This window comes from Streptomyces sp. NPDC056628, assembly GCF_042792555.1.
Classification (GTDB): Bacteria; Actinomycetota; Actinomycetes; order Streptomycetales; family Streptomycetaceae; genus Streptomyces.
The window spans coordinates 288,851-344,086 of record NZ_JBHTWG010000002.1 but is presented as its reverse complement, the minus strand read 5'-3'; the positions used below and the strand labels follow the sequence as shown (position 1 = coordinate 344,086).

Here is a 55,236-nt window from a genome sequence, read left to right as displayed (position 1 = left end):
GGTCCTCGGTCCCCAGGGCATGCCGTCGGGGTCGAGGGAGAGCACGAGATCCGCGTCGGGTCGCAGCCGCCGTACGGCGGCCGTCGCCGCCAGCAGACCGATTCCGGAGTCCATCAGCGCGATCTTCACCCGGCCACGATAGACGATGGGCCCTTACGGGCGGCCGTCGTGGGGCAGACTGCGCGCGTGAGCGCCTTCGCGTGGATCGTCGCCGGATCCCTGGCCGCCTGGCTGTGGCTGCTGCTCTGCCAGGGCTTCTTCTGGCGCACGGACGTCAGGCTCCCGCGGCGTACGGACCCCGGTCAGTGGCCGTCCGTCTGTGTCGTCGTGCCCGCGCGTGACGAGGCGGCGGTGCTGCCCTCGAGTCTGCCGTCGCTGCTCACCCAGGACTATCCGGGGCGCGCGGAGGTCTTCCTCGTCGACGACGGGAGCACCGACGGCACCGGCGAGCTGGCCCAGCGGCTCGCCCGCGAGCACGGCGGCCTCCCGCTGACCGTGGACTCCCCCGGCGACCCGCCGGCCGGCTGGACCGGCAAGCTCTGGGCGGTGCGCCACGGCATCGGGCTGGCCCGCGCGCGGGAGCCCGAGTACCTGCTGCTGACGGACGCGGACATCGCGCATGCCCCGGACAGCCTGCGGGAGCTGGTGGCGGCGGCCCGCGCGGGCGGCTTCGACGCCGTCTCGCAGATGGCCCGGCTGCGCGTGGACAGCCTGTGGGAGCGGCTGGTGGTGCCGGCGTTCGTGTACTTCTTCGCCCAGCTGTACCCGTTCCGCCGGGTCGGGTACAAGGGGACACGGACGGCCGCCGCGGCGGGCGGCTGTGTGCTGCTGCGGACCGACACCGCCGTCCGGGCGCGCATCCCGGACGCCATCCGCGGCGCCGTGATCGACGACGTGGCGCTCGCGCGCGCGGTCAAGCGCGGCGGCGGCCGGATCTGGCTGGGCCTGGCGGACCGGGTGGACAGTGTGCGTCCGTATCCCCGGCTGGCCGACCTGTGGCGGATGGTCTCCCGCAGCGCCTACGCGCAGCTGCGGCACCAGCCCCTGCTGCTGCTCGGCACGATCGCCGGGCTCGCGCTGGTCTATCTGGTGCCGCCGGCGGCCCTGGTCCTGGGCGCCGCCGCCGGGGACGGACCGGCGGCGCTCCTGGGCGGCCTGGCCTGGCTGGTGATGACCGGCACGTATCTGCCGATGCTCCGCTACTACCGGCAGCCGCCGTGGCTCGCTCCGCTGCTGCCGGTGACGGCGTTCCTCTATCTGCTGATGACGGCCGACTCCGCCGTCCAGCACTACCGGGGACGCGGTGCGGCCTGGAAGGGCCGCACCTACACGCGTCCCGGAACGGTGCCCGAGGAGAGCTGACGCCCGTGCCGGCTACTTGCGGCCCGGGGTCCAGTTCATGCCCCAGCCGTAGGCGTGGTCGACGGTGCGCTGGGGGCTCACGCCGCGTTCGGGGACGAGGTAGCGGGCCTCGCGCTGGACGACGAGGTCGTCGCCGGTCCGGGTGATCAGGGCGAGGGCGCACACCGTGGAGGGGACGGTGCACTCGTCGAGGGAGAAGTCGACCGGGGCGCCGTGCTGCGGGGTGAGGGTGACCGTGGCGTTGAGGTCGGCGAAGGAGCGCGCGCCCTGGTAGATGGTGACGAAGACCAGGACGCGGCGGAAGGCCCGCTGGTGGTCGAGGTTGATGGTGAGGTTCTCGCCGCTGGCCACGGCGCCGGTGCGGTCGTCGCCGTCGAGGTGGATGTACGGCGGCTGGTGCAGGGCCCCGTAGGCGTTGCCGAGTGCCTGGATGACCCCTTTGCTCCCGTCGGACAGCTCGTACAGGGCGCACAGGTCGAGGTCGAGGTCGTCGTGCATGGCGACCGGGCGGCCCAGTTTGCTCGCCCAGCCGGAGAACTGCTTGCGCACCTGCCAGTTGAGGTTGACGCGCATGGCACCCGAGGTGCCGCCCTGCTTGGTCAGGGAGACGGAGGGGGACGACTTGGTGAGCGTCACCTTGCTCAGGCTGACCGGGGGTGCCTGGGGGGCGGGCGGCGGGACCGGCGGCATGGCGGGCGGGGGCATCGTCACGGGCGGGGCCGGCGGCGGGGGCGGGGTCACGGGGGCCGCCGGCGTGGGTGCCGCCTGCTGGGGTTCGTCGACGGTGATGCCGTAGTCGGTGGCCAGGCCGGCGAGGCCGGTGTCGTAGCCCTGGCCGACGGCGCGGAACTTCCAGGCGCCCTGGCGCCGGTAGAACTCGCCCAGGACGAAGGCCGTTTCCACGGTGGCGCCGGTGCTGTCGAAGCGGGCGACGACGGTGCCCTGCGCGGCGTCCTTGACCTCGATGTAGAGGCCCGGCACCTGGCCGAAGGACCCGCCGTCCGCGGACGCGGCGAGGATGACGGTCTCGATCGCGGGCTCCACGCGCGGGAGGTCGACGACGAGGCGGTCGGCGATCCGGCCGCCGTCGCTCGTCCTGCCCTCGTGCCGGACGGCTCCGGAGGCGTGCGCGGGCTGGTTGTAGAAGACGAAGTCGGCGTCGGAGCGGACCTTTCCGCCGACGAGCAACAGGGCCGAGGCGTCCACGTCGGGGGTGCCCGGCGCGGAGTGCCAGCCCAATTCGACCGTCAAAGCCGTGGCCGGCACCGGAACATTGGACCCTTTCGACATTGTCATGTCCGCCCCCATCACGTGATCTTCGCGCACCGGGGGTGTCCCGGCGGTCCGTCGAGTTCTACAGGGTCAACCTATTCCGCGCATCCAGGAACCCTGGAGAAGGGGAGGAGAAGACCGGAGGTCAACCGCCGGTAACGCCCTCGGAACTCGGCCTTTACCTGATCCGAACGCCGATTGCCGTCCCTTTTTGCCAAGTTCGCTCGCATTGGGGATCCGGCGTCACGGCGGAACCGTAAAACAACCCTCTTATCGGTCTCCCCAACCAGCACATCGTGGGCTTACCTTATGTGCCATGACCTCCCCCCGCTCCACGTATGGCGGCGGCTACTACTCCGCCTCCTTCCCGGACACCCCGATCTACGACTCGCTCGTGGCCGAGCGGGGCACCCCGCAGATCGCCCCGATTCGGGTCCCCGCCGCGTACGACAGCCCGGCCAGTCATCTGCCCGCGCTGCCGTCCGCGCTCCCCGCCCTCCCGGCGGCCCCGTCCCATCCCTCCTACGGTTACCCGCAGGCGCCGCAGCCCGCTCCGCTGCAGCAGGCGCCGGCGGCGTACATCCCGCAGCAGGCCGCCCCGCGGGGCTACCCCGGACCGCAGGCTCCGCAGCAGCCTCGCCCGGTGGCTCCCGGCGGCATGGGCTACGAGGCCATGCGCCCCGCGGCTCCCCGGCCCGCCGCGCCGCAGTACCAGGACCCGTACAACCAGCAGCAGTATCGCGGCTACTGATCCGTCCCCCGGGCCGTCGGCGCCACCTGGCACGATGACCCCATGGGACATCCGCGGCTGCAGTCGATCCACGTCCACCCGGTCAAGGCGTTCCGGAGCGTCGAGCTCCGGGAAGCCGTCGTGGAGCCCTGGGGGCTGGCCGGCGACCGGCGCTGGGCGCTGATCGACGCTGGGGGAAAGGTCGTGACACAGCGCCGGCACCCGCAACTGGCGCGCGCCGCCGCCGAGCCGATGCCCGGCGGCGGCGTCCGCCTGTCCGCGCCCGGCATGGAGCCCCTGACCGTGGCCGTGCCGCGCGCGGCGGGCACGGTGCCGATGGACCTCTTCGGCGACAAGGTGGAGACGGTCCCCGCCGAGGACGACGCCGCGCACAGCTGGTGCGGCACCTTCCTCGGCACCGAGGCGCGCCTCGTACACCTGGACTCCCCCGCGACGCGCCGGCCCGTCGACCCGGACCACGCCCTGCCCGGCGAGACGGTGAGCCTGGCCGACGGATACCCGCTGCTGCTCACCACCACGGCGTCCCTCGACGCCCTCAACTCCCTCGTCGCCCGCGGCGAGCACGCCGCCGAGGGGCCGCTGCCCATGGACCGCTTCCGGCCGAACGTCGTCGTCTCGGGCACCGACGCCTGGGCCGAGGACGACTGGACCCGCGTCGCCATCGGCGAGGTCACCTTCCGGGTCGCCAAGATGTGCGGGCGCTGCGCGGTCACCACCACCGACCAGCGCACCGGCGAGCGCGGCAAGGAGCCCCTGCACACCCTCGGCGTACACCGCCGCAGGGGCGGCAAGCTGGTCTTCGGCCAGAACCTGGTCCCCCTGGGCCCGGGCATGATCCGGGCCGGTGACCCGGTCGGGATCCTCGGCTGAGAAGATCTGTGCGAGTCCGGCGGATCGCGGGAACCGGGGCCGGGGGGCCGCGCGTTGGGCATGCTGTGAGATGTGCGTGAAGGACGCGGGGCGTGACGCCGCCCGCTCCCGGACCGGACCCGCGGGGAAGCGGACCGGCGCGGGGGCGTGACCGTGCCGGAAGGGGGTGACCGACGATGCGGGCGATCACAGGTCTGTGGCGCTGGCGGCACAATCCGCTGCGCCGCCGGACCGACGTGGCCGAGGGCTGGGTGGCCCTGCTGGCGATGCTGCTCATCGTCCTCGCCGCGCCCACGGCCGGCTCCGTGGTCGGCGGCCTCGCCCAGGACTCCCTCCAGGAGTCCGTGCGGCAGCAGCGCGCGTCCCGGCACCAGGTGTGGGCGACCGTGGTCCGCAAACTCGACGGGACCCGGCTCGACGTCGACCCCGAGACCACCACCGGACGCGGTGTGCGGGCCCGCGTCCTGGCCGACTGGACCGCCGCGGACGGCACCGCGCGCCGGGGCCCGGTCACCGTGGACCTGAACAGCCCGGACCCGGGCACCCGCTTCCCGCTGTGGATCGACCGTCAGGGCCGGGTCGTGGCCCCGCCGCTGGAGTCCGCGACGGCGTCGGCGCACGCCGTGATCGCCGGGTTCGGCGCGGCGCTGCTCGCGATCGCCCTGATAGAGGCCGCCAGACGCCTGATCGTCTGGCGCATGGTCTGTGGCAGATACCTGAGTTGGGACCGGGCCTGGGACAGGGTCGGCCCCGACTGGGGCCGGACCGGCACCGGCAGCTGACCGCCTTCCGGCTCTGGTCAACCCACCGTCCGCGCGCACGCTACGGTGGACCGGCCGAAGTCTTCGGCAGACAGACCCGCGTACTACGAGGTGGGGGCACGTCAACACCATGGCACAGGGCACGGTCCAGGTGACGCACACCGGCACTTCGCGGTGGCGGCGCCGCACGGGTGAGTACGCGTCGCTCGCCGCCGCCCTGGAGGCCGCGGCCGACGGTGACGTCCTCACCGTCGCCCCCGGCACCTACCGGGAGAACCTCGTGGTGCAGCGGGCGGTGACCCTGCGCGGCCCCGAGGGCTCCCCCGGCTCGGTGCGCATCGCGCCCCTGGACGGCGTGCCGTTGACGGTGCGGGCCTCGGCGGTGGTGCTGGACCTGCATGTGGAGGGCCAGGACGCGGCGGCGCCCGCGCTGCTGGTCGAGGAGGGCACTCCCGAGCTGTCCGGCCTGCGGATCGTCACGCGCTCCGCGGCCGGCATCGAGGTGCGCGGCGGCGCCCGGCCCACGGTGCGGCGCTGCACCGTGGACAATCCGGCGGGCGTCGGCATCGCCGTGCTCGACGGTGGCGGCGGCGTGTTCGAGGAGTGCGAGGTGGTCGCGGCCGGCCAGGCCGGTATCGCGGTGCGCGGCGGCGGGCATCCCCGCCTGGACCGCTGCCGGGTGCACCACGCCTCGGGCTCGGGTCTGACGGCGACCGGGGACAACTCCGCGCTGGAGGCCGTCGGTTGCGAGATCTACGAGGTGCGGGGCTCCGGGGTGCAGATCACCGGCCGGGCCACCGCCCACCTCACCGACTGCGACGTGCACCGCACCACGTCCGACGGTGTCACCCTCGACACGGACGCCGTGCTGACCCTGGCGGACTGCCGGATCCACGACGCCCCGGAGAACGCGATCGACCTGCGTTCCCGCTCTGTGCTCACCCTGACCCGCACGACGGTGCGTCAGTTCGGGCGCAACGGCCTGTCGGTGTGGGACCCGGGCACCCGGGTGGACGCCAACCAGTGCGAGATCTTCGACAGCACCGGCGACTACCCGGCGGTGTGGGTCAGCGACGGTGCCACCGCGGTGCTCGACTCCTGCCGGGTGCACGACGTGCCCGACGCCCTGTTCGTCCTCGACCGGGGCTCCCGCGCGGACGTCGTGGACAGCGACCTGTCCCAGGTGCGCAACACCGCGGTGTCGGTGAGCGACGGCGCCACCGCTCAGCTCGACGACTGCCGTATCCGGGACGCGGCGACGGGCGCCTGGTTCCGTGACCACGGCAGCGGCGGCACGCTGAACAACTGCACGGTGGACGGCACCCAGACCGGCGTGATCGTCACCAAGGGCGCCGATCCGACGATCGAGCGCTGCACCGTCGACTCCCCGGCGGAGGCCGGCTTCTACGTCTCGGCGGGCGGCCGCGGCACTTTCCTGAACTGCCGGGTCCAGGGCAGCGCCGGCTACGGCTTCCATGTGATCGACGGCTGCCGTACGACGCTGCGCAAGTGCCGTACGGAGCGCTGCGCGCGCGGGGGCTACGAGTTCGCGGAAGGCGGCGCCGACGGGCCGGGGGCGGGACCGGACGTGGAGGACTGCACGAGCGACGAGAGCGCGGGCCTGCGGCAGCAGCCCTCGGGACCGGAGCCCGTGGCGCAGACGGCGCACCAGTCGCCCGGCGGTCTCCTCGGCTCCGTCCCGGTGCCGCGCGGCACCGCGGAGGAGGCGGCGGTCCCGGACCCGCGGCCCGAGCAGTCGTCCCGGACGTCCCAGGACGTCCTCGGTGAACTGGACGCGCTGGTCGGCCTGGAGAGCGTCAAGCGCGAGGTACGGGCGCTGACCGACATGATCGAGGTGGGGCGGCGGCGCCGTGAGGCCGGGCTGAAGGCGGCCTCGGTCAAGCGGCATCTGGTCTTCACCGGCTCCCCCGGCACCGGCAAGACGACGGTCGCCCGTCTCTACGGCGAGATCCTCGCCTCCCTGGGCGTGCTGGAGAAGGGGCACCTGGTGGAGGTGTCCCGGGTCGACCTGGTCGGTGAGCACATCGGTTCCACGGCGATCCGCACCCAGGAGGCGTTCGAGAAGGCGCGCGGCGGTGTCCTGTTCATCGACGAGGCGTACGCGCTGTCCCCGGAGGACTCGGGCCGGGACTTCGGCAAGGAGGCCATCGACACCCTGGTGAAGCTGATGGAGGACCACCGCGACGCGGTCGTCGTGATCGTGGCGGGCTACACCGCGGAGATGGAGCGCTTCCTCCAGGTCAACCCCGGTGTGGCGTCCCGCTTCTCACGGACCATCACCTTCAGCGACTACGGCCCCGAGGAGCTGCTGCGGATCGTGGAGCAGCAGGCCGAGGAGCACGAGTACCGGCTGGGTCCGGAGGTCGCCGAGGCGTTGCAGAAGTACTTCACGGCGCTCCCGAAGGGCCCCGCGTTCGGCAACGGCCGTACGGCCCGGCAGACCTTCGAGGCGATGGTGGAGCGGCACGCGGGCCGGGTCGCCCAGCTCGCGGAGCCCAGCACGGACGATCTGACGCTGCTGTACTCCGAGGACCTGCCCGAGCTGACCTGACCCGGGCGGGGCCCTGGGCGCCGGTCAGCTCTCGGGGCGCTGCCCCGGCACCTCCGGGTACAACCGGCCGAGCAGCCGCTCCCGTTCCTCCGCGAAGGCGGGGTCGGCCTGGTAGTCGCTGTGGCCGTGGATGGGCGCGGGGAGCGGGTGTTCGGCGGTGCGCCCGTAGGCGAGCGGGTCCCTGAGGGCCTCGCGGTCCACCGCGGGGCCGGCGTCGCCGGGCAGCCGGACCGGCCCGCCGATGGGGTCGGTGCGCCGGTACAGGTTGCGCCAGCAGTCCACCTCGGCGTGCAGCGAGGCGAGCGCGTCGGGGCCGAAGTGGGCGGGGAACCAGCGGCCGTAGAGGCGTTCCAGCGGGGAGCCGTAGGTGAGCAGCGCGACCCGTTTCCGGTCGGCCGGCGTCAGCTGCCAGGCAGCGGCCGCCGCGAGGACGCTGCCCTGCGAGTGCCCGGAGAGGACGAGACGGCGGCCCTCCTCGGCGCGGGTCCAGGTGGCGATCCGCCAGGTCAGGTCGGGCACCGCGCGTTCGGCGTAGCAGGGCGGCGCGAAGGGGTGGGCGGCGCGCGGCCAGAAGGTGCCGACGTCCCAGAGGATGCCGATGGTGCGGCGGGCGGAGGCGTCCTTGTAGGCGCGGCGGCCCCAGGTGACGAACAGTATGAAGCCGAAGCCGATGAGCCAGGAGCCGAGGGCCTGCGCGGTCTGGGCGGCGCCGTGGACGACGGCGTACGTGCCCGCCGCGGTCTCGCTCGGGGTGTCCCCGGTGGTCAGCGCCCCGGCGAGGGCTCCGGCACCGAGCAGCAGGGTCGCGGCGGCGGTGACGGCGACGACGAGGGGCGCGCGGTCGGTGAGGGTGGCCATCGCGCGGGTGCTCGCGATGCGGCGGGTGCGCACGAGGTCGTGCGGCTCGTCGGCGTAGTCGGCCTCGACGGCGACGAGTTCGGCGCGGCGCAGCAGCCAGGCGCGCCGCGCCAGCAGGCCGAGGAGCAGCAGGAGGAGGACCAGCAGCGGGGGGATGACGGACGCCTGCCACGTCAGCAGGACGGGCGGGCCGGGGATGGACGCGCCGGTCCCGTCCAGCCAGTCCGCGACGCGCTGGGAGACACCGCCGGACATCACGCCGCCGAGGGCGCAGGCCAGCATCACGACGGCGGGTCCGCCGAGGCCGCGCATCGCGGCGCGCGGGTCTGGTGCGGTGCGGTGCAGGAGGTGCGCGACGACGGCGAGGGTGACGGCGGTCAGGCCCTGGAGGAGGGCGATGGCTCCGAAGGTGGCGTCGCCCGGGAGGCGGCCCGCCGACTGCCAGCCGGGCCGCTCCCAGCCGGCGTAGACGAGGGTGAGCACGAGCAGGGCGAGGGCGGCGAGCGGCAGGCGGCGCACCAGATGGGTGTCGAGCTGGTGGTCGAGGCGGTTCTCGGTGCGGCCCCGGCGGCACACCACCCACACCACCGCGGCCGCGCCGGTGGCGAGGGCCGCGTCGAGGGCCCAGCCGAGCACGTCGAGGAGCGGGGGGCCGCCCGGGCGGCGGTCGAAGCGTGCCGCCGCCGAGCCGGCCGCGGCGGCCACCGTCAGCAGTCCGGCGGCGGTGTGCGCGGCGCGCAGCCGGGCGACCAGGCGGCGGCCGTACCAGAAGCCGGGACGGCCCAGGGCGGTGCCGTCGGCCGCCTCGTCGGGCTCGGGCCGCCGGGACATGGGCTGCTGGGACTCGTACGCGCTCCAGGTGCGCCGGGAGAGGTACCAGAGCAGTCCGGTGAGGGCCGTGGGCACCACGGCGGCGAGGGCGAGTCTGCGGCCGGGTCCGCTCCACCAGCCGCCGTCCGAAAGGAAGCCCAGCCAGCTGTGCCGGCCGGCGCAGCCGTCGGTGCCGGCGCACTGCCACGCCGTGAGGTCCAGGGCGACCTCGCAGGCGGCGGCGACGAGCAGCACGGTCAGGCTGAGCCCCGCGAGCCGGACGAGCAGGCCGTACAGGCGGACCGTGCGGGCGCGGTCACGGGCGGCGGGGCGCATCCAGTGGGCGAGGTTGACCACCATGAACGGCAGGAGGAGGAGCCATAACGCGCGTGCGCTGTTGCCGGAGGTGAGGTTGCACCAGACGTACGCCTCGGGAACCGGCCGGCCCCGGAGGTCGCCGGGGCGGCTCTCGGCGTCGACGTCGTCGGCGCGGCGGAAGACGGCGGCGGTGTCGTCGCCGGTGATCCGCTCGGTCCGCGGGTCGTCGAGCATCTGCTGCGGTGTGGTGCCGCCGACGCCGTGGACCAGGAGTTCCAGGGCGATCCTGGCCTCCCCGGCGTCGGGACCGCAGGTGTCCGGCGGCCTCGGTGCCGTGTCCTCGCTGTTCGTCGAGGCGTGTCGCCGTGCACGTCCCATCTCCGGCACCTCCCCCGTTTCGAGCCCTCGCGCGTGTCCGTGCGGGCACAGGATCTCCACTCCCGGGCCGTCGTACACCTCCCGTTACGCAATCTCCGCGGAGCGTGTGCGGGCCGGGTGGGACGGCCGGCCCGAGAACTGGCATGCACGCGTCGGAGCGACCGGTGACACGGGTGGGGGCGGCCCGTGCGAGGATGGGTCGTCCCGCGCCCGGGCAGGGGCGAGAATGGCCTTGTCGGACAGGGTGGCGGGGCAGGTCGGACGGCAGCGGCGAGAGGACCGGAGCGTACGTGAGCGAGAATCAGAACCTCCTCGCGGAGCAGCGACGCGCCCTGATCCTGGACGAGGTACGGCGCCGAGGCGGGGTGCGTGTCAACGAGCTCACCCGCAAGCTGGGCGTGTCGGACATGACGGTGCGCCGGGACCTCGACGCGCTCGCCCGGCAGGGCGTGCTGGAGAAGGTGCACGGCGGTGCCGTCCCGGTGGTCGAGGCGAGCACGCACGAGCCGGGGTTCGAGGCCAAGTCGGGGCTGGAGCTGACGGCGAAGGAGGACATCGCGCGGGCGGCGTCCGAGTTGGTCGTGCCGGGCAGCGCGATCGCCCTGTCGGGCGGCACGACGACGTACGCGCTGGCGCATCGGCTGGTGGACGTCCCCGATCTGACGGTGGTCACCAACTCGGTGCGGGTGGCCGACGTCTTCCACGCCGCGCAGCGCACGACCGGCCCCCGGCAGGGCGCGGCCACCGTGGTGCTCACCGGCGGGGTGCGCACCCCGTCCGACTCGCTGGTGGGTCCGGTCGCCGACCAGGCGATCGCGGCGCTCCACTTCGACATGCTGTTCCTCGGTGTGCACGGGATATCGGCCGAGGCGGGCCTGTCCACGCCGAATCTGGCGGAGGCCGAGACCAACCGGCGTCTGGTGCAGTCGGCGCGGCGTGTCGTGGTGATCGCCGACCACACCAAGTGGGGTGTGGTGGGGCTGAGTTCGTTCGCGGCGCTGGAGCAGGTCGACACCCTGGTCACGGACTCCGGGCTGGACGTGGGCGCCCGCGCGGAGATCGCTGAGCATCTGCGCCTGGTGGTGGCGGGCGAGCCCGATGAGGGTGCAGACATCTGACGAGGCGCCAGCTAGGGTGACGCTGCCCGGTGCAGCGTCACCCACAGAGGGGTTGTCGTCCATGGCACATCTGCTGCGTGAAGTGGGGCTCGACTTCGTCGGGGCCGCTCCCGTACGGCACGTCTTCGCGCGGGAGACGGCCGCGCCTCCCGAGGCGGTGTACACGGCGCTCGCCGAGGACGTGGCCGGGTGGACCCAGTGGTTCTCGGCGGTGACCCTGGCCCGGCCGCTGGACGGCGGGGCGCGGCGGGAGATCCGGCTCAAGGGCGGCGCCCGCTTCGAGGAGACGGTGCTCGCGGCCGAGCGCCCCGAGGTGTACGCCTATCGCGTCGATCTGACGAACACGCCGGGGGCGCGGGCGATGGTCGAGGAGTGGCGGCTGACCCCGTCCGGTGCGGGCACCCGCGTCCAGTGGACCGTCGCGGTGGACGGCACGGCCCCCTTCCGGACCTCGGTGCGGCTGGCGCGCGCCGGTCTCGCCCAGGCGTTCCGGGGTGCGGTGACCTCCCTGGACCGGCGGCTGGCCGCCTCGGCGTCCTGAGCCGGCGCCCCGCGCGGGCTCACTCGGGCCAGACGCCCGTGGCGAGCATCTGATCGAGGGCCGCCGTGTACGGCGTGATGTCGAGGCCCTGCTCGGCGAGCCAGGCGTCCGAGTAGTACTTGTCGAGGTACCGGTCCCCCGGGTCGCACAGCAGTGTCACGACGCTGCCCCGCCGTCCCTCGGCCGCCATCTCGGCGACGATCTTCAGCGCGCTCCACAGGCCGGTGCCGGTGGAGCCGCCCGCCCTGCGGCCGATGGTCCGCTCCAGGGCGCGCACGGCGGCGACGCTGGCGGCGTCGGGCACCTTCATCATGCGGTCGACGGCGCCGGGCACGAAGCTCGGCTCCATCCGGGGCCGGCCGATGCCCTCGATCCGGGAGCCGCAGTCGCACGTCACCTGGGCGTCACCGGTCGTCCAGCCCTCGAAGAAGCACGAGTTCTCCGGGTCGGCGACACAGACAAGGGTGTCGTGCTGCATGTAGTGGACGTAGCGGGCGAGGGTCGCTGAGGTGCCGCCGGTGCCGGCCGTGGCGACGATCCAGGAGGGCTCCGGGAACCGCTCGAGACGCAGCTGGCGGAAGATGGACTCGGCGATGTTGTTGTTGCCGCGCCAGTCCGTGGCCCGTTCCGCGTAGGTGAACTGGTCCATGTAGTGCCCGCCGGTCTCCACCGCGAGGCGGGCCGACTCCTCGTACATCCGGCGGGAGTCGTCCACGAAGTGGCACCGGCCGCCGTGGAATTCGATGAGACGGCACTTCTCGGCGCTCGTCGTGCGCGGCATGACCGCGATGAAGGGCACGCCGATCAGCTTGGCGAAGTACGCCTCGGAGACGGCCGTCGAGCCGCTGGACGCCTCGATCACCGGGCGGTCCGGCCGGATCCAGCCATTGCAGAGGCCGTAGAGGAACAGCGAGCGGGCCAGCCGGTGCTTGAGGCTGCCGGTGGGGTGCGTGGACTCGTCCTTGAGGTACAGGTCGATGCCCCACCGCTCGGGCAGCGGGAAGCGCAGCAGGTGGGTGTCGGCCGAACGGTTCGCGTCCGCCTGCACCTTGCGCACGGCGTCTTTCAGCCAGGCGCGATAGGCGGGGTCGCTGCGGTCGACGTCGAGGGTCACACCGGACGGGGTCTGCTGGACGGTGCTCACGGCGCGGCTCCTCGGGCTCTCGGCAGCGGCGACTCGCGCTGCCGTTCCTTCGAGCATAAACATCTTCCGTACGCTTCTCACCTGCATAAACACACCTTTGAGAGCCTCAAAGGCACCCCTTTGTGGGCGCTCGCGGCGCACCCGGCGGGGGCGCGTCCGCGCGCGTGCTCCGAGCGCCCCCTGCGAGGGCACGCGCGCACTGGTGCGCGACGCGGGACGGGGGCAGACTGCACCCGACGGGGTGCACACTGGATCACGACCGGGACCCGGGCCGGTGCCCGCGCGCGAGCGGGCCGGCCACCGAGACGCACGAGGGGGCGGGGCATGGCGGAGGCGGAGTTCACGGCCAAGGGCGTGCGGATCGGGAAGCGGCTGCGCTCCCTGACCCGGGCCGGACAGGTGCGGATAAGCGAGGGCCGGCTGCAACTGCTCACCAGTTACGGCAGTGAGATCGACAGCGCGCCGGTGCAGGCGGTCCGCGCGTCCCGGCCCTGGTTCGCGCCGGACGACCGGGCCCTCGCCGACCTCAACGGCAAGCGCTACTCACTGACGTTGGGGGACCACGACCCCGCCCCGGGCGAGCCCGGACCGCCCGCCGCACGCCGGTTCATCGAGGCCGTCCGCAGGGCTGCGGGGCGTAACGGCTGAGTCACCGCGAGTTGCGTTCCCACGCCTCCTGCGCCACGCTGGTCTCACGTCACTCTGGGTTTACCGGCGATAACGCTGCGAACCAGCCCGCCGGCCACGACAGCAGGCGGCCGTTTCCTTCAAGCACCCTGCTGGATCCGTACTCCGTGTTCTTCCGGACCTCTTCAGTCGGGGAGTCGCAGCCGTGATCAGTTACCCAAGCAGGCACTGCGCGGTGGAGCTCCAAGCCCTGCCGTCGCGGATCGGCCAGGTCCGCAGAATCGTATCGGCGCAGTTGCGCTACTGGCATCTGGACCCGTTGATAGACCGCGCCGCGCTCGGCGTGACCGAGCTGTTGACCAACGTCCATCAGCACGCACGGCCGGACAAGACGTGCACCGTGGAGATCGAGCTGCTGCTCGACCGCCTGACGGTGTCCGTCCACGACCACGACCCCCGGTTCCCGGTCGCCGCCGACCCCGGAGACACCGAGGCGCTCGCCACCTGCGGGCGCGGGCTCGCGATGGTCGCGGCCCTCAGCGAGAGCTGGGGCGTGCGGCCGGAGGGCGAGTCCGGCAAGGTCGTGTGGTTCTCCCTGCCGACGCCCGGTGCGGCGCCGTCCGCGACCGCGCGGCCGCCGCGCCGCGTCACCGTGGAGCAGCCCCTGCGCCGTCTCGCGGCGGTCGGTCCGCCGGTCGACCTGCGTCGACCGGAACGCGCTCCCGCCCGGTCGGCCGTTGCCGGCTGACCGGGCGGTGAGGGGGACCTGAGGGCTGCCGCGCCGTCGGCCCTCGGGTCTCACACGGGGCCGGCCCTGCCCGTGCGGCCGAACTCCTCGTTGAGGACGGACAGCCGGCGCCAGTACTCGTCCTCGTCGATCTCGCCGGAGGCGAACCGGTGGCCGAGGACGGTGATCGGCGAGCTGTCGTCGGGGCGGGCCGGGCGTGGGCCACGGCGGCCGCGCCATCCCGTGCGGCGCACCAGCGTGATGCCGCCGAACACGACGGCCGCCCAGAACAGCGGGAACAGGAGGATCCACGGGCCGGGCCCGCCGTCGGCGAAGTGGGCGAGGGTCTGCATCTCGAGTCATCTCCCGGGTCGGTCCGGACGTTCTGAGGTGATGACTCGAGCGTCACCCCGCGAGGCGGTCCGCGTCGTCGTACGGCCGGCGGCACCGCGCGTACCCCCCGGGAAGTACGCCGTCAGGTCCCGTCGGGCCGCTCGAGGTGCTCCACGTTCTCCCGGTCCTCGGCGTCGGTGCCGGCCTCGGTGGTGAACCAGGCGTCGAGGATCTCCCTGAGCAGCGGCTCCGAGGTCAGGCGCAGGCTCAGGGCGAGCACATTGGCGTCGTTCCAGCGGCGGGCACCCTGCGCGGTGTACGCGTCGGTGCACAGGGCCGCGCGGACGCCCGGCACCTTGTTCGCGGCGATGGACGCGCCGGTACCGGTCCAGCAGCACACCACCGCCCGGTCCGCCGAGCCGGCCGCGACCTCACGGGCCGCCGCCTGGGAGCAGACGGCCCAGCGCGCGTCGTCGCCGGGGCTGAGGGCGCCGTGCGCCAGCACCTCGTGGCCCCGGTCGCGCAGCTCGGCGACGAGGAGCCGGGCGACGGGTTCGTCCATGTCCGAGGAGACGGCGATCCGCATGTCACGAAGCCTACGGCGCCAGCGCGGCGAGCGGGTCGTCGAGCACCGGCTGCCACGCCAACTCGGCGGCGCCGACGAGGCTGTTGTGGTCGAGGCTGCAGGCGAGGATCGGGACGCCGCCGCTCTGGCCCCACAGGCTGCGGTCCGCGACGACCGCGCGCAGCCGTCCGGGGTCGGCGTCGAAGAGGGTGCGGTGCAGGCCGCCGAGGATGATGCGGTCGGGGTTGAGGATGTTGACCAGGCCCGCGAGGCCGAGGCCGAGCCGGTCGATGAGGGCCTCGGTGGCGGTGCGGACCGTCGGGTCGTCGTAGTGGCCGCGGATCAGGTCGTTGGCCTGCTGGAGCAGTGACACCACGGGGCCGGGCTCGCGGCCGGCCGCCGTGAGGAACGCCAGCGGATCGGCCTCGACGTCCAGGCAGCCGCGGCTGCCGCAGTGGCAGGGCCGGCCCTCGGGGTTGACGGTGAGGTGGCCGACCTCCAGGGCCAGGCCCGAACTGCCGGTGTGCAGACGGCCGTCGAGGACGAGCGCGCCGCCGACGCCCCGGTGCCCGGTGGCCACGCACAGCAGGTCGCGGGCGCCCCGCCCGGCGCCGTGCCGGTGCTCGGCGAGCGCCGCGAGGTTGACGTCGTTGCCGGCGAACGCCGGTCCGGTGATCCCGGCCGCGCGCACGCACTCGGTGAAGATACGGCGGACGGGGGCGCCCGCCGGCCACGCCAGGTGCAGCGGGTTGAGGGCGAGGCCGTCCGGTTCGGCGACGGCGGACGGGACGGCGAGCCCGGCTCCGACACAGCGCCGGCCGGTCTCGCTCAGCAGGTCCGCGCCGGCCTCGACGACGGAGCCGAGCACCTTGGCCGGGTCGGCGTCCACGGCCTCGCAGCCCGGAGCGGTGGCGACGATACGGCCGCCGAGGCCGACCAGCGCCGCCCGGAACCCGTCGGCGTGCACCTGGGCGGCGAGGACGACCGGCCCGTCCTCGGCGACGGACAGCCGGTGCGAGGGCCGGCCCTGGGAGCCGGCCGCCGCGCCCGGCCGGGCGTCGACCCTGATCAGCCCGAGCGCCTCCAGCTCGGCGGCGACGACCCCGGCCGTCGCGCGGGTGACACCGAGTTCGGCGGTGAGGACGGCGCGCGTGGGTGCGCGTCCGGTGTGCACGAGCTCCAACGCGGGTCCGAGCGCACCGCGCCCCCGCTCCAGCCGCGTTCTCGGGGTGGTGGTCCCTTCCCCCGCCGGCCGGGGGTCCGCCTTGCCGCTCATGAGGGCGAGTCTCCCATGATCCCGCAGCGCGGTGACCTAGGGCCTTTCGTTTGGATCATCCCGGCGTCGCGGGGCCTGGCACGCGCATCTGCGGCGTTGTCGTCACTCGCCGACGCTCCGCGTCGACTCCCTCCTCCGCCTTGCAACTGCACGCACCAGACCCCGCTCGGGCACGTCACCATGTCCCGTCGGCCACAGCCGGGCTGATCCAAACGAAAGGCCCTACAGCCCGCTCACTCTCAGCGTGACGTTCAGCCGCCCCGTGAGCCCCAGGTCCGGGGGCGCCGTGCCCGGGTACACCTTGGGCACCCCGTGGTAGGCGAGCCGCGAGGGTCCGCCGAACACGAACAGGTCGCCGCTGCGCAGTTCGACGTCCGTGTACGGCCGGGTCCGGGTCTCGCTGTTGCCGAAGCGGAAGACGCAGGTGTCGCCGAGGCTCAGGGACACCACGGGTGCCGTGGACCGCTCGTCGGCGTCGCGGTGCATGCCCATGCGGGCGTCGGCGTCGTAGAAGTTGATCAGCGCGAGGTCGTACGGCCCGGCCTCCTCGCCGAGGGCGTCGCGCACCGCGCGCCGGGCCAGGGCGCCGAGCCGCTGGGGGAACGGCTTGACCGGGGCGCCGTCGCCGTCGACGACGGTGCGGGCGTAGGCGTACGGGTACCAGTGCCAGCCGAGGCACACCTGCCGGGCCGTCATGGTGCCGCCGCCGGGCGTGCGGACGGTGCGCAGTCCGGCCGGGGGGCGGGCCCATACGCGGCAGGCGTCCAGCAGCTCGCGCTGGGCCGCGGCGTCCAGCCAGTCCGGCACGTGCACCGCGCCCGGCGCGACGACGGCGCGCTCCCGCGGGAACAGCTCGGCCTCCATGTACCCCATCCTCCCACCGTCCGCGGCCGCGGCTCGGGTGCGGGCGGGCGGCCGTGGTCGCTTAGCCTTGACGCACGATGAACGACCGGATGACGACGCCCTGGGGCGATCTCGCGCTGACCCGCTTCCCCGTGGACCCCCGCGACCGGCTGCGCGCCTGGGACGCGTCCGACGAGTACCTCCTCGCGCACCTCGCCGAGCAGGACGTCCCGCTGTCCGGCACGGTCGTGGTCGTCGGCGACCGCTGGGGCGCCCTGGTCACGGCGCTGGCGGCGCACCGGACCACCCAGATCACGGACTCCTGGCTGGCCCAGGAGGCCACCCGGGTCAACCTCGCCCGGCACGGCGTCGAGCCCGGCGCGGTCCGGTTGCTCACCACGCAGGACCCGCCGCCGGACCGGGTCGACGTGCTCCTGGTGCGGGTGCCGAAGAGCCTGGCGCTGCTGGAGGACCAGCTGCTGCGGCTGGCGCCCGCCGTGCACGGGGGCACGGTCGTCGTGGGCACGGGCATGGTGCGGGAGATCCACACGTCCACGCTGGAGCTGTTCGAGCGGATCCTCGGGCCGACGCGGACCTCGCCTGCGAAGCGGAAGGCCCGGCTGATCTTCTGCACTCCCGAGCCGTCGCGGCAGCGGCCCGCGAACCCGTGGCCGTACACCTACACGCTGCCCGGCGGGGTCGGGGCGGCCTCCGGGAGCACGGTCGTGAATCACGCGGGGGTGTTCTGCGCCGACCGGCTCGACATCGGCACCCGGTTCTTCCTGGCCCATCTGCCGGGCGGGCGGGGCCCGCGGCGGGTGGTGGACCTCGGGTGCGGCAACGGCGTCGTGGGGACGGCGGCGGCGCTGGCGAACCCTGAGGCCGAGGTGCTGTTCGTCGACGAGTCCTTCCAGGCGGTGGCGTCGGCGGAGGGGACGTTCAAGGCGAACGGGGTGCCCGGGCACGCCGAGTTCCGGGTGGGCGACGGGATGGCGGGTGTGCCGGACGGCAGCGTCGACCTGGTGCTGAACAATCCGCCGTTCCACTCCCACCAGGCCACCACCGACGCGACGGCCTGGCGGATGTTCACGGGAGCGCGGCGGGCGCTGCGGCCGGGCGGGGAGCTGTGGGTGATCGGCAACCGGCACCTCGGCTACCACGTGAAGCTGCGGCGGCTGTTCGGCAACAGCGAGGTGGTCGCCTCCGATCCGAAGTTCGTGGTGCTGCGGGCGGTCCGCCGGTAGGTGGCGTCAGGGGGCGTCGCCGCGCGCGCCCGCCAGCACCGTGATGATCCCGGCGACCGTGCGCACCATCGCCTCGCGCCCCACGCTGAGGTAGGTGCGCGAGTCGACGGCGTCCGGGTGGGCCGCGAGGAAGTCGCGGATCGCGGTGGTCATCGCGATGTTGAGGGCGGTGCCGACGTTCACCTTGGCGATGCCGCCGACGACCGCCTCGGTCAGTTCGCCGTCGGGGACGCCGGAGGAGCCGTGCAGGACGAGGGGGACGTCCACGGCGGCGGACAGGCGCTTGAGCAGAGCGTGGTCGAGGGCGGCGGTGCGGGTCGTCATGGCGTGCGAGCTGCCGATGGCGACGGCGAGGGCGTCCACGCCGGAGTCGGCGACGAACGCGCTCGCCTCGGCCGGGTCGGTACGGGCGCCGGGGGCGTGCGCGTCGAGCGGCGGCGCGCCGTTCTTGCCTCCGACGCGCCCCAGTTCGGCCTCGATCCACAGGCCCTGGGCGTGCGCCCAGGCCGCGGCGGCCTTGGTCGCGGCGAGGTTGTCGAGGTAGGGCAGCCGGGCCGCGTCGTACATCACGGAGCTGAATCCGACGGCGGGGGCCTGGCGCAGCAGGTCGTCGCTCTGGACGTGGTCCAGGTGCAGGGCGACGGGGACTCCGGCGCGTTCGGCGGCGGCGACGGCCGCGCTGGCGAGCGGCATGAGCCGTCCGTAGCGGAACTTGACGGCGTTCTCGCTGACCTGGAGGACGACGGGGGAACCGGCGCTCTCCGCGCCGGCGACGACCGCCTCCACGTGTTCCAGGGTGATGACGTTGAACGCGGCGACGGCGGAACGGTCGGCGGCGGCGCGGGTGACGAGTTCGCCGGTGGTGACGAGGGGCACGGCCTGTCCTTTCTGGGCGGGCGGCGGACGCCGGCCGGGTGCGGGCGCGTCAGGGGGCGAGGATCACCGAGCGGGTGAGGTGGCGCGGCCGGTCGGGGTCGAAGCCGCGGGCGGCGGCGACCGCGACCGCGAGCCGCTGGGCGCGGACCAGTTCGGCGAGCGGATCGAGCCGTCCCTCGATCCACCGGGCGCCGGTGGCGCCGACCTGGGCGGCCAGTCCCTCGGGGGCCTCGCCGAACATCCAGGTCGCGGTGGTGGTGGTGGTGACGCTGATGGGGCCGTGCCGGTACTCCATCGCCGGGTACGCCTCGGTCCAGGACAGGGACGCCTCGCGCATCTTCAGGGCGGCCTCGTGGGCGAGGCCGACGGTCCAGCCGCGGCCCAGGAAGGTGAACTGCGTGCGTTCGACGAGATCGTCCGGGAGGGTGTCGGTGAGCGCGGTGCGGGCGTCGGGGACGGCCTCCTCCGGGTGGAGGCCGAGGTGGGCGCGGAGCAGGGTGAGCGCGGTGGTGGCGAAGCGGGTCTGCACGACGGAGCGTTCGTCCGCGTAGTCGAGGACCACGAGGTCGTCGGCGGCCGTCGTCACGGGGGTGTCCGGGTCGGCGGTGATCGCCGTGGTGCGGGTCCGCCCCTTCGCCCGCTCCAGCAGGTCCAGGACCTCGGTGGTGGTACCGGAGCGGGTGAGGGCGAGGATCCGGTCGTAGGCGCGCCGGGACGGGAACTCCGAGGCGGGGAAGGCGTCCGTCTCCCCCTGGCCGGCCCCTTCGCGCAGAGCGGCGTACGCCTGCGCCATGTAGTACGAGGTGCCGCAGCCGACGACCGCGACCCGCTCCCCGGCCTGCGGCAGCCTCCCGCCGGCGGCGGGGGCGTCCGCCGCGGCACGCGTCCAGCACTCCGGCTGGCTGTTGAGCTCGTCCTCGACATGCGTCATGCCGTCACCCTCCCGGCCATGCGACCTGAATGATTGTTCCTGCAAGATAGAGCGAGCTTTCGAGCAGAATCAAGCAAAACGGCGGAGCAAGCGTGCGTTAAGGTCACCGGAGATCGAGGGAAGGGAGGGCGGATGTCGCGCGACGCCCGCTGGAAGGCGCTGCTGCACCTGCTCGTGGAGCGGGGCCGGCTGGACGTCGACGAGGCGGCCGCCGAGCTGGAGGTCTCCGCTGCCACGATCCGTCGCGACTTCGACCAGCTCGCCGCGCAGCAGATGCTGGTCCGCACCCGTGGCGGCGCGGTCGTGCACGGGGTGTCGTACGAGCTGCCGCTGCGCTACAAGACCGCTCGCAACGCCTCGGAGAAGCAGCGCATCGCCGGCGCGGTGGCCGGTCTCCTCGCGCCGGGCGAGGCGGTCGGGCTGACCGGCGGCACGACGACGACCGAGGTGGCCCGCGCCCTCGCCGTACGCGGCGACCTCGCCTCGGGCACCCCCGCGCTCACCGTGGTCACCAACGCGCTCAACATCGCCAACGAGCTCGCCGTGCGGCCCCAGTTCAAGATCGTGCTGACCGGCGGGGTCGCGCGTCCGCAGTCGTACGAGCTGGTCGGGCCGCTCGCGGACGGCGTGCTGTCCCAGATCACCCTCGACGCGGCGGTGCTCGGCGTGGTGGCCCTCGACGTCGCGCACGGGGCCGCCGCACACGACGAGGCGGAGGCGGCGATCAACCGGCTGCTGTGCGAGCGCGCCGAACGCGTGATCGTGGCGGCGGACTCCAGCAAGCTCGGCCGGCGGGCCTTCGCCCGCATCTGCGCGGTGGACACCGTGGACACCCTGGTCACCGACACGTCGGCCGACCCGGACCTGGTGCGCGGCTTCGAGGAGGCAGGCCTGCGGGTCGTCACCGTCTGAGCGCCGACGCCTCCGGTCGTCCGGCGAGGCCCGTCCGCCCGATTCCCTCTACTCTGGGAGCGAGCGGGCCTAGGAGGCTGCGATGAGCACGACTCCCGCCGAGGCGCACGCACCCGGGGCGAAGGGGTATGTGCCGATCGCCGACCACGGGCTGATCGGCGATCTGCGCAGTGTGGCCCTGGTGGGCACGGACGGCACGGTCGACTGGTACTGCTGCGGGGCCTTCGACGCCCCGAGCGTCTTCGCCTCCGTCCTGGACACCGAGCGCGGCGGGTGCTTCGAGCTGGCGGCGGCGGTCCCCGCGCGGACCAAGCAGTTCTACTTCCCCGACACCAATGTGCTGATCACCCGGTTCTTCACCGAGGACGGCGTCGGGGAGATCCAGGACTTCATGCCGGTCGGGGTCAAGCCGGCCGAGGCCGACCGGCACCGGCTGATCCGGCGTGTGGTGTGCGTCCGCGGGTCGCTCCCGTTCCGCACCCGTATCGCGCCGCGCTTCGGCTACGGCGCCGACCCGCACACCGTGCGCATGATCGACGGGGTGGTGGTCTTCGAGTCCGCCAAGCTGTCGCTCGGGCTGACCTCGACCGTGCCGCTGGAGATCGACGGACCCGACGTGTACGCCGAGTTCAAGATCGCCGAGGGTGAGGGGGCGGTGTTCGCACTGGACCAGGTCGGCGGCGAGGTGACCCCGCGGCGCTGCGCGTGGGCCGAGGCGGAGGAGGATCTGCGCGGCACGGTGGAATACTGGCGGCGCTGGCTGGCCTCCTCCCGCTACCGGGGCCGCTGGCGGGAGATGGTGCACCGCTCGGCCCTCACCCTGAAGCTGCTCACCTACGCCCCGACCGGCGCCATCGTGGCCGCGCCGACCACGAGCCTGCCCGAACAGGTGGGCGGCGAGCGCAATTGGGACTACCGGTACACCTGGGTGCGCGACGCCGCCTTCGCCGTGTACGCGATGCTGCGGCTGGGGTTCACCGACGAGGCCGCGGCGTTCATGCGGTTCCTGAGCCGGCACATCACCCCGGGCGACGGCCGGAGCTCGGGGCCGTTGCAGATCATGTACGGCATCGACGGCCGCGCTGATCTGCCCGAGCGGGAACTCGGGCATCTGGAAGGGCACTTGGGGTCGTCGCCGGTCCGGGTCGGCAACGCCGCCGTCGACCAGCTCCAGCTCGACATCTACGGCGCGCTGATCGACTCGGTCTATCTGTACGACAAGTGGGCGCAGCCGATCTCCAGCGACCAGTGGGACGACGTGTGCGCACTGGTCGACTGGGTGTGCGCGCACTGGGACCAGCCCGACGAGGGGATCTGGGAGACGCGCGGCGGGCGCAGGAAGTTCCTGTACTCCCGGCTGATGTGCTGGGTGGCGATCGAGCGGGCCATCCGGATGGCGAACCGGCGCGGTCTGCCCGCCGACCTGGCCCGCTGGCAGGGGAGCCGGGACGCCATCTACCGGCGGATCATGAGCCGCGGCTGGTCCCCGTCCCGTCAGGCCTTCGTCCAGCACGAGGGCGCCGACGTCCTGGACGCGGCCGTCCTGATGATGCCGCTGACGAAGTTCATCGCGCCGACCGACCCCAAGTGGCTGTCCACGCTCGACGCCCTCACCGACGAACTGGTGTCCGACTCGCTGGTCTACCGGTACGACCCGCGGATCAGCCCGGACGGCCTGCACGGCGTCGAGGGCACCTTCTCCATCTGCTCCTTCTGGTACGTGGAGGCGCTGGTACACGCGGGCCGGCTGGACGAGGCCCGGCTGGCCTTCGAGAAGATGCTGACGTACGCCAACCATCTGGGCCTGTACGCCGAGGAGATCAGCCACACCGGCGAGCAGCAGGGCAACTTCCCGCAGGCGTTCACGCATCTGGCGCTGATCAGCGCCGCCTTCAACCTGGACCGGGCGCTGGGCTGAGCGTCAGTGCCCGTGCCCGGACTCGTCGCCGTGCGGTGCGGACGGCTCCTGGCCGGTTGCCGTGGCGCCGGCACGGACCGTGAAGGCCGCCGTGTGGACCCTGCCCGCGTGCTTGAAGTCCAGGAACAGCCGGTAGGTGCCGCCGCTCGGTGCCGTGGCCGTGAAGGAGACGTCCGGGCCGGGCTTCGTGGTGCCGTCGCCGGGTTCGCCGTTGGGGTGGACGTGCAGGTAGGCGAGGTCGCCGGAGCGCAGGGCGACCAGGTGGCCGTAGGCGCCGAGGTAGGGCTGGAGGTCGGTCACCGGGCGGCCGTCGCGGGAGACCGTCAGCTTCAGCTCGCCCGCCGCGCCCGGCCGCAGGGCGCCGTCGAGCCGGACCTCGTAGCCGTGGACCGTCGCGGTGCTCCGCGGCTCGGGCAGCCGCTGCGGCTCGTACGGGCCGGAGACCGCCAGGTCCGCGCCCAGGGTGAGGTTCCCGGCGCCCTTCTTCGCCGGGGTGAAGTCGGCGAAGACCCGGTAGCCGCCGGCGCGGGGCAGGTCCACCGGGATGCTCCAGGTGCCGTCGGCGGCGCGGGTGGGGTGCAGATGACGGTAGGTCCCCAGGTCGCGTGAGGCCACGATGAGGTGCAGCTCCTTGTCGTGCTCCCGCTGGTAGGCGGTCACGGCGCGGCCCGCGCTGTCGCGGATGACGAAGCTCAGCTCGGAGCGCTTTCCGGCGGCGACCCGCGCGGTGGCGAGGTCGAGGGTGTAGCCGCCCGCGGAGATCTGCAGTCCCCCGGCGGGCTCGGCCTCGTGCCCGCCGTGGCCGCCGCCCTCGTCCTCCGGCTCCGACGAAGCCTGCGGGTGGGTGTCGTGGCGGGCGGGCGCGGGGTTCTCGACGACGGGGCCGAATGCCTCGCCCAGGCCGTAGGCGGTGCCGAAAGTCGCGGCCAGCGCGGCGGCGAACGCGGTGATCCTCAGTCCGGCATGCATGGCGGTCTCCTGCGGGTCAGGTACGGCGTCGTGGTCGTTCGATGCACTTCAACATACCCCTGGGGGGTATCCAGTCAAGTCGTGTAGAGACTTGCCGCAGCTACCCCCCAGGGGTATACATGGACTCCTGCAAGGGTACCCCCGCCCCGTATCGGGGGCGACCCGAGGTCCCGATCCCCGAGCACAGGAGGAACCGCATGTCCACCACCACGTACGCCGTCTCCGGGATGAGCTGCGCCCACTGCCGGGCCGCGCTGACCGAGGCCATCGGCGCACTGGACGGCGTCACCGGCGTCGACGTCGATCTCGCCACGGGCCACATCACCGTCACCAGCGTTGCCGAGCCGGACGACGCCCGCATCGCCGCGGCCGTGGACGACGCCGGCTATGAACTCACCGGCCGCGCCGCCTGACCCGCCCCTCCCCCGGGGCCCTGCCGCGCCGGGCTCCACCCGTATCCCGCACCAGGAGCAGCGATGACCACCACCGCGACCGGCCGGACGAGCGACGTGGAGCTCGTCATCGGCGGCATGACGTGCGCATCGTGCGCGGCGCGCGTCGAGAAGAAGCTGAACCGCATGGAGGGCGTGAGCGCCACCGTCAACTACGCGACCGAGAAGGCCAGGGTCAGCTTCGCCGCCGGGGTCACCGTCCCGGATCTGGTCGCCACCGTGGAGGCCACCGGGTACACCGCCCGCCGGCCCGCGCCGCCCGCCCCCGAGGAGCCGGCGGACCAGGACCGGACCGAGGACGACGGACTGCGGCCGCTCAGGCAGCGGCTGGTGTCCGCCGTGGTCCTGGCGGTGCCCGTGGTCGCGATGGCGATGGTCCCGGCGCTCCAGTTCGAGTACTGGCAGTGGTTGTCGCTCACTCTGGCGGCGCCCGTCGTGACCTACGCCGCCTGGCCCTTCCACCGTGCCGCGTTCACCAATCTGCGGCACGGCGCCGCCACCATGGACACCCTGATCTCGGTCGGTACGTCGGCCGCGTTCCTGTGGTCGCTGTGGGCTCTGTTCCTCGGCACGGCCGGCGAGCCGGGTATGACGCACCCCTTCGAGCTGACGATCGCCCGCGGCGACGGCTCGGGGAACATCTATCTGGAGGCGGCCGCCGGTGTCACCGCCTTCCTCCTGGCCGGGCGATACTTCGAGGCCCGCTCCCGGCGCAAGGCGGGCGCGGCCCTGAAGGCCCTGCTGGAGCTGGGCGCCAAGGACGTCACCGTGCTGGACCCGGACGGCACCGAGACCACCCGCCCCATCGTGGAGCTGGCCGTGGGCGACCGTTTCCTGGTCCGTCCCGGGGAGAAGATCGCCACCGACGGCATGGTGGTCGAGGGGTCGTCCGCGGTGGACGCCTCGATGCTGACCGGCGAGTCCGTGCCGGTGGAGGTGACCGCGGGCGACCCGGTCACGGGTGCGACGCTGAACGCGGGCGGGCGGCTCGTCGTCGAGGCGACGCGGGTCGGGGCGGACACCCAGCTCGCCCGGATGGCCCGGCTGGTCGAGGACGCGCAGAACGGCAAAGCCGCCGCCCAGCGGCTGGCGGACCGGATCTCCGCCGTGTTCGTGCCCGTCGTCATCGCCCTCGCGCTGGGCACCCTCGGCTTCTGGCTGGGCAACGGCGCCGGGCCCGCGGCCGCCTTCACCGCCGCCGTGGCCGTGCTCATCATCGCCTGCCCCTGCGCCCTGGGGCTGGCCACGCCGACCGCGCTCCTGGTGGGCACCGGGCGCGGTGCCCAGCTCGGCATCCTGATCAAGGGGCCCGAGGTGCTGGAGTCCACGCGCCGGGTCGACACCGTGGTCCTGGACAAGACGGGCACCGTCACGACCGGCAGGATGACGCTGCTCGCCGTTCACACCGCCGCCGGCACCGCGGAGGAGGACGTCCTGCGGCTGGCGGGGGCGCTGGAGCACTCCTCCGAGCACCCGGTCGCCCGCGCGGTGGCCGAGGGGGCCCGGGCGCGGCTCGGATCGCTTCCCGCGCCCGAGGACTTCGCGAACGTGCCGGGGCTCGGCGTGCGGGGCGTGGTCGAGGGACACACGGTGCTCGTGGGCCGCGAAAGCCTCCTGGCGGAGCAGGAGTCGGAGCTGCCGGAGGAGCTGCGGCAGGCCCGGGAGGGCGCCGAGGCGGCCGGCCGTACCGCGATCGTGGTGGCCTGGGACGGGGCGGCACGGGCGGTGCTGGAGGTCGCCGACGCGGTGAAGGAGACCAGCCGGGAGGCCGTCGCGCGGCTGCGGGCCCTCGGTCTGACGCCGATGCTGCTGACCGGCGACAACCGCCGCGTCGCCCAGGCGGTCGCCCGTGAGGTCGGTGTCGCGGCCGAGGACGTGATCGCCGAGGTGCTGCCGCAGGACAAGGCCGACATCGTCAAGCGTCTCCAGGGCGAGGGGCGTTCGGTCGCCATGGTGGGCGACGGCGTCAACGACGCGGCCGCGCTGGCCCAGGCCGACCTGGGGCTCGCGATGGGCACCGGCACGGACGCGGCCATCGAGGCGGGGGACCTCACCCTGGCGCGCGGCGACCTGCGCGCCGCCGCCGACGCCATCCGGCTCGCCCGCCGTACGCTCGGCACGATCCGGTCCAACCTGTTCTGGGCGTTCGCCTACAACGTCGCCGCGCTGCCGCTGGCCGCGGCCGGTCTGCTGAACCCGATGATCGCGGGGGCGGCGATGGCCTTCTCCTCGGTCTTCGTGGTCGGCAACTCCCTGCGGCTGCGGTCCTTCCGGGCCGCGGACTGAGCGGGCCGGGAGCGAACGGAGGGGCGCCGCGTGTGCGGCGCCCCTCCGCCGTGTGCCGGTGGCTCAGCCGAAGGCTTTCACGGCCTGGTAGTAGGTCCACGCCGTGCTGTCGCAGGCGCTCTTGGAAGCGCCGCTGTAGCCGGCGCACACGCGCTTGAGGTCTTCGTAGAAGGCGCTGTCCAGACGGGACTTGTTCGCGTTGAACGTGCCCATGGCCTTGTAGTTGCGGTAGCCGAAGTCATGCCGGGCACAGGGCGTGGAGAACGGGAAGCCGAAGGGGTTGTCCGGGGACGTGGAGCAGTAGTCGGTGGACCAGTCGAAGCCGTAGGCGGCCCAGGCCGACTGGTTGGAGCGGGCGGCGACCCAGGTGTTGTAGCTGGACGCGGACGTCTGCGTCCAGCTGGACAGTACCTGGGGCTTGTCCGCGGGAGCGGCCTGGGCGGCCGGTGCGAGGACGACGAGAGTCGCGACGGACACGGCCGAGGCGGCGAGAGCGGTGGTGAGTGGGCGGCGCATTTCCACACCTCCATGAGGCTGCGGCCCGCCCGTCGGACCGCAGGTTCATGACAACATGATTGACACCTGAACGGTCGTTTACTCCGTGAGCGCTCGACAACCCGTCAACTCGCGGTCTTGACAGAGACGTTGGGACCCGGGGTCACCATGGGAGGCGCGCGGGGTAGGGGGGCACCCGCGCATGGTCCCAGGCCCCGTCGGCGACTCCCAGCCGGTACCGATGGACGCGAAGGACGCGCCGGGTGCCAGGGTGAACTCCTCGTGGAACACCCGGGACGCGGCGACCGCCGGGACCGGCTCGGAGCGCACGAACCGGTGCGAGGCGTGCATCGCGTGCCGACCCGAACACCAGTGGCGCGTCGTGGACGTTGGCCAGGCGAAGGACCGGTCGAGCGCCGCCCGCCCGCGCCCCCGTCGACCGTGTGCGGACGAGGGCCTTCCTGGGGCCGAGCGCGGGACGGCGGTCAGCCGCCGGACCCCGGCCGGGGGCGTGCCCGCAGTTCCTCCAAGCCGCCATCGTGGCGGTGGAGAAGTGCTCGACGGGCCCGCCGCCCGGCGGCCCGGCCGTCACTGGCCCAGTGGGGCGGGCGGTGTGGCCGCGGCGTCCGGCTCGCCCGTGCGGGGCGTGAGGGGCGGGTGCGCGGGCGTGACCCGCTCCTTGGTCAGGGAGGCGGCGATCCCGCGGGCCAGGAGGGGGTCGGCCGGCAGGACGTGCCCGGCGAACCAGCGGGCCGCCGAGGGGTCCGGGGACGGTTCCACGAACTCGGCGCCCGCGTAGTCGTCGAGCGGCGGATCGTAGATGTACCCGGTCACCACACCGCGGTCGACGAGGCGGTCCACCAGCGCGTCGCGGTCGTGGACCAGCAGCGGGACCCGGAAGAGGGCGGGCGGGCCGTCGTGCGCGGTCCGCTCACGCAGCGCCGGGCTGGCCCAAGTGGTGCCCGCGAGCCGGGAGACGCCGTCCCTGCGGCGGGCGAGATCGCCGTCGAGCAGGGCCATGCGCAGCTCCAACTGCCCGCGCACCAGCGCGCCGTGCCGGGCGCGGAAGCCGTGCAGGTCGACCCGGACCCACGGCTCGTACGCGGTGAGGCTAGGGGCGCGGGGGGCACTGGCGGTGAGGCGGGGGGCGTGCAGGGCCATCCGGAAGTCGTCGCGCTCCAGCAGCCCGAGCCGCTGCATGGTGCGCCACACGGGCCGCACCAGATGCAGGGAGCGGACCGCGGACCGGGCCAGGGGGCGCAGGGTGACGGTCAGGTCGGCCCGCAGCCTGCGCGGGGTGAGCAGGTCGTCGCGCAGCCGTTCCAGTTCGCGCCGGGCGCCCGCGTCCTCGACGGCGAGGAAGCCGCCGGCCGTCGCCGCGACGTGCTTGGAGAGGCTGAACGCGGCGGCCGTGCCGAAGGTCCCGATGGGCTGTCCGTCGACGTGGGTGCCGATGGCGTGCGCGGCGTCCTCGATCAGCGGGATGCCGAGCGCCTCGCAGCGGCGCCGCAGCTCGACGACGCGGTCGGGCAGGCCGTACAGGTTGGTGGTCAGGACGGCGTCGATCTCGCGCCAGGTCGACTCCGGCACGGCGTCCGGGTCGATGTTGCCGTCCCAGCGGGAGACGGGCGCCTGCACGGGGCGCAGTCCGGCGGCGAGGACGACGAAGAGGATCACGTCGTCGTTCACCGGGGACATCAGGACGCGTCCACCCGGCCGGCACCAGCGCCGCAGCGCGAGGTAGAGGGCGAGTCGGGCCGAGGGCGTGTAGACGCATTCGCGTCCGATGCGCCGCGTCATCATCGCGGCGAGCCGCGATCCGTACGGCATGGTCACCTCTTCCGTGAGAGCTTCGGCGAAGACCCGTCCCGGGGTGGCCGGTGCGGGCTGTCGGATGTCGTGCGCGACCGTCTCGCGGGGGCGGTCCAGGGCGTGCCCGGCCAGGCCCCTGACCCCGGCGGGGTGCGGACGACGGCGGTGGGGCGGGGAGGGGGCGGTGCTCAGCGGGTGCGGGCGCCGGTCCCGCGTGCGCGGGACGTGACGGAGGTGCGCAGGCCGCCGGCGGTCTTCAGCAGCCGGTCGGCGGGGCCGCGCAGGGCGGGGTGGGCGAGGACGGTGTTGCGCAGGCCGCGCACGGGTCTGCGCCACATCCGCTGGGCCGCCGCGACCGGGTGGGGGCGCGTCGCGAACCCTTCGGCCACCCGCAGCTCACGGGTCTTGAGCCAGTCCTTGTACTCCTTCTCGCCGCGCCCCATGTCCATGAGGGTGACGCCGTCCCGGCCCGCGGCGTACGCCATCCGCAGATGCATCATCAGGCCGGGCGAGTAGTACGCGAACTCGGGGTCGTACGCGGTGAACCAGGCGGCGAGCACCGTGCGCGAACGGGGCCCGAAGTGCGCGGCGACGGGCCGGTCCCCGGCGTACACCACGGACAGGATGCCGGTGAAGTGGTCCTCGCGGACGTGGAAGAGATGGTCGACCAGACCGACGATCCACGGTCGGGAGAACCGGTCCATCCGCCCCGTCCTGCGGTACTGGGCCGACTTCCAGCGCATGAGGGTGCGCAGTACGCGCGGGTCGCGTTCGTCGTACACGAAACGGACCTCGCCCGCGTCCCGGCCGAGCCGGCGCTCCTTCTTCAGCGTCGTCCTGGCCTGCCCCGGATAGGCGGCCCGCAGCCAGGCCGGATAGTCGCCCTCGGCGGGCTTCAGGTCCAGCACGGGCGAGGCGAAGGTGCCGGTGACGTACGGCGCGAACGGCCGCTGCTCCTCGACGAGGTGGTCGAACTCGAAGACGGACAGGCCGCACGCCCGCAGCAGTTCACGGATGTCCCAGGTGACGCCGGGCCGGTGCACCAGCGCCTGGCAGTCGGACAGCCCGAGGCCGATGGCCCGGCCCACGCCCAGGGCGTTGCGTTCGTACGGGAGGAAGCCGACGGCCTCCCCCCGCCGGTGCAGGACGGCCACCCGCGCACCCGCGCGGTACCGGCCCACACCGAGCGCGAACTCCGGTGACAGGAAAGGGTTGGCGTACTCCGGCGACTCGTCCATGGCCCGGTGCCACGCCTCGCGCAGCGGGCCGCTCAGGTCCTCGGGTCTGTGAATGGTGATGGCGTTCGTGGATCGCATGGCGACCGCTCCCCCCAGATGTCCCCCCGGCCGCGCTTGGCGGCGCGTCGCCACCGTCTCCCCCGATGTCGAACTTCGTGGCGAGGATCAAACGTGGCGAAGCAGTACGCACACTGTCAAGGTAGGTGAAGAATCCTTTAGCAGCGCTTGGGGTCGGCCGCCGCCGGGCGGTACGCCCCGGCGGTGGCGTTCAGCCGTCCTGACCGGCGATGTTCACCATCCAGGTGGTGCCGAACCGGTCCGTGCACATGCCGAAGACGTCGCCCCACATCTGTTTCTCCAGCGGCACGCTCACCGTGGCGCCGTCGGACAGCTTCTCCCAGTAGCCGCGCAGCTCCGCCTCGTCGTCGCCGCTCAGGCTGACCGCGATGTTGTTGCCGGGGCGGTGGTCGTCCGTGGGGTTGTCGGCGCCCATGAGGGTGAAGCCGCTCGGGGTCTCCAGCATGCCGTGCATGATCTTGTCCGCCAGCGGGGAGTCCTTCTGGCCGAACGCCGCGTAGGTGTTGACGTCGAGGGTGCCGCCGAAGACCTGCTGGTAGAACTCCAGCGCCTGGCGGGCGTCGCCCGCGAACATGATGTACGGGTTGAGTCGCGAGGCCATGATTCCTCCTGGAGTGAGGGAGCCGACTCCGAGGAACGTAGCGCGGGCCACTGACAGCGGCCCGCGCTCACGGCCATACGGGGCACGCGACCGGCTACAGGGTGCGCTCCATGCGCTCCGCGACCAGCTTCACGAACCGCGCGGGGTCCTTGGCCTGGCCGCCCTCGGCGAGCACCGCCAAGGTGTGCAGGAGTTCGGCGGACTCGGCGAGGCGCGTACGGTCGTCGTCGTTCTTGAACGCCTGGTTCATGCCCTTGACCAGCGGGTGGTCGGCGTTGAGCTCCAGGATGCGCTTGGTGCGCGGCACCTCCTGGCCCATGGCGCGGTACATCTGCTCCAGGGCCGGGGTCAGGTCCTTCGCGTCCGACACGACGCAGGCGGGCGAGACCGTCAACCGGGTCGACAGCCGGACCTCCTTGATGTCCTCCTCCAGGCGCTCCCGCATCCAGCCGAGCAGTCCGGCGTAGTCCTCGGCCTGCTTCTCCCGCTCCTCGTCGGCCTTCTCGTCGCCCTTGGCGTCCAGGTCGATCTCGCCCTTGGTGACGGACCGCAGCTTCTTGCCCTGGTACTCGCCGACGGCGTCGACCCACACCTCGTCGACGGGGTCGGTGAGCAGCAGCACCTCGATGCCCTTGTCCCGGAACGCCTCCATGTGCGGGGAGTTCTCGATGCTCTGCCGGGACTCGCCGGTGATGTAGTAGATGTCCTTCTGGTCGTCGCCCATCCGTTCGACGTACTGCGCCAGCGTGGTCGGCTCGTCCTCGGAGCGGGTGGTGGCGAACGAGGCCACGGCGAGGATGGCCTCGCCGTTCTCGGAGTCGGTGACCAGGCCCTCCTTGAGGACGGTGCCGAACTCCCGCCAGAACGTGGCGTAGCGCTCGCTGTCCTTGGTCATCATCTCCTTGACCGTGGAGAGCACCTTCTTGGTGAGCCGGCGCTGCATCATCCGGATGTGCCGGTCCTGCTGGAGGATCTCACGGGAGACGTTCAGGGAGAGGTCGGCCGCGTCCACGACGCCCTTGACGAAGCGCAGGTACGGCGGGAGCAGCGCCTCGCAGTCGTCCATGATGAACACGCGCTTCACGTACAGCTGGACGCCGCGCTTGTAGTCGCGGGTGAACAGGTCGTACGGGGCGTGCGAGGGCAGGAACAGCAGGGACTGGTACTCGAAGGTGCCCTCGGCCTGGAGGCGGATGGTCTCCAGCGGTTCGCGCCAGTCGTGGCTGATGTGCTTGTACAGCTCGTGGTACTCGTCGTCGGTGACCTGGTCGCGCGAGCGGGCCCACAGGGCCTTCATCGAGTTCAGCGTCTGCGGCTCGGGCGTGCCGTCGCCGTCGGCGGTCTCCGGGGCCATGCGGATCGGCCAGGTGATGAAGTCCGAGTACCGCTTGACGATCTCCCGGATCTTCCACGGCGAGGTGTAGTCGTGGAGCTGGTTCTCGGGGTCGGCGGGCTTCAGGTGCAGCGTGACGGAGGTGCCCTGGGGGGCGTCCTCGACCCTCTCCAGCGTGTACGTGGCCTCGCCCCGCGACGACCAGCGGGTGCCGTGGGCCTCGCCGGCCCGCCGGGTCACCAGGGTCATCTCGTCGGCCACCATGAAGCCGGAGTAGAAGCCGATGCCGAACTGGCCGATCAGTCCCTCGGCGCCCTTCTCGTCCTCGGCCTCCCGCAGCTCCTTGAGGAAGGTGGCGGTGCCGGAGTTGGCGATGGTGCCGATGAGCCGTCCGACCTCGTCGTACGACATCCCGACGCCGTTGTCCCGCACGGTGAGGGTGCGGGCCTCCTTGTCGACGTCGAGCGCGATGTGCAGGTCGGACACATCGGCGTCGAGCGTGTCGTCCCGCAGCTTGTCCAGGCGCAGCTTGTCGAGCGCGTCGGAGGCGTTGGAGACGAGTTCGCGGAGGAAGACATCCTTGTTCGAGTAGACCGAGTGGATCATCAGCTGGAGCAGCTGACGGGCCTCTACCTGGAACTCAAACGTCTCGGTCGGCATGGTTCGCGACTACCTCACAGGTTCGTTCACCGGAACTGGTAGCAGTCACTGTAGGACACGGAGTCGGCGCGGAGAGCAGGCCCGGGGGACGTCCCCGGGCCGCTCAGACGAGGTGGGCGAAGACGACGAGGTTGGCGGTGTAGTCCCTGACCTGGCGGTCGTAGTTGCCCGCGCAGGTGATGAGCCGGACCTGGGCGCCGGGGGTGTCCTCGTACACGCGCTCGCTCGGGAAGCTGTCCTTGTCGTAGGTCTCCGTCTCGTCGACCTCGAAGACGGCCTTGCGTCCGTCGGCGCGCCGCACCTCGAAGCGGTCCCCCTTCGCCAGCTGGTACAGGTTGGCGAAGACGGCGGCGGACGTGGCCGTGTCGACGTGTCCGGCGATGATCGACGTCCCCGTCTCGCCGGGCGCTGCCCCCTTCGCGTACCAGCCGACGAGGTTGGTGTCGTGGGCGGGCGGCGGTTCGAGGCGTCCGCCGGCGCCGATGGCGAGGTCGGTGAAGGGGGCGTCGACCGAGATCTTCGGGATGCGCAGGCGCACCGGCCGGGACCTGGGCAGGTGCTTGCCCCCGGGGCGCGCGTCGGGTCCGGCGGGCTCGGTCGTCGCGGGCGCGGAGGAGGAGGCGGGCGGGGCGTGGGGAGCGCCGACGCTCCCGCTCCCCTCGGTCCGGCCGCCGGAGAACATCGTGACGAGGACGGTGGCGGCGATGGCGGTCCAGAACACCACGGCCACACGTCGCGTCCGCCGCGAGTGCGCGGACAGGGCGTCGGGACCGGCCGGGTCGGGCTGGGGGACGGAGGGACGGCCGGCGTCCATCGGGGAACCACCTCACTGGGACGGGCAGCGGACTGGCTGGGGGGCGGGCGGGGCCGCCGCGACGCGCAGGGCACGTGCGGCGGCCTCGACGGGCCGGGTCGGGTCGGGTGCGGCTCAGGCCACGGACCCGGCGACCTTCTTGCGACGCATCGTGTACATGCCGGCGCCCGCGACCCCGAGGACGGCCAGGCCGGCGGTGGTCACACCGGGCGTGGCGAGGCCGCCGCCGCCGGTGTGCATCCCGCCGCGCGGCTTGCCGTGGTCACCGCCGCCGCCCCACGACTCCTCCTCGTGGTCGCCGCCCCAGGAGTCCTCGCCGTGGTCACCGCCGCCCCACGAGTCGCCCTTCTCCTCGGACTTCCAGTCCTTGCCGTGGTCTTCCTTGTTCCGGTAGCTGTCCGGGTCGTGCTTGGGGTTGTCGCCGCCCCAGTCGTCGCCGTTCATGACGGAGGCGAGCGCTCCGCCACCCGTGTGGACCCCGCCGCGCGGGCCGTCGTGCTTGCCCTCCTTGTCGTGCTCCTTGCCGTGAGACTGGTCGTGCTCCTCGGACTTCCCGTGCTCCTCGGACTTCCCGTGCTCCTCGGACTTGCCGTGCTCCTCGGACTTGCCGTGCTCCTCGGACTTGCCGTGCTCCTCGGACTTGTGCTCCTTGCTGTGGGTCGTGCCGTCGTTGTTGTCCCAGTCACCGGTGGTGACGGCGTGAGCGGCGGGTGCGATCGCCAGCGCGGCCGTGGCCGTCGCGGTGGCGAGCAGCATGCGAACAGGGCGCATAAGTGAGTCCTCCCGTCACGGCCTGGGCGGCTGACGCTTCATCACCACTGGAGCCAGGCCTTGACGTGATCCACCGTCAGCCATGTCCGGCGGCGGCACCATTCGAAGCGATCACATGGGTTACCCGCGCACCCTGACGGCCGAATGAGCGGGCGCCCGCACCCCTGTGACCAGGGGCATCCCACCGTGCGTGTTTGGATCACCCGGAAGTGGTGAGACGCGGGGGATGCCGACGTCCAGCGTCCGTACCGTCCTGCCTCCGAGAGCCGGCGGCTCCCGGTCGGGGCCCGCGCGCGCCGCCCGGGGGGCGGCGTGGTGAGCCAGGCGACCGAGGCCGCTCCAGAGCGCTCCGCACCGCCCCGACCTGCGGTTTCCCGACAGCGTGACGCCTTCTTCGACAACGCCAAGTATGCGGCGATCGTGCTGGTGGCGGTGGGGCACGCCTGGGAGCCGCTGCGGGACGGCAGCCGGACCGTCAGCGCGCTGTACCTGCTCGTGTACGCCTTTCACATGCCGGCCTTCATCATCATCTCGGGCTACTTCTCGCGGACCTTTGAAGCCCGTCCGGAGCAGCTGAGACGGCTGGTCACGGGTCTGCTCGTGCCGTACGTGGTCTTCGAGACGGCCTACACGCTCTTCACCCGGTGGACGGACGGGGAGCCCGGTCGGCCGTTCAGCCTGCTGGAACCCCTGTATCTGACGTGGTTCCTGGGGGCGCTGTTCGTGTGGCGGCTCACGGCGCCGCTGTGGCGACGGCTTCGGTACGCCGTTCCGGTGGCGCTCGTCGTGGCGATGCTGGCCACGCTGTCGCCGTCCATCGGCGACGATCTGGATCTGCAGCGCGTCCTGCAGTTCCTGCCGTACTTCGTGGTGGGGCTGCTGCTGCGGCCGGAGCACTTCCGGTGGGTGCGGCGCCGTGCGGTGCGGATCGCCGCGGTGCCCGTGTTCGCCGGCGCGCTGGCGGTGTCGTACTGGGCGCAGCCGCGGATGACCGGCGGCTGGTTCTACCACCGCGACAGCGCGGAGGAGCTGGGCGCGCCGCCGTGGGCCGGGCTGGTGATGACGCCGGTGCTGTTCGTCTGCTCGCTGGTGCTGGTGGCCGCGTTCCTGGCCTGGGTGCCGGGGCGGCGGATGTGGTGCACGGTGCTGGGCACGGGCACCCTGTTCGGCTATCTGCTGCACGGCTTCGTCGCCCAGACGGCCGGGCACTTCGGCTGGTACGACCCGGCGTGGGTCCACGGGCCGCTCGGGGCGCTGGTCGTGACCGCCGTGGCGGCGGCCGTGGTGACGCTGCTGTGCACCCCGCCCGTGCGGCGTGCCCTGCGCCCGCTGGTCGAGCCGCGGATGGCGTGGCTGTTCCGGCGGAACGCGGCGGAGCGGGGCGGGGACCGGGGCGCGCCCGCACGTGGCTGAGCCGTGCGGGGGTCAGGGCTCGCGCACCAGTGACGCGACGTGGGCGGTGACCGTGTCGAGGATTCCGGTCCAGGCGGCGTCGTCGCCGAGCACCAGGTAGTTGAGGGTCAGTCCGTCGGTCATGGCCGCCAGATAGCGGGCGAGGACCGGGACGGGCACCCGCAGGCGCAGGCCCATCGTGTCGTGCAGCTGGTCGATCAGCTCGGTGTAGGTGGCGGCGTACAGCTCGTACTGGTGCCGGGCCAGGCGCTCGAAGCCGGGCCGGCGCAGGGCGTACTGGGTGAGCTCGTAGGTGAGCATGTGCTCGTCCGGGTGTGCGCGGACGTGGTCCCAGTACGCCTGGAAGCCCGCGCGGACGGTGTCCTCGAGGGTCGCGCGGGGGCGCAGGGCCTCCTTCACCAGCCGTACGTAGTGGCCGGTGATGGCGGTGATGACGGACTCGATCAGCTCCTGCTTGGAGTCGAAGCAGTAGTGGAACACGCTCAGCGAGACACCCGCCTCGGCGGCGATGGACCGGGTCGTCGTCCGGGGGACGCCGTCCCGGGCCATCGCTCTGATCGCCGCCTCGGTGAGCTGTCGCCGCCGCTCCGCGGACGGCAGTCGTGCCATGGAGACCCTCTCGTGGGTGTCAGCCGCTGTGGACGCCCACCTCGTAGAGGGAGTAGCCCCAGTCGGTGCCCCGGTCCAGGCCCTGTACGCGGACGTACCGGGCCGGTGTCCCGGCGAATCTCGCGGTGTCGAGGCCGCCGTCGCCTGACGTCGTGGACCAGGCGGTGCGCCAGGTGGAGCCGTCGGTGGACAGGTCGACGCGGTACGCCTTGCCGTACGCCCGCTCCCAGTCGAGGGTGACCCGTCCGACCAGCTGGGTGGAGCCGAGGTCGACCGTGAGCCACTGGTCGTCGCTCCAGTCGCTGGCCCAGCGGGTGCTCCCGTCGCCGTCGACGGCCCGGCCGGGCTGGTAGCTGGTGAACAGGCTCCACTCCGAGGAGCTGGCCGTCGTCGTCGCTCCGCGCGCGAGGTTCGTCCCGGACGCGTGCCGCTCGGAGGCGGCCCAGGTGCCGAGGTAGGACTCGGCGCCGCGGAACAGGTCGTCCACGGTGTCCTGGCCGCCGACGCGGCGGATGTCCTCGATCCAGTCCGGGACGAGGCCGTAGTGGGAGGCCCCGTCGGTGTTGATGTCCCAGGTGCGCTCGCCGGTGGTCTGACGGTCGATGACGGAGCCGCCGTCGGCGCTGCGGAAGGGGTAGGTCACCTTGTTGGGCGCGTCCGCGCCGCGCGGGGCCGGCCAGCCGCCGACGCCGTTCATGTCGGTGCCGTAGCCGTAGCCGACGCCGTACTTGTCGCGCAGCGCCTCGGTGCGCCTCGCCTCCGCGACGAACTGCTCGGAACCGTTCATGTACTGGGCGGCGAAGCCGCCGAGACCGTAGACGCGTTCGGTCCACTCCCGGTCCATCCAGCTGTGCGAGGACAGGATGCCGGGGTAGGAGGCGGACTCGAAGATGTCGAGGACGCGGCCGGCGGACTTGACGCTCATGTGGTCGACCTCGAGCATCATCTTGCGTTTCATCATGCCCCGGACGGCGTATTCGCCGAGGGCGGTGAGCCCGCGGACGTTGCACTGGGCGTCGGCGCTGTACGAGGGGACGTCGGTGCCGGCGGGGAGCTGCTTCTCGGCCTCGGCCGCCGTCGCGTTGCCGATCGGGTTGTCGTGCTGCGGGCCGGCGCACTTCTCGGTCTTCCAGAAGGTGCCGGTGGACAGGAACTGGCCGACGTTGATGGCGGTGCCGAGCGTGCCCGAGTCGAAGCGGACCCCGCAGAGCGCGTTGTCGAACTTGTGGCACAGGAACATGCTGCGCACGCCCAGTGCGTGGAGTTCGTCCAGGCCCTTGTCGATGTCCTCCTGGTCGCACTGCGCGATGTCGAGGATCTGTTTGCAGCCGAACGGCTCGGACGTCTCGACGCCGAGGACGACCGCGAGCTTGCCCTGCTGGATGACCTGGCGGGCCTGTCCGCTGTCGGTGACGATCCGGAACCAGCCCTTTCCGGGGCCGCCGTACATCCGGTCGATGTACGCCTGGAGGTCGTACGTCAGCTTGGCCTGGAGCCGGATGGACGTCATCTCGTCGCAGGAGCGGTCCTTGAAGAAGTACACGGAGCAGATCACGCCGTTGGTGACGAGGTCGTTGACGAGGACGCGCTGGCCGCCCCGCCAGGCCCGTTCGATCCAGGCGTAGTAGTTCTGCTGGTGGGTCAGCGAGTCGTGGGCCGGCCAGTCCTTGAAGGTGGGCCAGCCGACGGGGTCGTGCCGTCCGTCGCCGCCCTTGGTGATGAAGTCGAAGACGGCGAGCGAGCCGTCGGGGTAGTGCTCGGGGCAGTCCTTGAGGGCGTCCGCCACGCCCTTGTCGGAGAAGGGCTTGCCGCAGATCAGGCGCCCGCCGAATGCCTCGTTGGCGAAGATGTGGTCGTGGGCGTCGACGAAGCCGCGCACATCGCCGCGGGCGTCGGTGCCGGTGAAGGGCTCGCCGGTCACCCCGATGCCGGAGTCCGGCGCGGGCCGGGCCGTGGGGTTCCACCAGTCGGTGCCGGCCGCGGCGCTCGGGGTGGGACCGAGCGCGAGGGACAGCACGAGCAGGAGGAGCGACACCACGGTGACGTTCTTGCGTCTGCGGTACGGGCGTCCGGCACTGGTCACGGCCCACGTCCCTCGGTCGGCGATGGCGCGAGGCCGCGTTGTCATGACCTCGCTCAATGTGCGACGAGGATCGCGAGTACCGCCGAACGAGTCAAGAGTCCGGGACGGATGACCTACTGACGTCGCCGACGGGGCATCGGCGCTTCACCCCGAGTGGCTCACGCGGATCTTGGACCGCCCGTGCGGGAGCCGCTCCCGGTTCGCGCTGCCGACGGCCGCGTCCGGGTCGGCACGGGTGTCGGAGCACATCACGGCCCGGTAGCAGGAGACGTGGTCCCTGTGGCGGCGCCGCAGCCACCGGCCGCGGGCCGAGCGGACCAGATGGCGGGGCATGCGTTCGGGGTGGTGCAGGGCGTGGCGGAGGCGATGGCCGAGGGCGGCGCGGTTGGCGGTGAGGTTCCTGGCCGGCATGGGGTTCGTGCCTCCCTGGGGTTCGCGTCACCACCGAGGACGCGCGCTGAGGCGGCCGTGCGCCACAGGGGCGACCCCTGGCACGGGCGGCCCACGCGCGACGAGAGTCCGTCGGCGGCTCGAACGCCCCTGTGCCGTACGGCTGCTCCTGCACTACCGTGACTCCGTCGCGGATATGACACAGCCATGTCAAGAAGGCGAGGGTGGCCGTGCGCGGTTCCTTGGTGAGGGCGGCGTTCGCCGCGGTGATCCTCGTGGCTCCGGTCACGGTCGTGCCCGAGGCCCGGGCCGCGGTGGAGCCCGCCGTCGAGGCGTCCGTCTCCCCGGCGCCCGTGGCGGAGGACTGGACGCCGCCGCTGAGCACCCGGGGCCGCTGGATCGTCGACGCGGACGGCGACCGGTTCAGGCTGCGGTCCGGCAACTGGCACGGCGCGAGCGGCACGTGGAACGGCTCGGGCGACGTGGAGGACGACGCGAACCACCACGCCGGCGAGAACTCCGGCCGGATCCCCCTCGGTCTCGACCGCGCGCCGATGGCCGAGATCATCGCGGGTTTCCAGGAGATCGGCATCAACAGCGTGCGGTTGCCCTTCTCCAACGAGATGGTCCACGACACCCGTCCCGTGACGGACGACGCCGTCGCCGCCAACCCCGGCCTGCGCGGGAAGACCCCGCTCCAGGTGTACGACGCGGTGGTGCGCGCGCTCACCGACGCCCGGCTCGCGGTGATCCTGAACAACCACACCAACACCACCCGGTGGTGCTGCGGGGTCGACGGCAACGAACGCTGGAACGCGAGCCGTTCGACCGCCGACTGGGAGGAGGACTGGCTGTTCATGGCCCGCCGGTACCGGGACAACCCCCGGGTGGTCGGCGCCGACCTGTACAACGAGGTGCGCCGCTCGGTATGGGACGACCCCAACTGGGGTCTCGGCGACGACCACGACTGGTTCGCCGCCTCCCAGCGCGTCGGCGACCGCATCCTCCTGGAGGCGAACCCGGACCTGCTCATCGTGGTCGAGGGCATCAACTGGACCGGCGTCCCCGTCGACGGCCTGCCGCACGAGCGCCCCACCCTGGAACCCGCCCGGCAGCTGTCGCACACGCTCGTCGACTCCGGCAAGCTCGTCTACTCGGCCCACTTCTACGACTACACGGGCCCCCGGCACAGCGGCGCCACCGGCATCGGCGAGACCAGCGACCCCCGCTACCGCGACCTGAGCCCCGACGACCTCGTCGCCGTGCTGAACCGCCAGGCCTTCTTCGTCTCCGCCGAGCAGGACCAGCACTTCACCGCTCCCCTGTGGATCAGCGAGTTCGGGGTCGGGGGCCGGGCGGAGACGGCCGCGAAACCGCGCGCCTGGTTCGAGAACTTCGTGGACCAGCTCATCCGCGCCGACGCCGACTTCGCGTTCTGGCCGCTCGTCGGCTGGCACGAGAACCGCGGCGGCAACGGCTGGGCCCTGCTGCACTGGGACGCCGCGGGGCACCGGATGGGGGTGTACGACGGCGACGACTGGCGCGCCCCGGCGTGGCGGCGGCTCGTCGAGGCCCGCGGGCGTACCGGACCGGTGGCCAGGACCGCCGAGTGGTCCCAGCTCAGCCCCGACCACGGCGACTTCGTCCAGTCCCGGCGGATGCGCGCGCTGCCCGACGTAGACCCGGGTGCCCGCAAGGCCGTCTGCCCCGACGGGCAGCGGCTGCTCGGCCTCGCCCACACCGGGAACCGCGGACTGTGCTCGGACGTGACCACGGGCGCCCTGGGCGGTCCGGCCCTCGGGCACGAGGTGGTGCGCGACGAACGGCACGTCCGGCCCGGCGGCGACTGGGCGTCCGGGTACACCAAACTCCAGTGCGCCGAGGGGCAGTTCCTCGCCGGGTACAGCGTGCGCGGGGCGGCGGTCTCGGCCGCCCTGTGCGTGACCGCCCCCGCCGGCACGCTCGGCACCGGCGGCCGTACGGTCTGGTTCGACCGGGGGGACGCGCGCGGGACGGCGCCCAAGGGGGGCGACTTCGCGTACGGCCGCTACAAGGGGCAGTGCGCCGACGGCGAGTACGCGGCCGGGATCGCGTACACCGGCCGGATCGGCTCGGCCCGGACCCCGGACGCGCTGTACTGCCGTCCGCTGGCTAGAGGTTGATCATGTGCCCGGACAGGCCGTGCACCGCTTCCTGCAGGGCCTCGCCGAGGGTCGGGTGGGCGTGGACGTTGCGGGCGACCTCGTGGACGGTGAGGTCCCACTGCTGGGCCAGGGTCAGTTCGGGCAGCAGCTCGGTGACGTCCGGGCCGATGAGGTGCCCGCCGAGGAGTTCGCCGTACTTCGCGTCGCTGATCAGCTTGACGAAGCCGGAGGCGTCGCCGAGGCCGTGCGCCTTGGCGTTCGCCGTGAAGGGGAACTTCGCCACCTTCACGTCGAAGCCCTGCTCGCGGGCCTGTGCCTCGGTCCAGCCGAAGCTGGCGATCTGCGGCCGGCAGTAGGTGGCGCGCGGGATCATCGTGTAGTCGAGCTCCATCGTCTCGACGTCCGCGATGGTCTCGGCGGCGACGACACCCATCGCCTCGGCGGCGTGCGCGAGCATCAGCTTCGCCGTCACGTCCCCGATGGCGAAGATGTGCGGGACGGACGTACGGCAGCGGCCGTCGATGTCGATGGCGCCGCGCTCCGTGACCCGCACACCGGTGTTCTCCAGGCCGTAGCCGGAGACGTTGGGGGCGAAGCCGATCGCCTGGAGCACCTTGTCGGTCTCCAGCACCTGCTGCGCGCCGTCCTTACCGGTGACGGTCACACGCACCTGCTCACCGGACTCGTCGACGGCGTCGACCCGGGTGGAGGTGAGCACGTCGACGCCGAGCCGGCGGTACTGCTTGGCGAGCTCGGCGGAGACCTCGGCGTCCTCCAGCGGAGCCATCCGGTCCAGGAACTCGACGATGGTGACCTTCACGCCGTAGTTGTGCAGCACGTAGGCGAACTCGACGCCGATCGCTCCGGCGCCGGCGATGACGATCGACCGGGGCAGCTCGTCGGTGAGGATCTGCTCCTCGTAGGTCACCACGCGGTCGCTGATCCGGGTGCCCGGCAGCAGCTTGGTCGTGGCGCCGGTGGCGATGACGCAGTGATCGAAGCCGATGGTGCGGGTGGAGCCGTCGGGGCCGGCCACCTGGAGGGTGTGCGGGTCGAGGAACGTGCCGCGGCCGTCGAGCTCCGTGATCTTGTTCTTCTTCATCAGGTAGTGGACGCCCTTGACCCGGCCGTCGGCCACCTTGCGGCTGCGCCGGAACGCCTCGCCGTAGTCGAAGCTGATCTCCCCGTCGCTCCTGATGCCGAAGGTCTTCGCCTCGCGGGTGACGATGTGCGCCAGTTCGGCGTTGCGCAGCAGCGCCTTGGTGGGGATGCAGCCCACGTTGAGGCAGACGCCTCCCCAGTACTTCTCCTCCACGACCGCGACCCGCTTGCCCAGCTGCGCGGCACGGACCGCGGCGACGTAGCCGCCGGGTCCGGCGCCGAGGACCACGATGTCGAAGCGATCGTCCTGCTCGACCATGGGGAGTTCCCTCCTGAGTGCCACCAACTGCTCCTGCCGGTGCCGGGCGCGCCGGGACGGCGGCCGGCTCCTACCAGCATGACCTCAGGCGCGCGGTTTCGCGGCGTCACCGTCACGTGACGGTGATCTCAGGCGGGGTCCGGGGGTCAGCCGACGCAGAGCAGATTGAGCACGCAGAGCTGTGCGGGCGAGGTGTCCTGCGGTGCCTGAGGGGCGTTCGGCGCCGGGGTGGCACCGGTGCCGGTGTCGTCCGTGGGGGCGGGGTCCGGCGTCTGCTGCTGCCCGCCGGACGGGTTGCCGCCCCCGGTGCCGGGTGCAGTGGTGGCGGGCGGGGAGGACGGCTGTGTGCCGGGCGCCTCGGGGGTGGCCGGACGCGGGGCGGAGGCGGCGTCCGGGCGGGTGATGCGGCGGGTGGTGTGCGAGGAGGACAGGGGTTCCCGCGCCACGTCGGTGGCCGACGGCCGTGCGGCCGGGGTGCTGCCGCGCGGGGCCTCGGAGGCATCGGAGGGGGCGGTCGTCGCCTGGCCCTCGGGCTCGGTGTGCGGCTGCCCGGACAGACCGATGTGCGGCTGTTCGGGTGCGGTGGCCGCCTGGGCCCGGTCGCCGGACTGGCGGTCCAGGGAGGTGAGGGTGAGTCCGCCGCCGACCAGGGCCACGGCGGTGGCGACCACGGCCCGGCGCTGGTTCTTCTTCCAGCGGGCCCGCTGGCGCCGCCGGGCCGCCCGGCCCTGGGGCGCGGCGGTCACGGCCTCGGCGCTCTCGACGCCCTCGAGCAGGTCCGGGCCGTCCTCGGCCGGGTCCCCCGCACGCGCGGTGCCGTCGTGGAAGGAGGCGTCGTGGAAGGAGGCGTCGAACCAGGGCCCGGTGTCCACCGGCCCGCCGGACGCCTGCCCGCCGGACGCGGCCGGGCCCGGCGTGGCCGGCCGGGCGGGACCCGCCGCGGAGGGAGCGATGTCCGGGGCGTAGGCGCCGCACCCGGGGCACACGAGAGCCCCATTGAGGTGCCGGCGGCACGAGGAGCAGTAGTCCATCGGTGGTCTTCCTGGGTTGCCTGCGCCATCGGGTTCAGCCGCGGCCTGGTCGTGTTCGCGCCGGGGGCCGAACTGCCTGAACGCTAACGAGGCCATGGACAGGCTGTGTGCAGCCCGAGTGATACTCCTGGGCAGATCCGGCGGGAAGTGTGCGGGCACCGGTGTCCGCGGCGGTGCCGGTCAGTCCACCGGCCAGGTGTGGGCGGCCGCGTTGAGATGCATGTAGTCCATGTACGACCTGGTCATCCGGCGCAGCGCCTCCCGTCGGTCGGAGGACGATCCCTTCTCCAACTGGTGCACGGTCTCGGCCTGCCAGAGGGCGCCGTTGCGCCCGGTGACGCAGCGCTGCTCGATGATGCCCAGCAGTGGCTCGCGCCACCCGGTGTCCATCCCGGCCAGCTCCAGGCCCCGGTGGGCCAGCGGCAGCAGCCGCCGCAACACCAGTTCCGCGACGGGCACTTCGCCCATGCCGGGCCAGTACAGACGGGCGTCGATGCCGTCACGGGCGGCGGTGTGCAGATTCTCCTCGGCCGCCGCGAACGACATCCGCGACCAGACGGGCCGGTCCTCGTCGACCAGGGCGCGCGTGAGTCCGTAGTAGAAGGCGCCGTTGGCGATGGTGTCGGAGACGGTGGGGCCGGCGGGCAGGACGCGGTTCTCGATCCGCAGGTGCGGTCCGCTGTCGGTGACGGCGTAGACGGGCCGGTTCCAGCGGTAGATGGTGCCGTTGTGCAGGGTGAGCTCGCTCAGTTCGGGGGTCTTGCCCTGCTTGTGCAGCGCGCGCGGGTCCTCGCCGTCGCACAGCGGCAGCAGGGCCGGGAAGTAGCGCACGTTCTCCTCGAACAGGTCGAAGACGCTGGTGATCCACCGCTCGCCGAACCACACCCGAGGCCGGACGCCCTGGGCCTTGATCTCCACCGGGCGGGTGTCCGTGGCCTGCTCGAACAGCGGGATCCGGGTCTCGCGCCACAGTTCGCGGCCGAAGAGGTACGGGGAGTTCGCGGCCAGGGCGATCTGCACGCCGGCGATGGCCTGGGCGGCGTTCCAGTAGGCCGCGAAATCCTTCGGCGCGACCTGGAGGTGGAACTGGGTGCTCGTGCACGCGGCCTCGGGGGTGATTGTGTCCGCGTACGTGGACAGGCGCTCCTCGCCGTCCACGGCGATGCACAGGTCCTCGCCGCGAGCCGCGAAGATCTGCTCGTTGAGCAGCCGGTAGCGCGGGTCGCCGGACAGCGCGGCCTCGCTGACGTCGTCCTCGCCGAGGGTCGGCAGGATGCCGATCATGATCAGGTGGGCGCCGACCGCCGAGGCGCGGTCCTCGGCGTGGTTGAGGGCGTCACGGATCGCCTGCTCCCAGTCGCCCGGGCCGCCGGTCGTCAGCTCCCGGGGCGGGATGTTGATCTCCAGGTTGAAGCGGCCCAGCTCGCTGGCCCAGGCGGGGTCGGCGATGGCCCCGAGCACCTCGGTGTTCCGCATCGCCGGCAGCCCGTCGTCGTCGACGAGGTTCAGTTCGATCTCGAGCCCGACCCGCGGGCGCTCGCTCTCGAACGTCGACTCGCGCAGCATCTGCGCCAGCACGTCGAGGCAGGTGTGCATCTTCTCCCGGTAGAGGCGGCGGTCCTCCCGCGTGAACACCAGGGCCGGCACATCGCGTCCCATGGGGCCCTCCCGAGTTCCCTCGGCGGTCACTTGTCGTGTCCCAGAGTCCCACCTCGGACGCCCCTCGGACAGCCGACGGCGTGAGAGCCGCCCGGCACAGGCCCGGGGCAGGTTTTATGTCATGTGGGAACAAATGAGACGGGGTCCTGGGGTACGCGCGAGGGACCGGGGCCGCAGATCGGTCCAGTGGCTGTCGACGCGGTCCGGGCACGCCTGCCGGGAGCCCTCCCCGAAGACGACCGTCCACCCGCCGGGCACCTCGGCGAAGGACGCGCCGCGAACGGCCCGCGACCGAGTGCTTCACCTCGATGGGCGGCTACCCTCACCGCCGACCCCTGAGGGTAAAAGGACAGGCCGGCGGGGATTGCCCCGTGCGAGGTACCCGCCTAGCCTGCATTTGTGCCGCAAATAAACAAATCACGGTCGCACAGCGTCGTGCGCCGCCCCCTCAGCCCGCTCAGCCGTCTTCGCGTCGTCATCACCGTCTTCTTCGCCCTCGACGGCTTCCTCTTCGCCGGCTGGGTGGTCCGTATCCCCGCCATCAAGCAGCAGACCGGCGCCTCGGCCAGCGCGCTCGGCCTGGCCCTCCTCGGCGTCTCGGCCGGGGCCGTGGTCACGATGGTGTTCACCGGGCGCCTGTGCCGCCGCTACGGCAGCCACCGGGTCACCGTCGTCTGCGCCGTCCTGCTCAGCCTCAGTGTCGCCCTGCCCCCGCTGACCCACTCGGCGCTCGCCCTCGGCGTCGTGCTCGTGCTGTTCGGCGCCGCCTACGGCAGCATCAACGTCGCCTTCAACAGCGCCGCCGTCGACCTGGTGACCGCGCTGCGCCGGCCGGTCATGCCCAGCTTCCACGCGGCGTTCAGCCTCGGCGGGATGGCCGGCGCCCTGCTCGGCGGGCTGGTCGCCGGGGCCCTCTCCCCCACGTGGCACCTGGCGGGCCTCACCGTCGTGGGGCTGGTGGTCACCGCCGTGGCGGGCCGCACCCTGCTGCGGTACGGCCCGCCGGCCACCGCGGCACCGGACCGGCCGAGCGCGGCGCCCGGCCGCCGGGACCCCCGCACCCGCCGGCTGGTGATCGTCTTCGGGCTGATCGCCGGATGCACGGCCTACGGAGAGGGGGCCATGGCCGACTGGGGCGCGCTGCACCTGGAGGAGGACCTGGGGGCCGCGCCCGGTGCCGCCGCCCTCGGCTACTCCTGTTTCGCGCTGTCCATGACGGTGGGCCGGCTCACGGGCACGACTCTGCTCGAACGGCTCGGCCACGGCCGGACCGTCGTCGCGGGCGGTGCGACCGCGGCGGCCGGGATGCTGCTCGGCTCCCTCGCCCCGTCCCTGTGGGCGGCCCTCCTGGGCTTCGCGGTCACCGGGCTCGGGCTGGCCAACCTCTTCCCGGTGGCCGTCGAACGCGCCGGCACGGTCGCCGGGCCGAGCGGAGTGGCCCTGGCCTCCACGTTCGGCTACAGCGGCATGCTCCTGGGACCCCCGGCCATCGGTTTCATGGCGGACTGGTTCTCCCTGCCCGTCGCGCTCACCAGCGTCGCCCTGCTGGCGGCGGTCGCCACGCTCATCGGGGCCGGGACGCGGAGCGCGGCACCGGACCGGCCGGGTACAGCCTGAGCCTTCGGCCCGCTTGTTCCGGCTCGCGTCCGGTGCGAGACTCGCGCCATGGGCGACCACGGGGGACGGCGCGGGCAGGCCGAGCGGGACGCGATCACCGTCGAGATCGGCTACGCGCTGTGCAGCGCGGCGTTCGCCGCGGCCGTGGTGTCCGGCGCCGTCGTGGGACCGGTGTTCGTCTTCGACGTGCCGCCCGGTGTGCGCCGCGCGCTCCTCGCCGTGGGCGCCACCGTCGCCGTAGTGCTGTTCGTCGCCCGGGTCGTGAGCGTGCTGACGCGGTTCCGGCCGGGCGCTCAGCCCAGCCAGCCCGGCCGGACCAGACCGGACTCGTAGGCCAGCACCACCAGTTGGGCCCGGTCACGGGCGCCCAGCTTCACCATCGTGCGGCTGACGTGGGTCTTCGCGGTGAGCGGGCTGACCACCAGGCGGCGGGCGATCTCCTCGTTGGACAGGCCGATGCCGACCAGCGCCATCACCTCGCGTTCCCGTTCGGTCAGACGGGCCAGGGCGCCGGCGGCCGCGGGCTCCTTGGAACGGGCGGCGAACTCGGCGATCAGGCGCCGGGTCACGCCCGGCGAGAGCAGCGCGCCCCCGTCGACCACCGCCCGGACCGCGCGCAGGAGTTCGTCCGGCTCGGTGTCCTTCACCAGGAACCCCGAAGCGCCCGAGCGGATCGCCTCGAAGACGTATTCGTCCAGCTCGAAGGTGGTGAGCATGACCACCTTCACGTCCTCCAGCGCGCTGTCCCCGGTGATCCCGCGCGTCGCCGCGAGCCCGTCGAGCACGGGCATCCGGATGTCCATGAGCACCACGTCCGGCCGCAGTTCGCGCACCGAGCGCACCGCCTCCTCGCCGTCCGCGGCCTCCCCGGCCACCTCGATGTCCGGCTGCGCGTCGAGCAGGGCCCGGAACCCGGCCCGCACGAGTGACTGGTCGTCGGCGAGCAGTACGCGGATCACCGGTCCTCCTCCTGGGGGGTCACGTTCTTCGCGCGCTTCGACGTCGTGAGCGGCAGGACGGCCAGGACCCGGAAACCGCCGTCGCCGCGCGGGCCCGCCTCGATCGTGCCACCGAGCGCGGCGGCACGCTCCCGCATCCCGGCCAGGCCGTTGCCGCTGCCGCCCGCGTCGGCGCCGGTCGCCGGGCCGTCGTCGTCGACGCGCAGCCGGAGCGTCGCCCCGTCCGCCTGCTCGAACCGTACGCGCGCGTGCCGCGATCCCGAGTGGCGTACGACGTTGGTGAGGGCCTCCTGGACGATCCGGAAGGCCGCGAGGTCCGTGCCCGGCGGAAGCCCTGGCGGCTCGCCCTCGACCTCGACGGTGAGCCCGGCGCCGGCCGCCTGGGCCACGAGTTCGGGCAGCCGGGCGAGGCCGGGGGCGGGGGCGCGCGGGGCGGCGCCGGGCGCGCGGAGGGTGTCGAGGACCTGGCGGACCTCGCCGAGCGCCTCCTTGCTCTGGGCCTTGATGGTGGTGAGCGCGGTGCGCGCCTGCTCGGGGTCGGTGTCCAGGAGGGCGAGGCCGGCACCCGCCTGGACGTTGATCACCGAGATGCTGTGGGCGAGGACGTCGTGCAGTTCGCGGGCGATCCGCAACCGCTCCTCGTCGGCGCGCCGCCGCGCCGCCTGGGCCCGTTCGGCCCGCTCCCTCGCCCACTGTTCACGGCGGGCCCGCGCCAGCTCCGACACCGCCACGACGGCGACGACCCAGGCGGTGACGACCGCCTCCTGCCCCCACGGGGCGGCCCCGTCCCCGGCGGGCGGCAGCCGGCGGTACAGCCAGTGGCCGACGAGGACGTGCCCGGCCCACAGTGTTCCGACGGCCATCCAGGCGGCCCACCGGTGTCCGGTGACGACGGCGTTGAAGCAGGCCACGGCGACGGTCAGGAAGACCGGGCCGTAGGGGTAGCCGGCGGCCAGGTAGACCAGGGCGGCCGCCGAGGTGCCGAGGGCGACCGGCACGGGGTACCGCCCGCGCCAGAGCAGCAGGGCCGACGCCACGAACAGCAGGGCCCGGGCGAACAGGTCGAGGTCCTGACGCCCGTCCTGCTGCCCGCGGGCCGCGAACGAGGAGCCGACCAGCACGACGAAGGTGACCAGCGCGGTGGAGCGCCAGGGCCACCGGGGAGCGCCCTCCCCGGCGTCGTCTTGGCGGTTCCACCACGGCGGCCCGTGCCGCCACCACGCCGGTGGACCGCCGGGCCGGTGTGCCTGCTGCTCGTCCATGGTGGCCACGCTAGACGCGCCGGCCGGGGGGCGGCGTCACCCGCGCGTGGTGATCACGCGTACTCCCCGTGAAGTACGCCCCGGCTCGCCGCTCAGCGCAGGCCGGCCCCGTGGGCGATCCGGACGGCCGCGTGCCGGAAGAACGGCGGCCGGTCCTCCACGACCCGGTTGAACTGGCCAAAGATCTCGAAGCCGACCAGCCCGAACAGCTCGGCCCAGGCGGCGACGAGGGCCACGACCGTCGCCGGGGGCAGGTCGGGGGCGAGGTCGGCGGCCATGCGCCGGGCCTCGGCGACCAGGTCGTCCGGCAGTTCCCGCGCCTCGGCGAGGACGCCCTCGTGGTGGGCGTCGCGGACGATGCCGATGAACAGCAGCCCCACCCGTGAGGCGGCCGGGACCGTGGTGACGGGAGCGGTGTAGCCGGGCACCGGCGACCCGTAGATCAGCGCGTACTCGTGCGGGTGCTCCAGTGCCCAGGCGCGGACGGCCTCCGCCACCGCCGTCCAGCGTTCCAGGGGCGCGCCGTCCACGACCCGTTCGTTCGCCGCCTCGGCGGATGCGCCGAGGGAGTCGTAGGCGTCGATGATGAGAGCGGTCAGCAGGTCGTCGCGGCTCGGGAAGTAGCGGTAGAGCGCGGAGGAGACCATGCCGAGGGAACGGGCGACGGCGCGCAGCGAGAGCCGGGCCGCGCCCTCCTGCGCGAGCTGTCTGCGCGCCTCCTCCTTGATGGCGGCGGTGACTTCCATCCTGGCGCGGGCCCGTGCGCCCTGTGCGGTGCTGCTCATACCGCGCAGTCTCCCACGCATTTCAGAGCGGTGCACACATTCGAGAGCAGTGCTCTTGCTTTGGATCGACGCTGTCGTGCAGACTGCCCTCAAGCGAGAGCAGTGCTCTCGAATTCCGGTCTCCCGACCGTCCGAAGGGGTCACCATGTCGTCGCCGTACTACCTCGAGGGCAGCCCGCTCAACGTCCGCTTCAACAACGTCGTGGGCTGGCTCGCCCGGCACGGCCTGAGCGTCGCCGGCACGGCGGAGCTGTCCGTGCGGGGCCGCAAGAGCGGAAAGACGCAGCGCGTCCCGGTCAACCCGCACGTCCACGACGGCGTGCAGTACCTCGTCTCGGCCCGCGGGCACTCCCAGTGGGTGCGCAACATGCGCGTCGCCGGCGGCGGTGAACTGCGGGTCGGGCGCAAGGTGCGCGCGTTCACCGCGGTGGAGCTGCCCGACGAGGAGAAGCTCCCGATCCTGCGCACCTACCTGGAGAAGTGGGGCTGGGAGGTCAACCAGTACTTCCAGGGGGTGACCGCGAAGTCCACCGACGAGGAGATCGTCGCCTGCGCCCCGGACCACCCCGTCTTCCGGTTCACGGTCGACGAGTGAGGTCCCTTGGGCGCGATCGCCGTCAGGAGGCCGGCTGCTCGCCCGCGGACACCTGGCGGCGGTCCAGCGCGCTCAGGGCGCGGTGGGCCATCGGGTGGGTGCGGACGATCTCGGCCAGCGTCGTCGAGCCGCGGGTGATGTCCGTGAACGCCTTCCAGGCCGGCCGGAACCCGGTCAGCACCGCGTGGAAGAGGCCGGGCCGGCGCTCGAACACCGTCAGCAGCCGCTTCCCGACGCTCATCTCCACGCCGAGGCCCGCCTTGACGGCGAACGCGTAGTTCAGCGCCTGGCGCCGGGTGTCCACGGCGTCGTGCGCCTCGGCGATGCGCACCGCCCACTCCCCCGCGAGCCTGCCCGACCGCAGCGCGAAGGAGATGCCCTCGCGGGTCCACGGCTCCAGCAGGCCCGCCGCGTCACCGCACACCAGCACCCGCCCGCGCGAGAGCGGCGAGTCCTCCGCGCGGCAGCGCGTCAGATGGCCGGAGGAGATGCTCGGTTCGAACCCGGCGAGGCCGAGCCGCCCGATGAACTCCTCCAAGTACCGCTTGGTCGCGGCGCCTTCGCCGCGGGCCGAGATGACGCCGACCGTGAGGGTGTCGCCCTTGGGGAAGACCCAGCCGTAACTGCCGGGCATCGGACCCCAGTCGATGAGCACCCGGCCCTTCCAGTCCTCGGCGACCGTCTCCGGCACCGGGATCTCCGCCTCCAGGCCGAGGTCGACCTGGCCGACCTTCACCCCGACGTGCGCCCCTATCCGGCTGGCGCTGCCGTCCGCGCCCACCACGGCCCGGGCGAGGACGGTCTCCCCGCCCTGCAGGACGAGGGCGACGCTGCGCCGGTCCGGCACGGCCGAGCCGTGCTGCTCGACGCGCTGCACGGTGACGCCCGTGCGCAGCTCGGCGCCGGCCTTCTGCGCGTGCTCGACGAGCTGCTGGTCGAACTCGGGGCGGTTGATGAGCCCGAACAACGTATGGCGGGAGCGGCGGGTGCGCGCGAAGCGGCCGTTGTGGGAGAAGGTCACCGCGTGCACCCGGTCCCGCAGCGGGAGGTCGAAGCCGGGCGGGAGGGAGTCGCGCGAGGGGCCGATGATCCCGCCGCCGCACGTCTTGTACCGGGGCAGCTCCGCCTTCTCCAGCAGCAGCACGCGTCTCCCGGCGACCGCCGCCGCGTAGGCGGCCGAGGCACCGGCCGGACCCGCACCCACCACGACGACGTCCCAGACCTGCCGCACGTCGTCCGCCGAAGACTTCTCGCTGCTCACGATGGCCTACTGCTCCCGCTCTGTTCGCCGCCCGATGCTGTCCCCCGCATCCTACGGCGGACGTCGTCGCAGGCCACTGTGGGAGGATCACAGCACCCACACGTACAACGTCGCACCCACAAGGAGCGTGCCCATGTCGTCGATTCCGGTCGCCGAGACCGTCGCCTCGCTGATGCCGCGGGCGAAGGCGGAGCTCACCGAACTGGTGGCCTTCAAGTCGGTGGCGGACTTCGACCAGTTCCCGAGGAGCGAGAGCGAGGGGGCGGCCCGCTGGGTCGCCGACGCGCTGCGCGCGGAGGGCTTCGAGGACGTCGCGCTGCTGGACACCCCCGACGGCACCCAATCCGTGTACGGCTTCCTGCCGGGCCCCGAGGGCGCGAAGACCGTGCTGCTGTACGCCCACTACGACGTGCAGCCCCCGCTGGACGAAGCAGGGTGGAGCACCCCGCCCTTCGAGCTGACCGAGCGCGACGGCCGGTGGTACGGGCGCGGGGCGGCCGACTGCAAGGGCGGCGTGATCATGCACCTGCTGGCGCTGCGCGCGCTCAAGGCGAACGGCGGCGTCCCGGTGCACGTGAAGGTGATCGCCGAGGGCTCCGAGGAGATGGGCACCGGTGGCCTCGAACGGTACGCCGAGGCGCACCCGGAGCTCCTGAAGGCCGACACCATCGTGATCGGCGACGCGGGCAACTTCCGGGTCGGCCTGCCGACGGTCACCACGACGCTGCGCGGCATGACCATGGTCCGCGTGCAGGTCGACACGCTGGCCGGGAACCTGCACTCCGGCCAGTTCGGCGGGGCCGCGCCCGACGCGCTCGGCGCGCTGATCCGCGTGCTGGACTCGCTGCGCGCCGAGGACGGCTCGACGACCGTCGACGGGCTGGCCGGCGAGTCGTCCTGGGAGGGACTGCAGTACGACGAGGCGCGGTTCCGCACCGACGCCAAGGTGCTCGACGGCGTGGAGCTGATCGGCTCCGGCACGGTCGCCGACCGGATCTGGGCCCGCCCGGCCGTGACGGTCCTCGGCATCGACTGCCCGCCCGTGGTCGGCGCCACCCCGTCCGTGCAGGCGAGCGCCCGCGCCCTGGTGAGCCTGCGGGTGCCGCCGGGCGTGGACGCGGCCCACGCGACCAAGCTGCTCCGGGCCCACCTGGAGTCGCACACGCCGTGGGGCGCGCGGGTGAGCACCGAGCAGATCGGGCAGGGCCAGGCGTTCCGCGCCGATCCCACCAGCCCGGCGTACCAGGCCATGGCGGACGCGATGGCCGTGGCGTACCCGGGCGAGGAGATGCAGTACGCCGGGCAGGGCGGCTCGATCCCGCTGTGCAACACGCTCGCCTCGCTCTACCCGGAGGCGGAGATCCTCCTGATCGGCCTGAGCGAGCCCGAGGCGCAGATCCACGCCGTGAACGAGAGCGTGTCGCCGCAGGAGCTGGAGCGGCTGTCGGTCGCCGAGGCGCTGTTCCTGCGCAACTACGCGGGAAGCTGAGCCCGCGGTGGGCACCGCCCGCCTCGGGTGGCGCCCACCGCGGGCCGTTCAGGACGGTGCCGGGGTGCCCGCCTCGAGATACAGCGCCGTCCCGCGCTCACGGGCCCGCAGCGCCCAGCGCAGCCGTTCATAGCGCACCGGTGGCAGCAGGTCGGCGGCCTCCGCCTCGGTGACGAAGCGCCAGTCCCGCAGTTCGGGTCCGGGCAGCACCAGGCGTTCGGCGTCGGTGGAGTCCAGCCTGCCGCCGTCGAACAGCAGCCGCAGACCGCCGTAGCGGGGCGGTTCGGGCCGCTCCCAGTCGACCACCAGGAGCCGCGGCACGTCCGGGAGCCGTATCCCGGTCTCCTCCGTGACCTCGCGCATGCCGCCGCGCGCCGGTGCCTCGCCGGGTTCGACGACACCGCCGGGGAACTCCCAGCCGGCCTTGTACGTGGGGTCGACCAGCAGGACGCGGTCCCGCTCGTCGAAGAGGAGCACCCCGGCGGCGAGGGTCTCGGCGGTGGGCTCCGGCGTCTGCACGATGTCGCAGACCGGCACCTCGCCGTTGCCGACCGCCCCGGCGATCCGCACGGCGGTCTCGTACGGCGTCAGACGGCTGTTGTCGACCGGGTGGGCGTCCGCCACCAGCCACGCGGCGAGCGCGGCGCGGTACGGCTCGATGTGGTCGTAGGACCACTGCCGGACGCGTATCTCGCCGTCGGGCGGGTCGGGCGGGATCTCCCGCCCCGCTATCCGGGCGCGCAGGATCGTTTCCGCCGGGGCGAGGAGGACATGCTGGACGGTGATGCGGCGGGCGGCCAGACCGCCGAAGATCTCGTCGCGGTACTCCTGGCGCAGCAGGGTCACGGGGACCACGAGCGTCCCGCCGAGCTCGGCGTGCAGCGCCGCTGCGGTGTCGATCACCAGCCGCCGCCAGATCGGCAGGTCCTGGAGGTCGCCGACCTCGGCCAGGTGTTTGGGCGGCAGCAGGTGGGTGAGTGCCGCGCCGATGACCTCGGGGTCGAAGAGCGTGCTGTTCGGGATCAGCTCGATCAGCTCCCGTGCGGTGGTGGTCTTCCCCGCACCGAACGCGCCGTTGATCCAGACGATCACGTTTCCCCCTCTTCTGTTGGCCCCCTGTGGCTTGCCCGCTCCACACTGCCACGGAAACCACTCCCAGGAGAGGGCGCATGGCGACGGCGCCGCCCTCCGCTCGGGAGCGGGGGTGCGGCGCCGTGCGGGCGGGCCGGCGGGGCCTGTCAGCCCTTCTTCCCGGAGGTGCGGTGCGGGGCGTCGTTCACGGCCCGGTCCGCTTCCCGGTTGACGGCCTTGCCGAAGGTGTTCAGGGCCTGGTCCACGTTGACCCCCGCGAGCTTGGTCGCACCGGTCGTGCCGAGGCCGTCGATCTTCTTGCCGCTCACATCCACCCCGGCGGCCTTGATCTGTCCGCCGGCGAGACCGGGCAGACCGGTGTCGGGGGCGCCGGTCCCGGGAGGGCCGACCAGCTCGGCCGAGTGCGACGGGGTGACGGCGGCGACGACGAATCCGGTGGCCAGGGAGGCGATGGCGAGCATGCTGCGCTTCTTCATGACCGGTCCAACTGCGAAAACGGCCGGACGGTCACGCCCCGGTCCGGGACGGATCGGACGACAACCGGACCCCGGCCGCGCGCCGGTCCTCCCGGCGCCGCCGGACGAGCTCGCGGGCCGCGTCCGGCCAGTTCGGGTGGGTGAAGCCGAAGCCGGCGTCCAGCAGCCGGCCGGGGACCACCCGACGGCTCTTGAGCAGCAGTTCGGTGTCGGAGCGCAGCACGAACGCGCCGATCTCGGCCATCGCCTTCGTCGCGGGCAGGCCGACGGGGACGCGCGCGGCGGAGCGCAGGGCGCTCATGAAGGCGCGCTGCGGCAGCGGCTCCGGGGCGGCGAGGTTGACCGGCCCGGCCAGGTCGTCCCGGGCGATCAGGTACTCGGCGGCGCGGACGAAGTCGTGCTCGTGGATCCAGGAGACGTACTGCCGGCCGCCCG

The 55,236-nt window shown here is 73.1% G+C and carries 50 protein-coding genes and 2 pseudogenes (2 of these 52 only partly in view); 20 read left to right on the top strand and 32 right to left on the bottom strand.

What is annotated here, in order from left to right; translation table 11 throughout:
• Positions 1-129, bottom strand: the start of a protein-coding gene (locus ACFRAC_RS04970) for a glutamate racemase (protein WP_382920769.1). Its footprint begins 657 nt before the window's first position; 129 of the gene's 786 nt are visible here — the first part of the coding sequence; its start codon is at positions 127-129; its stop codon lies beyond the left edge, outside the window.
• A gap of 39 nt (positions 130-168) precedes the next feature.
• On the opposite strand from ACFRAC_RS04970, the gene ACFRAC_RS04965 reads away from it, so the two are divergent.
• Positions 169-1,362: a glycosyltransferase gene (locus ACFRAC_RS04965; RefSeq protein ID WP_382920765.1), complete on the top strand. Its 1,194-nt coding sequence runs from the start codon at positions 169-171 to the stop codon at positions 1,360-1,362.
• 12 nt (positions 1,363-1,374) lie between these two features.
• Here the strand turns inward: ACFRAC_RS04965 and ACFRAC_RS04960 are convergent, their stop codons facing one another.
• The gene (locus ACFRAC_RS04960; RefSeq protein ID WP_382921141.1) at positions 1,375-2,652 is read right to left on the bottom strand and encodes a TerD family protein; all 1,278 of its coding nucleotides are present in this window, start codon (positions 2,650-2,652) and stop codon (positions 1,375-1,377) included.
• Positions 2,653-2,950: 298 nt separating this feature from the next.
• Between ACFRAC_RS04960 and ACFRAC_RS04955 the strand changes: the two genes are divergently transcribed.
• The 4 genes from ACFRAC_RS04955 to ACFRAC_RS04940 all read left to right on the top strand — a co-directional run bounded on the left by ACFRAC_RS04955 (position 2,951) and on the right by ACFRAC_RS04940 (position 7,588).
• The gene (locus ACFRAC_RS04955) at positions 2,951-3,385 is read left to right on the top strand and encodes a DUF6643 family protein (protein ID WP_361348887.1); all 435 of its coding nucleotides are present in this window, start codon (positions 2,951-2,953) and stop codon (positions 3,383-3,385) included.
• Positions 3,386-3,427: 42 nt separating this feature from the next.
• Complete coding sequence (locus ACFRAC_RS04950) at positions 3,428-4,255, top strand: MOSC domain-containing protein (protein WP_382920760.1); 828 nt, start codon at positions 3,428-3,430, stop codon at positions 4,253-4,255.
• 176 nt (positions 4,256-4,431) lie between these two features.
• Positions 4,432-5,037: a hypothetical protein gene (locus ACFRAC_RS04945; RefSeq protein WP_382920758.1), complete on the top strand. Its 606-nt coding sequence runs from the start codon at positions 4,432-4,434 to the stop codon at positions 5,035-5,037.
• A gap of 109 nt (positions 5,038-5,146) precedes the next feature.
• Positions 5,147-7,588 (top strand): right-handed parallel beta-helix repeat-containing protein, encoded by a 2,442-nt coding sequence (locus tag ACFRAC_RS04940; RefSeq protein WP_382920755.1) that lies wholly within the window; start codon positions 5,147-5,149, stop codon positions 7,586-7,588.
• 24 nt (positions 7,589-7,612) lie between these two features.
• Here ACFRAC_RS04940 and ACFRAC_RS04935 read toward each other — a convergent pair whose 3' ends face one another.
• The gene (locus ACFRAC_RS04935) at positions 7,613-9,952 is read right to left on the bottom strand and encodes a hypothetical protein (RefSeq protein WP_382920752.1); all 2,340 of its coding nucleotides are present in this window, start codon (positions 9,950-9,952) and stop codon (positions 7,613-7,615) included.
• A 290-nt stretch (positions 9,953-10,242) separates the two neighbouring features.
• Here ACFRAC_RS04935 and ACFRAC_RS04930 point away from each other — a divergent pair, with 290 nt between their 5' ends.
• Both ACFRAC_RS04930 and ACFRAC_RS04925 read left to right on the top strand, forming a co-directional pair.
• A complete protein-coding gene (locus ACFRAC_RS04930; protein WP_382920749.1) occupies positions 10,243-11,070 on the top strand; it encodes a DeoR/GlpR family DNA-binding transcription regulator in 828 nt (275 codons plus the stop codon).
• A 61-nt stretch (positions 11,071-11,131) separates the two neighbouring features.
• Positions 11,132-11,611, top strand: coding sequence for an SRPBCC family protein (locus ACFRAC_RS04925; RefSeq protein ID WP_382920746.1), 480 nt, complete (start codon positions 11,132-11,134; stop codon positions 11,609-11,611).
• Positions 11,612-11,630: 19 nt separating this feature from the next.
• On the opposite strand, the gene ACFRAC_RS04920 is transcribed toward ACFRAC_RS04925, so the two are convergent.
• The gene (locus ACFRAC_RS04920; RefSeq protein ID WP_382920743.1) at positions 11,631-12,755 is read right to left on the bottom strand and encodes a PLP-dependent cysteine synthase family protein; all 1,125 of its coding nucleotides are present in this window, start codon (positions 12,753-12,755) and stop codon (positions 11,631-11,633) included.
• 324 nt (positions 12,756-13,079) lie between these two features.
• Between ACFRAC_RS04920 and ACFRAC_RS04915 the strand changes: the two genes are divergently transcribed.
• On the top strand, positions 13,080-13,403 hold the full coding sequence (locus ACFRAC_RS04915) for a hypothetical protein (RefSeq protein ID WP_382920740.1): 324 nt from the start codon (positions 13,080-13,082) through the stop codon (positions 13,401-13,403).
• 184 nt (positions 13,404-13,587) lie between these two features.
• Positions 13,588-14,130, top strand: coding sequence for an ATP-binding protein (locus ACFRAC_RS04910; protein ID WP_382920737.1), 543 nt, complete (start codon positions 13,588-13,590; stop codon positions 14,128-14,130).
• A gap of 50 nt (positions 14,131-14,180) precedes the next feature.
• On the opposite strand, the gene ACFRAC_RS04905 is transcribed toward ACFRAC_RS04910, so the two are convergent.
• The 4 genes from ACFRAC_RS04905 to ACFRAC_RS04890 all read right to left on the bottom strand — a co-directional run bounded on the left by ACFRAC_RS04905 (position 14,181) and on the right by ACFRAC_RS04890 (position 17,147).
• Complete coding sequence (locus tag ACFRAC_RS04905; protein ID WP_382920734.1) at positions 14,181-14,462, bottom strand: SHOCT domain-containing protein; 282 nt, start codon at positions 14,460-14,462, stop codon at positions 14,181-14,183.
• A 122-nt stretch (positions 14,463-14,584) separates the two neighbouring features.
• Positions 14,585-15,028 carry an RpiB/LacA/LacB family sugar-phosphate isomerase gene (locus tag ACFRAC_RS04900; protein ID WP_382920731.1) on the bottom strand — a complete coding sequence of 148 codons (444 nt, stop codon included), beginning with the start codon at positions 15,026-15,028 and terminating at the stop codon, positions 14,585-14,587.
• A 10-nt stretch (positions 15,029-15,038) separates the two neighbouring features.
• Entirely contained in the window at positions 15,039-16,283 is a 1,245-nt protein-coding gene (locus tag ACFRAC_RS04895) for an ROK family protein (RefSeq protein ID WP_382920728.1), read from the bottom strand.
• Positions 16,284-16,505: 222 nt separating this feature from the next.
• Positions 16,506-17,147 (bottom strand): alpha-ketoglutarate-dependent dioxygenase AlkB family protein, encoded by a 642-nt coding sequence (locus ACFRAC_RS04890; RefSeq protein WP_382921138.1) that lies wholly within the window; start codon positions 17,145-17,147, stop codon positions 16,506-16,508.
• 89 nt (positions 17,148-17,236) lie between these two features.
• Between ACFRAC_RS04890 and ACFRAC_RS04885 the strand changes: the two genes are divergently transcribed.
• On the top strand, positions 17,237-18,370 hold the full coding sequence (locus ACFRAC_RS04885; protein WP_382921135.1) for a methyltransferase: 1,134 nt from the start codon (positions 17,237-17,239) through the stop codon (positions 18,368-18,370).
• A gap of 6 nt (positions 18,371-18,376) precedes the next feature.
• Here the strand turns inward: ACFRAC_RS04885 and ACFRAC_RS04880 are convergent, their stop codons facing one another.
• Positions 18,377-19,246, bottom strand: a complete 870-nt coding sequence (locus ACFRAC_RS04880; protein WP_382920725.1) for a ketose-bisphosphate aldolase — start codon at positions 19,244-19,246, stop codon at positions 18,377-18,379.
• Positions 19,247-19,295: 49 nt separating this feature from the next.
• A complete protein-coding gene (locus ACFRAC_RS04875; protein ID WP_382920722.1) occupies positions 19,296-20,177 on the bottom strand; it encodes an SIS domain-containing protein in 882 nt (293 codons plus the stop codon).
• Positions 20,178-20,309: 132 nt separating this feature from the next.
• Here ACFRAC_RS04875 and ACFRAC_RS04870 point away from each other — a divergent pair, with 132 nt between their 5' ends.
• Positions 20,310-21,089 (top strand): DeoR/GlpR family DNA-binding transcription regulator, encoded by a 780-nt coding sequence (locus ACFRAC_RS04870; RefSeq protein ID WP_382920718.1) that lies wholly within the window; start codon positions 20,310-20,312, stop codon positions 21,087-21,089.
• Between the two features lie 82 nt (positions 21,090-21,171).
• Positions 21,172-23,007, top strand: coding sequence for a glycoside hydrolase family 15 protein (locus ACFRAC_RS04865; protein ID WP_382920715.1), 1,836 nt, complete (start codon positions 21,172-21,174; stop codon positions 23,005-23,007).
• Positions 23,008-23,010: 3 nt separating this feature from the next.
• Here the strand turns inward: ACFRAC_RS04865 and ACFRAC_RS04860 are convergent, their stop codons facing one another.
• Positions 23,011-23,976, bottom strand: a complete 966-nt coding sequence (locus ACFRAC_RS04860) for a hypothetical protein (protein WP_382920712.1) — start codon at positions 23,974-23,976, stop codon at positions 23,011-23,013.
• 197 nt (positions 23,977-24,173) lie between these two features.
• On the opposite strand from ACFRAC_RS04860, the gene ACFRAC_RS04855 reads away from it, so the two are divergent.
• On the top strand, positions 24,174-24,389 hold the full coding sequence (locus ACFRAC_RS04855) for a heavy-metal-associated domain-containing protein (RefSeq protein WP_382920709.1): 216 nt from the start codon (positions 24,174-24,176) through the stop codon (positions 24,387-24,389).
• A gap of 63 nt (positions 24,390-24,452) precedes the next feature.
• Entirely contained in the window at positions 24,453-26,714 is a 2,262-nt protein-coding gene (locus ACFRAC_RS04850; RefSeq protein WP_382920706.1) for a heavy metal translocating P-type ATPase, read from the top strand.
• A gap of 63 nt (positions 26,715-26,777) precedes the next feature.
• Here the strand turns inward: ACFRAC_RS04850 and ACFRAC_RS04845 are convergent, their stop codons facing one another.
• The 7 genes from ACFRAC_RS04845 to ACFRAC_RS04815 form a co-directional block, all read right to left on the bottom strand.
• Positions 26,778-27,230 carry a phospholipase gene (locus tag ACFRAC_RS04845; protein WP_382920703.1) on the bottom strand — a complete coding sequence of 151 codons (453 nt, stop codon included), beginning with the start codon at positions 27,228-27,230 and terminating at the stop codon, positions 26,778-26,780.
• Between the two features lie 567 nt (positions 27,231-27,797).
• Positions 27,798-29,039, bottom strand: coding sequence for a DegT/DnrJ/EryC1/StrS family aminotransferase (locus tag ACFRAC_RS04840; protein WP_382920700.1), 1,242 nt, complete (start codon positions 29,037-29,039; stop codon positions 27,798-27,800).
• A 170-nt stretch (positions 29,040-29,209) separates the two neighbouring features.
• Positions 29,210-30,337: a GNAT family N-acetyltransferase gene (locus ACFRAC_RS04835; RefSeq protein ID WP_382920697.1), complete on the bottom strand. Its 1,128-nt coding sequence runs from the start codon at positions 30,335-30,337 to the stop codon at positions 29,210-29,212.
• Positions 30,338-30,527: 190 nt separating this feature from the next.
• The gene (locus ACFRAC_RS04830) at positions 30,528-30,938 is read right to left on the bottom strand and encodes a VOC family protein (RefSeq protein ID WP_382920694.1); all 411 of its coding nucleotides are present in this window, start codon (positions 30,936-30,938) and stop codon (positions 30,528-30,530) included.
• Positions 30,939-31,032: 94 nt separating this feature from the next.
• Positions 31,033-32,931, bottom strand: coding sequence for a molecular chaperone HtpG (htpG, locus tag ACFRAC_RS04825; RefSeq protein WP_382920690.1), 1,899 nt, complete (start codon positions 32,929-32,931; stop codon positions 31,033-31,035).
• Positions 32,932-33,034: 103 nt separating this feature from the next.
• Positions 33,035-33,745: a class F sortase gene (locus ACFRAC_RS04820; protein ID WP_382920687.1), complete on the bottom strand. Its 711-nt coding sequence runs from the start codon at positions 33,743-33,745 to the stop codon at positions 33,035-33,037.
• 114 nt (positions 33,746-33,859) lie between these two features.
• Entirely contained in the window at positions 33,860-34,516 is a 657-nt protein-coding gene (locus tag ACFRAC_RS04815; protein WP_382920684.1) for a hypothetical protein, read from the bottom strand.
• Positions 34,517-34,828: 312 nt separating this feature from the next.
• Here ACFRAC_RS04815 and ACFRAC_RS04810 point away from each other — a divergent pair, with 312 nt between their 5' ends.
• Positions 34,829-35,929 (top strand): acyltransferase family protein, encoded by a 1,101-nt coding sequence (locus ACFRAC_RS04810; protein ID WP_382920682.1) that lies wholly within the window; start codon positions 34,829-34,831, stop codon positions 35,927-35,929.
• Positions 35,930-35,941: 12 nt separating this feature from the next.
• Here ACFRAC_RS04810 and ACFRAC_RS04805 read toward each other — a convergent pair whose 3' ends face one another.
• The 3 genes and pseudogenes from ACFRAC_RS04805 to ACFRAC_RS04795 form a co-directional block, all read right to left on the bottom strand.
• On the bottom strand, positions 35,942-36,538 hold the full coding sequence (locus ACFRAC_RS04805; RefSeq protein WP_382920679.1) for a TetR/AcrR family transcriptional regulator: 597 nt from the start codon (positions 36,536-36,538) through the stop codon (positions 35,942-35,944).
• Positions 36,539-36,557: 19 nt separating this feature from the next.
• Entirely contained in the window at positions 36,558-38,621 is a 2,064-nt protein-coding gene (locus tag ACFRAC_RS04800; RefSeq protein ID WP_382920676.1) for a discoidin domain-containing protein, read from the bottom strand.
• Positions 38,622-38,810: 189 nt separating this feature from the next.
• A pseudogene (locus tag ACFRAC_RS04795) lies at positions 38,811-39,032 on the bottom strand (methyltransferase); the annotation flags it as partial.
• Positions 39,033-39,241: 209 nt separating this feature from the next.
• Here ACFRAC_RS04795 and ACFRAC_RS04790 point away from each other — a divergent pair.
• The gene (locus ACFRAC_RS04790; RefSeq protein WP_382920673.1) at positions 39,242-41,173 is read left to right on the top strand and encodes a glycoside hydrolase family 5 protein; all 1,932 of its coding nucleotides are present in this window, start codon (positions 39,242-39,244) and stop codon (positions 41,171-41,173) included.
• Here ACFRAC_RS04790 and lpdA read toward each other — a convergent pair.
• The 4 genes and pseudogenes from lpdA to ACFRAC_RS04770 all read right to left on the bottom strand — a co-directional run.
• Complete coding sequence (gene lpdA / locus ACFRAC_RS04785) at positions 41,163-42,575, bottom strand: dihydrolipoyl dehydrogenase (RefSeq protein ID WP_382921132.1); 1,413 nt, start codon at positions 42,573-42,575, stop codon at positions 41,163-41,165. The genes ACFRAC_RS04790 and lpdA overlap by 11 nt on opposite strands.
• Positions 42,576-42,721: 146 nt before the next feature.
• Complete coding sequence (locus ACFRAC_RS04780; RefSeq protein WP_382920671.1) at positions 42,722-43,561, bottom strand: hypothetical protein; 840 nt, start codon at positions 43,559-43,561, stop codon at positions 42,722-42,724.
• A gap of 225 nt (positions 43,562-43,786) precedes the next feature.
• The gene (locus ACFRAC_RS04775; protein WP_382920668.1) at positions 43,787-45,265 is read right to left on the bottom strand and encodes a glutamate-cysteine ligase family protein; all 1,479 of its coding nucleotides are present in this window, start codon (positions 45,263-45,265) and stop codon (positions 43,787-43,789) included.
• 114 nt (positions 45,266-45,379) lie between these two features.
• Positions 45,380-45,535 (bottom strand): annotated as a pseudogene (locus ACFRAC_RS04770) (MbtH family NRPS accessory protein); the annotation flags it as partial.
• A 129-nt stretch (positions 45,536-45,664) separates the two neighbouring features.
• On the opposite strand from ACFRAC_RS04770, the gene ACFRAC_RS04765 reads away from it, so the two are divergent.
• Both ACFRAC_RS04765 and ACFRAC_RS04760 read left to right on the top strand, forming a co-directional pair.
• The gene (locus tag ACFRAC_RS04765) at positions 45,665-46,882 is read left to right on the top strand and encodes an MFS transporter (RefSeq protein ID WP_382920665.1); all 1,218 of its coding nucleotides are present in this window, start codon (positions 45,665-45,667) and stop codon (positions 46,880-46,882) included.
• 48 nt (positions 46,883-46,930) lie between these two features.
• Positions 46,931-47,215, top strand: a complete 285-nt coding sequence (locus ACFRAC_RS04760) for a DUF6332 family protein (RefSeq protein ID WP_382920662.1) — start codon at positions 46,931-46,933, stop codon at positions 47,213-47,215.
• On the opposite strand, the gene ACFRAC_RS04755 is transcribed toward ACFRAC_RS04760, so the two are convergent.
• The 3 genes from ACFRAC_RS04755 to ACFRAC_RS04745 all read right to left on the bottom strand — a co-directional run bounded on the left by ACFRAC_RS04755 (position 47,176) and on the right by ACFRAC_RS04745 (position 49,888).
• Positions 47,176-47,841, bottom strand: a complete 666-nt coding sequence (locus ACFRAC_RS04755) for a response regulator (RefSeq protein WP_382920659.1) — start codon at positions 47,839-47,841, stop codon at positions 47,176-47,178. The two genes, ACFRAC_RS04760 and ACFRAC_RS04755, sit on opposite strands and share 40 nt — an antisense overlap.
• A complete protein-coding gene (locus tag ACFRAC_RS04750) occupies positions 47,838-49,103 on the bottom strand; it encodes a sensor histidine kinase (RefSeq protein ID WP_382920657.1) in 1,266 nt (421 codons plus the stop codon). Before ACFRAC_RS04750 ends, ACFRAC_RS04755 begins: the two co-directional genes overlap by 4 nt.
• A 92-nt stretch (positions 49,104-49,195) precedes the next feature.
• Positions 49,196-49,888 carry a TetR/AcrR family transcriptional regulator gene (locus ACFRAC_RS04745; protein WP_382920654.1) on the bottom strand — a complete coding sequence of 231 codons (693 nt, stop codon included), beginning with the start codon at positions 49,886-49,888 and terminating at the stop codon, positions 49,196-49,198.
• Positions 49,889-50,033: 145 nt separating this feature from the next.
• Between ACFRAC_RS04745 and ACFRAC_RS04740 the strand changes: the two genes are divergently transcribed.
• On the top strand, positions 50,034-50,483 hold the full coding sequence (locus ACFRAC_RS04740) for a nitroreductase family deazaflavin-dependent oxidoreductase (RefSeq protein ID WP_382920651.1): 450 nt from the start codon (positions 50,034-50,036) through the stop codon (positions 50,481-50,483).
• 22 nt (positions 50,484-50,505) lie between these two features.
• Here ACFRAC_RS04740 and ACFRAC_RS04735 read toward each other — a convergent pair whose 3' ends face one another.
• A complete protein-coding gene (locus tag ACFRAC_RS04735; RefSeq protein ID WP_382920648.1) occupies positions 50,506-51,744 on the bottom strand; it encodes a geranylgeranyl reductase family protein in 1,239 nt (412 codons plus the stop codon).
• Positions 51,745-51,877: 133 nt separating this feature from the next.
• Between ACFRAC_RS04735 and ACFRAC_RS04730 the strand changes: the two genes are divergently transcribed.
• The gene (locus ACFRAC_RS04730) at positions 51,878-53,233 is read left to right on the top strand and encodes a dipeptidase (RefSeq protein ID WP_382920645.1); all 1,356 of its coding nucleotides are present in this window, start codon (positions 51,878-51,880) and stop codon (positions 53,231-53,233) included.
• Positions 53,234-53,281: 48 nt separating this feature from the next.
• Here the strand turns inward: ACFRAC_RS04730 and ACFRAC_RS04725 are convergent, their stop codons facing one another.
• From ACFRAC_RS04725 to ACFRAC_RS04715, 3 genes are all read right to left on the bottom strand, one after another.
• Positions 53,282-54,325, bottom strand: a complete 1,044-nt coding sequence (locus tag ACFRAC_RS04725) for an NUDIX domain-containing protein (RefSeq protein ID WP_382920642.1) — start codon at positions 54,323-54,325, stop codon at positions 53,282-53,284.
• A 146-nt stretch (positions 54,326-54,471) separates the two neighbouring features.
• On the bottom strand, positions 54,472-54,801 hold the full coding sequence (locus ACFRAC_RS04720; protein ID WP_382921156.1) for a hypothetical protein: 330 nt from the start codon (positions 54,799-54,801) through the stop codon (positions 54,472-54,474).
• A 31-nt stretch (positions 54,802-54,832) separates the two neighbouring features.
• Positions 54,833-55,236, bottom strand: partial view of a DUF1731 domain-containing protein gene (locus ACFRAC_RS04715; RefSeq protein ID WP_382920639.1) — the 3' portion only. The gene runs 589 nt beyond the window's last position; the window shows 404 of its 993 coding nt (coding positions 590-993); the start codon falls outside the window, past its right edge; the stop codon is at positions 54,833-54,835.

Bases quoted from the DNA above. Each gene is read 5' to 3' on its own strand.
- ACFRAC_RS04960 (WP_382921141.1), bottom strand. From the start codon at position 2,652: ATGTCGAAAGGGTCCAATGTTCCGGTGCCGGCCACGGCTTTGACGGTC.
- ACFRAC_RS04955 (WP_361348887.1), top strand. From the start codon at position 2,951: ATGACCTCCCCCCGCTCCACGTATGGCGGCGGCTACTACTCCGCCTCC.
- ACFRAC_RS04950 (WP_382920760.1), top strand. From the start codon at position 3,428: ATGGGACATCCGCGGCTGCAGTCGATCCACGTCCACCCGGTCAAGGCG.
- ACFRAC_RS04945 (WP_382920758.1), top strand. From the start codon at position 4,432: ATGCGGGCGATCACAGGTCTGTGGCGCTGGCGGCACAATCCGCTGCGC.
- ACFRAC_RS04940 (WP_382920755.1), top strand. From the start codon at position 5,147: ATGGCACAGGGCACGGTCCAGGTGACGCACACCGGCACTTCGCGGTGG.
- ACFRAC_RS04935 (WP_382920752.1), bottom strand. From the start codon at position 9,952: ATGGGACGTGCACGGCGACACGCCTCGACGAACAGCGAGGACACGGCA.
- ACFRAC_RS04925 (WP_382920746.1), top strand. From the start codon at position 11,132: ATGGCACATCTGCTGCGTGAAGTGGGGCTCGACTTCGTCGGGGCCGCT.
- ACFRAC_RS04915 (WP_382920740.1), top strand. From the start codon at position 13,080: ATGGCGGAGGCGGAGTTCACGGCCAAGGGCGTGCGGATCGGGAAGCGG.
- ACFRAC_RS04905 (WP_382920734.1), bottom strand. From the start codon at position 14,462: ATGCAGACCCTCGCCCACTTCGCCGACGGCGGGCCCGGCCCGTGGATC.
- ACFRAC_RS04900 (WP_382920731.1), bottom strand. From the start codon at position 15,028: ATGCGGATCGCCGTCTCCTCGGACATGGACGAACCCGTCGCCCGGCTC.
- ACFRAC_RS04895 (WP_382920728.1), bottom strand. From the start codon at position 16,283: ATGAGCGGCAAGGCGGACCCCCGGCCGGCGGGGGAAGGGACCACCACC.
- ACFRAC_RS04890 (WP_382921138.1), bottom strand. From the start codon at position 17,147: ATGGAGGCCGAGCTGTTCCCGCGGGAGCGCGCCGTCGTCGCGCCGGGC.
- ACFRAC_RS04885 (WP_382921135.1), top strand. From the start codon at position 17,237: ATGACGACGCCCTGGGGCGATCTCGCGCTGACCCGCTTCCCCGTGGAC.
- ACFRAC_RS04875 (WP_382920722.1), bottom strand. From the start codon at position 20,177: ATGACGCATGTCGAGGACGAGCTCAACAGCCAGCCGGAGTGCTGGACG.
- ACFRAC_RS04870 (WP_382920718.1), top strand. From the start codon at position 20,310: ATGTCGCGCGACGCCCGCTGGAAGGCGCTGCTGCACCTGCTCGTGGAG.
- ACFRAC_RS04865 (WP_382920715.1), top strand. From the start codon at position 21,172: ATGAGCACGACTCCCGCCGAGGCGCACGCACCCGGGGCGAAGGGGTAT.
- ACFRAC_RS04860 (WP_382920712.1), bottom strand. From the start codon at position 23,976: ATGCATGCCGGACTGAGGATCACCGCGTTCGCCGCCGCGCTGGCCGCG.
- ACFRAC_RS04855 (WP_382920709.1), top strand. From the start codon at position 24,174: ATGTCCACCACCACGTACGCCGTCTCCGGGATGAGCTGCGCCCACTGC.
- ACFRAC_RS04850 (WP_382920706.1), top strand. From the start codon at position 24,453: ATGACCACCACCGCGACCGGCCGGACGAGCGACGTGGAGCTCGTCATC.
- ACFRAC_RS04845 (WP_382920703.1), bottom strand. From the start codon at position 27,230: ATGCGCCGCCCACTCACCACCGCTCTCGCCGCCTCGGCCGTGTCCGTC.
- ACFRAC_RS04840 (WP_382920700.1), bottom strand. From the start codon at position 29,039: ATGCCGTACGGATCGCGGCTCGCCGCGATGATGACGCGGCGCATCGGA.
- ACFRAC_RS04835 (WP_382920697.1), bottom strand. From the start codon at position 30,337: ATGCGATCCACGAACGCCATCACCATTCACAGACCCGAGGACCTGAGC.
- ACFRAC_RS04830 (WP_382920694.1), bottom strand. From the start codon at position 30,938: ATGGCCTCGCGACTCAACCCGTACATCATGTTCGCGGGCGACGCCCGC.
- htpG (WP_382920690.1), bottom strand. From the start codon at position 32,931: ATGCCGACCGAGACGTTTGAGTTCCAGGTAGAGGCCCGTCAGCTGCTC.
- ACFRAC_RS04820 (WP_382920687.1), bottom strand. From the start codon at position 33,745: ATGGACGCCGGCCGTCCCTCCGTCCCCCAGCCCGACCCGGCCGGTCCC.
- ACFRAC_RS04815 (WP_382920684.1), bottom strand. From the start codon at position 34,516: ATGCGCCCTGTTCGCATGCTGCTCGCCACCGCGACGGCCACGGCCGCG.
- ACFRAC_RS04805 (WP_382920679.1), bottom strand. From the start codon at position 36,538: ATGGCACGACTGCCGTCCGCGGAGCGGCGGCGACAGCTCACCGAGGCG.
- lpdA (WP_382921132.1), bottom strand. From the start codon at position 42,575: ATGGTCGAGCAGGACGATCGCTTCGACATCGTGGTCCTCGGCGCCGGA.
- ACFRAC_RS04775 (WP_382920668.1), bottom strand. From the start codon at position 45,265: ATGGGACGCGATGTGCCGGCCCTGGTGTTCACGCGGGAGGACCGCCGC.
- ACFRAC_RS04760 (WP_382920662.1), top strand. From the start codon at position 46,931: ATGGGCGACCACGGGGGACGGCGCGGGCAGGCCGAGCGGGACGCGATC.
- ACFRAC_RS04750 (WP_382920657.1), bottom strand. From the start codon at position 49,103: ATGGACGAGCAGCAGGCACACCGGCCCGGCGGTCCACCGGCGTGGTGG.
- ACFRAC_RS04745 (WP_382920654.1), bottom strand. From the start codon at position 49,888: ATGAGCAGCACCGCACAGGGCGCACGGGCCCGCGCCAGGATGGAAGTC.
- ACFRAC_RS04740 (WP_382920651.1), top strand. From the start codon at position 50,034: ATGTCGTCGCCGTACTACCTCGAGGGCAGCCCGCTCAACGTCCGCTTC.
- ACFRAC_RS04730 (WP_382920645.1), top strand. From the start codon at position 51,878: ATGTCGTCGATTCCGGTCGCCGAGACCGTCGCCTCGCTGATGCCGCGG.
- ACFRAC_RS04720 (WP_382921156.1), bottom strand. From the start codon at position 54,801: ATGAAGAAGCGCAGCATGCTCGCCATCGCCTCCCTGGCCACCGGATTC.